Origin of the sequence: Streptomyces sp. NPDC046862 (assembly GCF_040704615.1) — a bacterium.
Classification (GTDB): domain Bacteria; phylum Actinomycetota; class Actinomycetes; order Streptomycetales; family Streptomycetaceae; genus Streptomyces.
Genome location: NZ_JBEYXP010000041.1, coordinates 57,672 through 112,801 on the forward strand (window position 1 = coordinate 57,672; position 55,130 = coordinate 112,801).

Annotated in this window: 53 protein-coding genes and 1 pseudogene (1 of these 54 only partly in view); 41 read left to right on the forward strand and 13 right to left on the reverse strand. The window is 68.4% G+C overall.

The features are described from left to right. The 9 genes from AB0959_RS35895 to AB0959_RS35935 all read left to right on the forward strand — a co-directional run. Positions 1–716 carry the 3' portion of a dihydrodipicolinate synthase family protein gene (locus tag AB0959_RS35895; RefSeq protein ID WP_366830928.1) on the forward strand. The gene continues 181 nt to the left of window position 1, outside the view, so only the last 716 of its 897 coding nucleotides appear in the window; its start codon lies beyond the left edge, outside the window; the stop codon is at positions 714–716. Between the two features lie 32 nt (positions 717–748). Next, on the forward strand, positions 749–1,750 hold the full coding sequence (locus tag AB0959_RS35900) for a proline racemase family protein (RefSeq protein ID WP_366830929.1): 1,002 nt from the start codon (positions 749–751) through the stop codon (positions 1,748–1,750). A 69-nt stretch (positions 1,751–1,819) separates the two neighbouring features. Beyond that, complete coding sequence (locus tag AB0959_RS35905; protein ID WP_366830930.1) at positions 1,820–2,494, forward strand: GntR family transcriptional regulator; 675 nt, start codon at positions 1,820–1,822, stop codon at positions 2,492–2,494. A 108-nt stretch (positions 2,495–2,602) separates the two neighbouring features. Then, positions 2,603–3,814 (forward strand): histidine kinase, encoded by a 1,212-nt coding sequence (locus tag AB0959_RS35910; protein ID WP_366830931.1) that lies wholly within the window; start codon positions 2,603–2,605, stop codon positions 3,812–3,814. 5 nt (positions 3,815–3,819) lie between these two features. Then, positions 3,820–4,485 carry a response regulator transcription factor gene (locus AB0959_RS35915; RefSeq protein ID WP_366830932.1) on the forward strand — a complete coding sequence of 222 codons (666 nt, stop codon included), beginning with the start codon at positions 3,820–3,822 and terminating at the stop codon, positions 4,483–4,485. A gap of 213 nt (positions 4,486–4,698) precedes the next feature. Continuing rightward, complete coding sequence (locus AB0959_RS35920; protein WP_366830933.1) at positions 4,699–5,118, forward strand: hypothetical protein; 420 nt, start codon at positions 4,699–4,701, stop codon at positions 5,116–5,118. A 38-nt stretch (positions 5,119–5,156) separates the two neighbouring features. Continuing rightward, positions 5,157–5,921 (forward strand): ABC transporter ATP-binding protein, encoded by a 765-nt coding sequence (locus tag AB0959_RS35925; RefSeq protein WP_366830934.1) that lies wholly within the window; start codon positions 5,157–5,159, stop codon positions 5,919–5,921. Then, a complete protein-coding gene (locus AB0959_RS35930) occupies positions 5,918–8,539 on the forward strand; it encodes an FtsX-like permease family protein (protein WP_366830935.1) in 2,622 nt (873 codons plus the stop codon). Before AB0959_RS35925 ends, AB0959_RS35930 begins: the two co-directional genes overlap by 4 nt. Positions 8,540–8,663: 124 nt before the next feature. Next, positions 8,664–10,358: an NAD-dependent malic enzyme gene (locus AB0959_RS35935; protein WP_366830936.1), complete on the forward strand. Its 1,695-nt coding sequence runs from the start codon at positions 8,664–8,666 to the stop codon at positions 10,356–10,358. A gap of 58 nt (positions 10,359–10,416) precedes the next feature. Here AB0959_RS35935 and AB0959_RS35940 read toward each other — a convergent pair whose 3' ends face one another. From AB0959_RS35940 to AB0959_RS35955, 4 genes are read right to left on the reverse strand one after another with little or no spacing between them, the layout of a single operon-like run. Beyond that, entirely contained in the window at positions 10,417–11,214 is a 798-nt protein-coding gene (locus tag AB0959_RS35940; protein ID WP_366830984.1) for an ABC transporter ATP-binding protein, read from the reverse strand. 56 nt (positions 11,215–11,270) lie between these two features. Further along, positions 11,271–12,053 (reverse strand): ABC transporter permease subunit, encoded by a 783-nt coding sequence (locus AB0959_RS35945; RefSeq protein WP_366830985.1) that lies wholly within the window; start codon positions 12,051–12,053, stop codon positions 11,271–11,273. A 41-nt stretch (positions 12,054–12,094) separates the two neighbouring features. Continuing rightward, complete coding sequence (locus AB0959_RS35950; RefSeq protein WP_366830937.1) at positions 12,095–12,877, reverse strand: ABC transporter permease; 783 nt, start codon at positions 12,875–12,877, stop codon at positions 12,095–12,097. Further along, a complete protein-coding gene (locus tag AB0959_RS35955; RefSeq protein ID WP_366830938.1) occupies positions 12,874–13,839 on the reverse strand; it encodes an ABC transporter substrate-binding protein in 966 nt (321 codons plus the stop codon). The genes AB0959_RS35950 and AB0959_RS35955 overlap by 4 nt, the downstream gene beginning before the upstream one ends. 185 nt (positions 13,840–14,024) lie before the next feature. Between AB0959_RS35955 and AB0959_RS35960 the strand changes: the two genes are divergently transcribed. Further along, positions 14,025–14,852 (forward strand): IclR family transcriptional regulator C-terminal domain-containing protein, encoded by an 828-nt coding sequence (locus AB0959_RS35960; RefSeq protein WP_366830939.1) that lies wholly within the window; start codon positions 14,025–14,027, stop codon positions 14,850–14,852. Here AB0959_RS35960 and AB0959_RS35965 read toward each other — a convergent pair. From AB0959_RS35965 to AB0959_RS36000, 8 genes are all read right to left on the reverse strand, one after another. Beyond that, a complete protein-coding gene (locus tag AB0959_RS35965) occupies positions 14,803–15,738 on the reverse strand; it encodes a PDR/VanB family oxidoreductase (RefSeq protein ID WP_366830940.1) in 936 nt (311 codons plus the stop codon). The two genes, AB0959_RS35960 and AB0959_RS35965, sit on opposite strands and share 50 nt — an antisense overlap. After that, positions 15,735–15,905 (reverse strand): hypothetical protein, encoded by a 171-nt coding sequence (locus tag AB0959_RS35970; RefSeq protein ID WP_366830941.1) that lies wholly within the window; start codon positions 15,903–15,905, stop codon positions 15,735–15,737. The genes AB0959_RS35965 and AB0959_RS35970 overlap by 4 nt, the downstream gene beginning before the upstream one ends. Continuing rightward, positions 15,902–16,972, reverse strand: a complete 1,071-nt coding sequence (locus AB0959_RS35975) for an aromatic ring-hydroxylating dioxygenase subunit alpha (RefSeq protein WP_366830942.1) — start codon at positions 16,970–16,972, stop codon at positions 15,902–15,904. The genes AB0959_RS35970 and AB0959_RS35975 overlap by 4 nt, the downstream gene beginning before the upstream one ends. Positions 16,973–17,260: 288 nt before the next feature. After that, complete coding sequence (locus AB0959_RS35980) at positions 17,261–18,568, reverse strand: site-specific integrase (RefSeq protein WP_366830943.1); 1,308 nt, start codon at positions 18,566–18,568, stop codon at positions 17,261–17,263. A gap of 1,158 nt (positions 18,569–19,726) precedes the next feature. Continuing rightward, the gene (locus AB0959_RS35985; RefSeq protein WP_366830944.1) at positions 19,727–20,611 is read right to left on the reverse strand and encodes an aminoglycoside phosphotransferase family protein; all 885 of its coding nucleotides are present in this window, start codon (positions 20,609–20,611) and stop codon (positions 19,727–19,729) included. Then, positions 20,608–21,945, reverse strand: a complete 1,338-nt coding sequence (locus AB0959_RS35990) for a helix-turn-helix transcriptional regulator (RefSeq protein ID WP_366830945.1) — start codon at positions 21,943–21,945, stop codon at positions 20,608–20,610. The genes AB0959_RS35985 and AB0959_RS35990 overlap by 4 nt, the downstream gene beginning before the upstream one ends. A gap of 345 nt (positions 21,946–22,290) precedes the next feature. Next, complete coding sequence (locus AB0959_RS35995) at positions 22,291–22,488, reverse strand: DUF397 domain-containing protein (protein ID WP_366830946.1); 198 nt, start codon at positions 22,486–22,488, stop codon at positions 22,291–22,293. A 12-nt stretch (positions 22,489–22,500) separates the two neighbouring features. Beyond that, positions 22,501–23,403 carry a helix-turn-helix transcriptional regulator gene (locus tag AB0959_RS36000; protein ID WP_366830947.1) on the reverse strand — a complete coding sequence of 301 codons (903 nt, stop codon included), beginning with the start codon at positions 23,401–23,403 and terminating at the stop codon, positions 22,501–22,503. Positions 23,404–23,662: 259 nt separating this feature from the next. On the opposite strand from AB0959_RS36000, the gene AB0959_RS36005 reads away from it, so the two are divergent. The 12 genes and pseudogenes from AB0959_RS36005 (at position 23,663) to AB0959_RS36060 (ending at position 36,388) form a co-directional block, all read left to right on the forward strand. Then, positions 23,663–24,139, forward strand: a complete 477-nt coding sequence (locus tag AB0959_RS36005; RefSeq protein ID WP_366830948.1) for an ATP-binding protein — start codon at positions 23,663–23,665, stop codon at positions 24,137–24,139. A gap of 394 nt (positions 24,140–24,533) precedes the next feature. After that, the gene (locus AB0959_RS36010; RefSeq protein WP_366830949.1) at positions 24,534–24,968 is read left to right on the forward strand and encodes a hypothetical protein; all 435 of its coding nucleotides are present in this window, start codon (positions 24,534–24,536) and stop codon (positions 24,966–24,968) included. A 135-nt stretch (positions 24,969–25,103) separates the two neighbouring features. Beyond that, positions 25,104–25,238: pseudogene (locus AB0959_RS36015) on the forward strand (glycoside hydrolase family 15 protein); the annotation flags it as partial. Positions 25,239–25,872: 634 nt separating this feature from the next. Then, positions 25,873–27,198, forward strand: a complete 1,326-nt coding sequence (locus AB0959_RS36020) for a histidine kinase (RefSeq protein ID WP_366830950.1) — start codon at positions 25,873–25,875, stop codon at positions 27,196–27,198. Then, positions 27,191–27,622 carry a roadblock/LC7 domain-containing protein gene (locus AB0959_RS36025; protein WP_366830951.1) on the forward strand — a complete coding sequence of 144 codons (432 nt, stop codon included), beginning with the start codon at positions 27,191–27,193 and terminating at the stop codon, positions 27,620–27,622. Before AB0959_RS36020 ends, AB0959_RS36025 begins: the two co-directional genes overlap by 8 nt. Positions 27,623–27,648: 26 nt before the next feature. Continuing rightward, complete coding sequence (locus AB0959_RS36030; protein ID WP_366830986.1) at positions 27,649–27,975, forward strand: DUF742 domain-containing protein; 327 nt, start codon at positions 27,649–27,651, stop codon at positions 27,973–27,975. Next, complete coding sequence (locus tag AB0959_RS36035; protein ID WP_366830952.1) at positions 27,956–28,555, forward strand: ATP/GTP-binding protein; 600 nt, start codon at positions 27,956–27,958, stop codon at positions 28,553–28,555. The genes AB0959_RS36030 and AB0959_RS36035 overlap by 20 nt, the downstream gene beginning before the upstream one ends. Beyond that, the gene (locus AB0959_RS36040; protein WP_366830953.1) at positions 28,552–29,805 is read left to right on the forward strand and encodes a cytochrome P450; all 1,254 of its coding nucleotides are present in this window, start codon (positions 28,552–28,554) and stop codon (positions 29,803–29,805) included. Before AB0959_RS36035 ends, AB0959_RS36040 begins: the two co-directional genes overlap by 4 nt. Next, positions 29,802–31,031, forward strand: coding sequence for a cytochrome P450 (locus tag AB0959_RS36045; RefSeq protein ID WP_366830954.1), 1,230 nt, complete (start codon positions 29,802–29,804; stop codon positions 31,029–31,031). The genes AB0959_RS36040 and AB0959_RS36045 overlap by 4 nt, the downstream gene beginning before the upstream one ends. 271 nt (positions 31,032–31,302) lie before the next feature. Next, positions 31,303–32,382, forward strand: a complete 1,080-nt coding sequence (locus AB0959_RS36050) for a hypothetical protein (protein ID WP_366830955.1) — start codon at positions 31,303–31,305, stop codon at positions 32,380–32,382. Positions 32,383–32,606: 224 nt separating this feature from the next. After that, a complete protein-coding gene (locus AB0959_RS36055; RefSeq protein ID WP_366830956.1) occupies positions 32,607–33,575 on the forward strand; it encodes a CPBP family intramembrane glutamic endopeptidase in 969 nt (322 codons plus the stop codon). 650 nt (positions 33,576–34,225) lie between these two features. Further along, positions 34,226–36,388, forward strand: coding sequence for a hypothetical protein (locus tag AB0959_RS36060; RefSeq protein ID WP_366830957.1), 2,163 nt, complete (start codon positions 34,226–34,228; stop codon positions 36,386–36,388). 197 nt (positions 36,389–36,585) lie between these two features. On the opposite strand, the gene AB0959_RS36065 is transcribed toward AB0959_RS36060, so the two are convergent. Next, positions 36,586–38,064: a peptide deformylase gene (locus AB0959_RS36065; protein ID WP_366830958.1), complete on the reverse strand. Its 1,479-nt coding sequence runs from the start codon at positions 38,062–38,064 to the stop codon at positions 36,586–36,588. 254 nt (positions 38,065–38,318) lie between these two features. Here AB0959_RS36065 and queC point away from each other — a divergent pair, with 254 nt between their 5' ends. The 19 genes from queC to AB0959_RS36160 all read left to right on the forward strand — a co-directional run bounded on the left by queC (position 38,319) and on the right by AB0959_RS36160 (position 55,022). After that, positions 38,319–39,026, forward strand: coding sequence for a 7-cyano-7-deazaguanine synthase QueC (gene queC / locus AB0959_RS36070; RefSeq protein WP_366830959.1), 708 nt, complete (start codon positions 38,319–38,321; stop codon positions 39,024–39,026). After that, positions 39,023–39,715, forward strand: a complete 693-nt coding sequence (locus AB0959_RS36075; protein WP_366830960.1) for a 6-carboxytetrahydropterin synthase — start codon at positions 39,023–39,025, stop codon at positions 39,713–39,715. Before queC ends, AB0959_RS36075 begins: the two co-directional genes overlap by 4 nt. Next, positions 39,712–40,437, forward strand: coding sequence for a 7-carboxy-7-deazaguanine synthase QueE (locus tag AB0959_RS36080; protein ID WP_366830961.1), 726 nt, complete (start codon positions 39,712–39,714; stop codon positions 40,435–40,437). The genes AB0959_RS36075 and AB0959_RS36080 overlap by 4 nt, the downstream gene beginning before the upstream one ends. Positions 40,438–40,483: 46 nt before the next feature. Beyond that, a complete protein-coding gene (gene folE / locus AB0959_RS36085; RefSeq protein WP_366830962.1) occupies positions 40,484–41,098 on the forward strand; it encodes a GTP cyclohydrolase I FolE in 615 nt (204 codons plus the stop codon). A gap of 355 nt (positions 41,099–41,453) precedes the next feature. After that, complete coding sequence (locus AB0959_RS36090; protein WP_366830963.1) at positions 41,454–42,185, forward strand: reverse transcriptase domain-containing protein; 732 nt, start codon at positions 41,454–41,456, stop codon at positions 42,183–42,185. Between the two features lie 50 nt (positions 42,186–42,235). Next, positions 42,236–42,775, forward strand: a complete 540-nt coding sequence (locus AB0959_RS36095) for an SUMF1/EgtB/PvdO family nonheme iron enzyme (RefSeq protein WP_366830964.1) — start codon at positions 42,236–42,238, stop codon at positions 42,773–42,775. Further along, positions 42,772–43,227 carry a DUF6884 domain-containing protein gene (locus AB0959_RS36100; RefSeq protein WP_366830965.1) on the forward strand — a complete coding sequence of 152 codons (456 nt, stop codon included), beginning with the start codon at positions 42,772–42,774 and terminating at the stop codon, positions 43,225–43,227. Before AB0959_RS36095 ends, AB0959_RS36100 begins: the two co-directional genes overlap by 4 nt. Next, positions 43,224–44,258 (forward strand): glycosyltransferase, encoded by a 1,035-nt coding sequence (locus AB0959_RS36105; RefSeq protein ID WP_366830966.1) that lies wholly within the window; start codon positions 43,224–43,226, stop codon positions 44,256–44,258. Before AB0959_RS36100 ends, AB0959_RS36105 begins: the two co-directional genes overlap by 4 nt. After that, the gene (locus tag AB0959_RS36110) at positions 44,255–45,205 is read left to right on the forward strand and encodes a radical SAM protein (protein WP_366830967.1); all 951 of its coding nucleotides are present in this window, start codon (positions 44,255–44,257) and stop codon (positions 45,203–45,205) included. Before AB0959_RS36105 ends, AB0959_RS36110 begins: the two co-directional genes overlap by 4 nt. Next, positions 45,202–45,759, forward strand: coding sequence for a phosphoribosyltransferase family protein (locus AB0959_RS36115; protein ID WP_366830968.1), 558 nt, complete (start codon positions 45,202–45,204; stop codon positions 45,757–45,759). The genes AB0959_RS36110 and AB0959_RS36115 overlap by 4 nt, the downstream gene beginning before the upstream one ends. Further along, positions 45,756–46,892, forward strand: a complete 1,137-nt coding sequence (locus AB0959_RS36120) for a glycosyltransferase family 4 protein (RefSeq protein ID WP_366830969.1) — start codon at positions 45,756–45,758, stop codon at positions 46,890–46,892. Before AB0959_RS36115 ends, AB0959_RS36120 begins: the two co-directional genes overlap by 4 nt. Continuing rightward, positions 46,892–47,764, forward strand: coding sequence for a 5'-3' exonuclease H3TH domain-containing protein (locus tag AB0959_RS36125; RefSeq protein WP_366830970.1), 873 nt, complete (start codon positions 46,892–46,894; stop codon positions 47,762–47,764). The genes AB0959_RS36120 and AB0959_RS36125 overlap by 1 nt, the downstream gene beginning before the upstream one ends. Before the next feature lie 2 nt (positions 47,765–47,766). Then, complete coding sequence (locus tag AB0959_RS36130) at positions 47,767–48,372, forward strand: PIG-L family deacetylase (protein WP_366830971.1); 606 nt, start codon at positions 47,767–47,769, stop codon at positions 48,370–48,372. Between the two features lie 44 nt (positions 48,373–48,416). Continuing rightward, positions 48,417–49,535 (forward strand): aminotransferase class I/II-fold pyridoxal phosphate-dependent enzyme, encoded by a 1,119-nt coding sequence (locus tag AB0959_RS36135; RefSeq protein ID WP_366830972.1) that lies wholly within the window; start codon positions 48,417–48,419, stop codon positions 49,533–49,535. Further along, positions 49,532–50,599: a Gfo/Idh/MocA family oxidoreductase gene (locus AB0959_RS36140; RefSeq protein ID WP_366830973.1), complete on the forward strand. Its 1,068-nt coding sequence runs from the start codon at positions 49,532–49,534 to the stop codon at positions 50,597–50,599. Before AB0959_RS36135 ends, AB0959_RS36140 begins: the two co-directional genes overlap by 4 nt. Positions 50,600–50,665: 66 nt before the next feature. Next, a complete protein-coding gene (locus AB0959_RS36145) occupies positions 50,666–51,259 on the forward strand; it encodes an HAD-IA family hydrolase (RefSeq protein WP_366830974.1) in 594 nt (197 codons plus the stop codon). 498 nt (positions 51,260–51,757) lie between these two features. After that, positions 51,758–52,651: an aminoglycoside phosphotransferase family protein gene (locus AB0959_RS36150; RefSeq protein WP_366830975.1), complete on the forward strand. Its 894-nt coding sequence runs from the start codon at positions 51,758–51,760 to the stop codon at positions 52,649–52,651. Then, the gene (locus AB0959_RS36155) at positions 52,648–53,112 is read left to right on the forward strand and encodes an NUDIX domain-containing protein (RefSeq protein WP_366830976.1); all 465 of its coding nucleotides are present in this window, start codon (positions 52,648–52,650) and stop codon (positions 53,110–53,112) included. Before AB0959_RS36150 ends, AB0959_RS36155 begins: the two co-directional genes overlap by 4 nt. A gap of 59 nt (positions 53,113–53,171) precedes the next feature. Further along, on the forward strand, positions 53,172–55,022 hold the full coding sequence (locus AB0959_RS36160; protein ID WP_366830987.1) for an ABC transporter ATP-binding protein: 1,851 nt from the start codon (positions 53,172–53,174) through the stop codon (positions 55,020–55,022). Positions 55,023–55,130: the final 108 nt, after the last annotated feature.

Here is a 55,130-nt window from a genome sequence, read left to right on the forward strand (position 1 = left end):
AGGAGCGCGCGAAGGTCGTCGAGACGGCCGTGTCCGCGATCGGCGGCTCACGGGTCATGCCCGGTGTAGCCGCCTACGGCAGCGCCGAGTCCCGCCGCTGGGCCGAACAGGCACGCGACGCGGGCTGCACGTCCGTGATGCTGCTCCCGCCCAACGCGTACCGCGCCGACGAGCGCTCCGTCCTCGCCCACTACGAGGAGGTCGCCAAGGCGGGCCTGCCGGTCGTGGCGTACAACAACCCCATCGACACCAAGGTCGACCTCGTCCCCGAACTCCTCGCCAAGCTGCACGGCGAGGGATACATCCAAGGCGTCAAGGAGTTCTCCGGCGACGTCCGCCGCGCCTACCAGCTCGCCGAACTCGCCCCCGAACTGGACCTGTTGATCGGCGCCGACGACGTCCTGCTGGAACTCGCGCTGGCGGGCGCCAAGGGCTGGGTGGCCGGCTACCCGAACGCGCTGCCCGCCGCGACCGTGGAGCTGTACCACGCGGCCGTGGACGGCGACCTCACGACCGCCAAGCGGCTCTACGAGCAACTGCACCCGCTGCTGCGCTGGGACTCCAAGGTCGAGTTCGTGCAGGCCATCAAGTTGTCCATGGACATCGTGGGCCGTCACGGAGGACGCTGCCGTCCGCCGCGCGTGCCGCTGCTGCCCGAGCAGGAGGCCACGATCCGTTCGGCCACCGAGAAGGCCGTCGCCGCGGGGCTCGCGTAACCCCTGTAGGAAGAAGGAAGGAGGCCAGGCTCATGCGCAGCAAACTCGTCCTGCACGCCGTCGACTCGCACACCGAGGGCATGCCCACCCGGGTGATCACCGGCGGCATCGGCACCATCCCCGGCGCCACCATGAACGAGCGGCGGCTGTACTTCCGCGAGCACCGCGACGACATCAAGCAGTTCCTCATGAACGAGCCGCGCGGGCACGCGGCGATGAGCGGCGCCATCCTGCAACCGCCCACCCGCCCCGACTGCGACTGGGGCGTCGTCTACATCGAGGTGTCCGGCTACCTCCCCATGTGCGGACACGGCACGATCGGCGTGGCGACCGTGCTGGTGGAGACCGGCATGGTGGAGGTCGTCGAGCCGGTCACGACGATCCGCCTCGACACCCCGGCGGGCCTGGTCATCGCCGAGGTGGCCGTCAAGGACGGCCACGCCACCGCGGTCACGCTCCAGAACGTGCCGTCCTTCGCCGTCGGCCTCGACCGCAAGGCCACGCTCGCCGACGGACGCACGGTGACGTACGACCTCGCGTTCGGCGGCAACTTCTACGCGATCCTGCCGCTGGACGAGTTCGGGCTGCCCTTCGACCGGGCCCGCAAGGACGACATCCTCAAGGCCGGCCTGGCGCTGATGGACGCCGTCAACGCCGAGGACGAGCCGGTCCACCCCGAGGACCCGACCATCCACGGCTGCCACCACGTCCACCTTCTCGCCCCCGGCTCGACGGCACGCCACTCACGGCACGCGATGGCGATCCACCCCGGCTGGTTCGACCGCTCGCCCTGCGGCACCGGCACGAGCGCGCGCATGGCGCAGCTCCACGCGCGCGGCGAACTCCCGCTGCACACCGAGTTCGTGAACGAGTCCTTCATCGGCACCCACTTCACCGGACGGCTCCTCGGCACCACCGAGGTCGCCGGCCGCCCCGCCGTCCTGCCCAGCTTCACCGGCCGCGCCTGGATCACGGGCACGGCCCAGTACCTGCTCGACCCCGAAGACCCCTTCCCCGCGGGCTTCGTGCTGTAGGCAGCGCCGGTAATCTCCGGTGACCGAAGGGGGACGCCGCCCCGGACGACCCCAAGGAGGACGATCGTCATGGCCCCGCAGCACAGACCCGCCCTGCCCGTGCTGGGCGGCAGGAAGCCCAGCTACCGGGAACGGGTCGCGGACGCGCTGCGGGCCGCGCTGATCGCCGGCGAACTCCGGCCCGGCGAGGTGTACTCGGCCCCCGGCCTCGCCGCCCGCTTCGGGGTCTCCGCCACTCCGGTGCGCGAGGCCATGCTCGACCTCGCCAAGGAGGGCCTGGTCGACACCGTCCCCAACAAGGGCTTCCGGGTCACCGTCGTCTCCGAGAGGCAACTCGACGAGTACACCCACATCCGTTCCCTGATCGAGATCCCCACGACGGCCGCGCTCGCGACGACCGCCGACCCCGCCGACCTGCAGGCACTGCGCCCGCTCGCCCAGGAGATAGTCACCTCCGCCGCGACCGGCGACCTCATCGCCTACGTCGAGGCCGACCTCCGCTTCCACCTGGACCTGCTGTCCCTGGCCGGCAACACCCACCTGGTGGAGGTCGTACAGGACCTGCGCCGCCGCTCCCGCCTGTACGGCCTGACGGCACTGGCCGAGGCGGGAAGACTGCGGACGTCCGCCGAGGAGCACCTGGAACTTCTGGACGCGTTGGTGGCACGCGACACGGAGGCGGCACGAAAGGTGATGACCCAACACCTGGGCCACGTCCGAGGCTTGTGGGCGAGCACGACCTAGTCAGGCTTGTGCGGGCGCGCGGGGCCGCATGGGGAACGAGGACGCCTGCCACTCGAAGTCGAGGGCCTGGGCCGTGAGTTCGCCGGTCGGTCCCGTAGCCTGGGAACCATGTTGCGCCGTTTGCTGGCTCTGTCGTGGGTGCACACGGCGTACGACATCGCCATCGCGGTGCTGGTGTTCCTCATGACCTGGCGCTACGACCAGACGGACGACCAGCTCATCGGGTGGGCGATGGCCCTGGCACTGGTGTTCCGGCGGCGTCGGCCGATGACGGTGATGACCCTGGTCGCGGGGCTCGCGCTGGTCCAGTACCTGGTGGCGTCCGACGTGGCCGCGTACGACCTGGCACTGCTCATCGCGATGGTCTCTGTGGTCACCCACACCCGGACGATGTGGCACGCCTACGCGGCGGGTGCGATCGTCCTGCTGGGCGCGGTGGTGGCTTTCGGCGGGCTGCTCCCTGGTGCGCAGGCGACCGAGCAGTTCGGCGACATCATCGCCTTCGGCGGTGTCTGCGCGGCCGTATGGATGACCGCCATGGTGCTGCGGACCCGTCGGCTGTACGTGGCCACTCTCGAAGACCGGGCCGCCACGGCCGAACGGGAGCGCGAGCACCTGGTGCGGCTCGCGGCGGCCGAGGAACGCGCCGAGATCGCCCGGGAGTTGCACGATGTGGTGGCCCACAGTCTGGCGGTGATGATCCTGCAGGCCGACGGGGCCGGGTACGTCCTCAAGTCGGACCCCGACCGGGCAGGTACCGCGCTGAAGGCGATCGGGGACACCGGCCGTGACGCGCTGGAGGACATGCACCGGATCGTGCGGGTCCTGCGCGGCGGCCGGGCTCCCGGCCAGGACGAGACGGCGGACGCGGACGCCGGTCGCCGCCGGGTCTCGCTGGACGATCTGGAGACGGTGGCCGAACGTGCCCGCGCCGCGGGGCTGGAGGTCGCCCTGGAGATCGAGGGTGACCGGGGCGGGCTGTCGACGGCGGACGAACTCACCGTTCTGCGCGTCGTGCAGGAGAGTCTGACCAATGTGCTGCGGCACGCCGGTCCCGGCGCGAAGGTCACCATCACGCTGGGGTTCGGCCAGGACGTGGTGGTGATCGGTGTGGTCGACGACGGAGCCGGCAAGCTTGCCGGCTCAGGGCCCGCGGCGGACCGGGGCACCGGCGGGAACGGCCTGGTGGGCATGCGGGAGCGTGTGGAGGTGTCCGGCGGTGGTTTCACCGCCGGGCCGCGCCTGGGCGCGGGTTGGCAGGTCGAGGCGAAGCTGCCGGTGAGCCGACAGGCCGACAAGCCGGTCAGAACGACGGGATGAGTGAGATGAGCGGGCCGATACGTGTGGTCGTGGTGGACGACCAGCCACTGATCCGTGCGGGATTCGCGATGGTGCTGGCCGCGCAGAGCGACATCGACGTCGTGGGTGAGGCGGAGAACGGCGCGGACGCCCTGACGCTGCTGGCGGGCACCACGGCGGATGTCGTCATCATGGACATCCGCATGCCCGTCATGGACGGAGTGGAGGCGACCAAGCGGCTGAGCCGACTCCCGGATTCACCACGGGTGTTGGTGCTCACCACCTTCGACACCGACGAGGACGCCTTCGCCGCGCTGCAGGCCGGGGCGAGCGGCTTCCTGCTGAAGAACACCCCGCCCGAGGAGGTCGTGGGGGCGATCCGTGTCGTGGCGGCCGGCGAGTCCGTCGTGGCGCCGCGCGTCACCCGCCAGCTCCTCGACCGGTTCGCGGGCAAGCTGGCGCCCACGCCCCGCCACGACGAGCGGCTGGACCTGCTGACCGGGCGCGAACGAGAGGTCCTCGAGCTGATCGCCGAGGGTCTGTCCAACAGCGAGATCGCCTCCCGGCTGTTCATCGCGGAGGCGACCGTGAAGACCCACTTCGGAAAGATCCTCACCAAACTGGCCCTGCGCGACCGGGTGCAGGCCGTCATCTTCGCCTACGACTCCGGCCTCGTGGCCCCCGCGGGCTGACCGGCCACCGGCGGGGCGGGCTGACCGGCCACCGGCGGGACGAGGCCGGACTGCGACTGTGGTCGTAGTCCAGCCCTCCCCTCCCGGTCGCAGTGGCACGGCGCGGAGATCAGGTTCTGAGCCGATGTGCCGAGCTGCCAGGTCTCCGAGAATTACCCGTGTTGATCGACGAACGGTCGACAAACAACTCGGAAGAGATTCTCGGAGGTCGTCATGAATGCTGTCGCAAACCCCCGCAAGAACAAGGGAATTGTTTTCGGCGCGGTCGCGCTGCTTGTTTCCGCGGTGGTCGCGGCGGGGGCCGGATACTTCTGGTGGAAGGAGCGCGAAGAGCCCAGCCAGGCGTCCAAGGCCGACTGCGCGACGGCGCAGCGACTGGTCGACTCCACGAAGGACATCCCCAGCGACAAGGCAGGCATCGAGAAGTGGGAGAAGGCCGCGCAGCAGGGCAGGGCGCAACTCAAGGACGGATACCTCGCCGCCCCCATCTCGAACTACCAGTCGCTGGCGGCCATGAAGGCGAAGGGTGAGGCGCCCCCGACCGACAAGCGGGTGCTGCAGCTGTCGGACCAGGCCAACGAGCACTGCGCGGACGCCCTTGTCACGCTCACCTTCCCTCCGCTCGCCTCCTGACGCTCGCTGTCGCCGGAAGGGACGAGGAATTCACGGCTATGACGCAGGGAACGGAAATGCTCGCGACCGGTATTGAGGGAATCGCCGCGGCCGTTGATCTGGTGAAGACCTATCAGCAGGGCGGGACGGAAATCATGGCACTCGACCATGTGACCGTCGGTTTCTCCCGTGCGCGGTTCACGGCCATCGCGGGCCCCTCGGGCTCGGGCAAGTCGACGCTGATGCACTGTCTGGCCGGGCTCGACTCGGCCACCTCAGGCCAGGTGCTCCTGGACGGCACCGAGTTGACCGGGCTGTCCGACCGGGCTTTGACCCGGGTACGGCGGGACAAGGTCGGCTTCGTCTTCCAGTCCTTCAACCTGCTGCCGCAGCTGACGGCTCTGGAGAACATAGCGCTGCCCGTCACCATGGCCGGCCGGAGCCTGGATCACGACCTGCTCGACCACCTCGTCGGCGTGCTCGGCCTCGGTGACCGGATGACCCACCGGCCCGGCGAGCTTTCCGGCGGCCAGCAGCAGCGCGTGGCGCTGGCCCGGGCCCTGGTGGCCCGGCCCGCCGTGGTCTTCGCCGACGAGCCCACCGGCAACCTGGACTCGCGCTCGGGCACCGAGGTGCTCGACTTCCTGCGCCGCTCCGTGCGCGACCTGGACCAGACCGTGATCATGGTGACGCACGACCCGCGTGCCGCCGCCTACGCCGACCGTGTACTCGTCCTCGCCGACGGACGCGTCGTCGACGACGTCGACACAGCCACCGGCGCGGATGTCACCCGGGTACTGCAGATCACGGGGAGGGCCGGATGAACCCCTCCTGGCGCGCGAGCGTCCTCGGATCACAGCTGGCCGAACTGCTCCGGCGGCCCGGCCGACTGGTGACGACGGGCCTGTCGGTGCTGGTGGCCGCCTTCGTGGTCTTCGCCACGGTCATGGCCCAGCAGATCACCACGAACACCGTCCTCGACCGCTTCCGCGGCACACCCGAGGCCGTGAGTCTGATCGCGACCACCGACGGGTCGTCATCCCCGATCAGCGATGCCGTGCTGAAGCGGATCCGCGCGCTGCCCGCCGTGGCCGAGGCCGCCGGCCGTGTGCAGGCCGGCGCACCGATCGCCGGTCCGTCCGAGCGCTACCTGCAGATCTACTCCGACCCCGGCACCGGACCGCTGTCCCAGGCCCGGCTCATCAAGGGAAGGTATCCCGACGCCGCCGGGCAGATCGCGGTCAACAGCCGGGCCGCCGAAGAAGAGGGGCTCGCCCCGGGCACCCGCACGACCCTGTTGCTTCCCGACCCCGAGCACGAGGGAAAGACCGTCAAGGTCGCCGCCACCGTCACCGGCGTGGTGAAGAGCACCACGACTGCCGAGCAGCAGCCCGGCGGGTACACCACCGACGCGTACGTCGCGCGTTTCGCGGATCTGCCGGGCTTTGCGCGGGTGGACATCCGCGCCAAGAACGGTGTCCCGGAGAGCGAGCTGTCCCAGCAGGTGCGCGCCGTGCTCGACAAGGCGTCCCTCGCCGCGGCACTCAAGACCGGCAGCGCCGTACGCGCCCAGGAAGCACGCGAGGCCGTGGGAGGGGACCTCGAGGAGGTCTTCCTGCTCATCTCCGTGTTCCTGGCCGTGGCCGTGGGGGCCGCGGCGCTGGTCGCCACCTCGACGTTCCGTATCGTCTTCACGCAGCGGCTGCGGCAGTTGGCGCTCCTGCGCGCCATCGGCGCCCCGCAGCGCCGGCTGATGACCGCACTCGCCGTCGAGGGCGCCCTCGTGGGCGTGGTCGCGGGCTCGCTCGGTGTGCTGATGGCGCTGGCCGCCGGACACCTCGCCCCGCCGGCCGGCCGCCTCCTCGCGGGACAGGAACTGTCGACACCGGGCTTCCCCCTGCTGTACGCCGTGCTGGTGGTCGCCGGAACCGTGCTGGTGACGGTGTGCGCGGTCCTCGCCCCCGCCCTGTCGGCGGCCGGCGTGTCACCGCTCCAGGCACTGCGCGCCGCCGGCACCGTCACCTCCGAAGGCCGCATCCGCTCCGCCCGGCTCGTCACCGGAATCGTCCTCGCCGCGGCGGCCGCGGGGCTCGCCGCCCTGCTCCTCGACCAACTGCCCCAGCCGGGCCAGGAGGACTACGACCGCGACTTCGCGATGCTGGTCACCGTCGCCTCGGCGACCCTCGCCTTCCTGGCGCTCATCGCCCTGGGCCCGCTCCTCGTCCGCCCCGTCCTGACCGTGGCCGGATGGCCACTGCGCCGGCTCGGCACCACCGGCGGGCTGGCCGTCAGCGGCGTCGGAGGCACACCGCGCCGGGCCGCGGCCGTCTCCGTCGTCGTCGCCCTCGGTGTCGCCCTGGTCTCCGGAGCCCTCGTCGGCGTCGCGTGCCTCACCGGCTACGCGGAACGCACCGCGGCCGTCGAGGCGCCCGCCGACTTCCGGGTCGCGGACGACGGCAAGGGCCTGGACCCCACCGTCGTACGACAGTTCGCCGCGTCGCCCCAGCTCGCCCATGTCACCAGCTACCGCACCCTCCTGGTCGCCGTCGGCCCCAAGGAACAGCGCACGGAGATCGAGGTGTCGGACCTGGACCCGGACGCTCTGCCCACCGGCAGGTCCATCGACACCGCCACCGGCTCCCTCGAGGACCTGGGCCCGGGCAGCGCGGTCGTCTCGTCCAAGGTGGCCGACCTCCTCGGTGTGAAGGCGGGCGACACCCTCACCCTGCCTCCTCCACTCGCGGCTTCGCTCAAGCGGGGGGACTCCCGTCGCCGCGGCGACATCCGGCTGAACGTCGCCGCCACGCTGCCCGGTGAGGGCCCGATCCTCACGGACGTGCTCGTCGCACCCACCGATCTCGACCGGATGGGCGCCTCCAAGAACGCGAGCGGCATCCTCGCCGACGCCGCCACCGAGGGCTTCGCCGCCCGCGGCAAGGCGCACCGGGCACTGGAGGCCACGATCCGTGAACACGACCTCGACCCCGACGGCGTCAGCATCAGCGTCCTGGCCGAGGGCCGGGACGGGAACCGGGACACGATCCGGTTCATGGGCACCACCGCACTCGGGCTCGTCGCCCTGACCGTCCTCATCGCGGTCGTCGGCGTCACCGCCACCACCAGCCTGACCACGATCGAACGCACCCGCGAGTTCGGACTCCTGCGCGCTCTGGGACTGGGCGGCGGCGCACTGCGGCGGACCATCACCATGGAAGCCGGTCTGTACGGCGTCCTCGGCGGCGTCCTGGGTCTGACCCTCGGCATCCCCTACGCGTGGCTGCTCGTCCGCATCGCCGTCACCGACGCACCCCTGCGACTGCCCGGCGGACAACTGCTGGTGGTCTTCGCCGGCCTGGCGGCCCTCACCGCCCTGGCCGGCCTCCTGCCCGCCCGCCGCGCCACCCGCATCACCCCGATGACGGCATTGGGCAACACCGAATGATCCGAAGGCCGAGCGGCCTTGGTGTCTCTGTCCTGTCGAGCGGGTTACCCGGGTGTGTAAGGACGAACGAGCCCTGACGGGACAAACGAGTCCTGACGGCAGGCACCCGACGTAAGGAGACCCGATGGCCCCGCCCCGGAACCGCGCACAGGACACCCGCAAGGGAGAGGGAAAAGGCCACACCGACCGTGAGGGACCGAGCGGCCGCGCGTTGCTCACGGACCCGCTGAGCAACAAGGGCGTCGCCTTCACCGAGGAGGAGCGGGAACGCCACGGCCTGGTCGGGATGCTGCCGCCCGCGGTGCTTTCGCTGGAGCTCCAGGCGCGCCGCGCCTGGGGGCAACTGCGGGCGCAGCCGGACGACTTGGCGAAGAACGTGTACCTGGAGCAGCTCCACGACCGTAATGAGGTCCTCTATTTCCGGCTGCTCTCCGACCACCTCACCGAGCTGCTGCCGATCGTGTACGACCCGACCGTGGGCGAGGCGGTCAAGCGCTACAGCCACGAATACCGGCGGCCGCGCGGCGTCTACCTGTCCATCGACCGCCCCCAGGACATCCGCCCGGCGTTCCAGGCGCTGGGCCTGGGCCCCGACGACGTCGACCTGCTGGTGGCCACCGATGCGGAGCAGCTCCTCGGCATCGGCGACTGGGGTGTCGGCGGCATGCAGCTCTCGGTCGGCAAGCTGGCGGTCTACACCGCCGCCGCGGGCATTCACCCGGGGCGGGCCATCCCGGTGATGCTCGACGTCGGCACCGGAAACCAGGCGCTGCTCAACGACCCGCTGTACGTCGGCAACCGTCACAACAGGGTGCGCGGCGAGGCCTACGACGCGTTCGTCGCCGCCTTCGTGGAGGCCGTGGGCGAGTTGTTCCCGCGGGCGCTGCTGCACTGGGAGGACTTCGGCCCCGGCAACGGCCGCCGTATCCTCCAGCAGTACGGCGAGGAGATCCGCACGTTCAACGACGACATGCAGGGCACCGGAGCGATCACGCTGGCCTGCGTCATGAACGCGGCACGGGTCACCGGCACGCCCCTGCGGGATCAGCGGATCGTGGTCTTCGGCGCCGGGACGGCGGGCGTGGGCATCGCCGACCAGGTGCGTGACGCCATGGTCCGCGACGGACTGGACCACGAGGAGGCCACCCGCCGCATCTGGTGCGTGGACCGCCAGGGCCTGCTGCGGCAGTCCACCGAGGGACTCCGCGACTACCAGCAGCCGTACGCGCGGCCCGACGACGAGTGGCCCGACGACAGGCCGGCCGACCTGCCGGGCGTGGTGGACCGGGCGCAGCCGACCGTGCTGGTGGGAACGTCCACCCAGCACGGGGCCTTCACCCAGGACGTGGTGCGCTCCATGGCCCGCCACGTGGACCGGCCGGTCGTCCTGCCGCTGTCCAACCCCACGGAGAAGATCGAGGCCATGCCGGCGGACGTGCTGCGGTGGACCGACGGCAAGGCGCTGGTCGCCACCGGCATCCCGGTGCCTCCCGTGGAACTGGACGGCACCACGTACGTCATCGGCCAGGCCAACAACGCCCTGCTCTACCCGGGGCTGGGGCTGGGCGCCGTGGTCGCTCGCGCCGAGCGGATCACCGACGGCATGCTCCAGGCCGCGGCGGAAGCCGTCGCCGGCCTCGCCGAGCTGTCGGAGCCCGGCGCCGCCCTGCTGCCGGAGGTGGAGAACCTGCGCACCTCTTCGGCCGTGGTCGCCGCGGCCGTCGCCCGCCGCGCGGCTGAGGAGGGCGTCGCCCGGGCCCGCCTCGACGACGTGATACAGCAGATCCAGGACGCCATGTGGCACCCCGAGTACCGCTGACCGAAGGAGGCAGGGCCAGTTCCCCTGCCCCAAACCTCACTTTGAAACGGACATCAACTCACGAACCGCCCACTTGGGAAGCCGCCCCAACCTCCCGCTTGGCCGCCTGAACCTGCTCGTACACCCGCGTACGCAACTCGGCGAACCGCGGAGCGACCCGCGTGTGCAACTGGTCCCGTTCATCCGGCAGATCGACCTTCAACTGCTCCCGCACCACGGTCGGTGACGAGGACAGGATCAACACCCGCTCTCCGAGATACACGGCCTCATCAATGTCATGGGTGACGAACAGAATCGTGATCCCCCGCTGGCGCCACAACCCCCGCACGAGATCCTCCAAGTCGGCCCGCGTCTGCGCGTCAACCGCCGCGAAGGGCTCGTCCATCAACAACACGTCCGGCTCGTACGCGAGCGCCCGAGCGATGGCCACCCGCTGCTGCATACCGCCGGAGAGCTGCCACGGATACGAGCCCGCCGCCTCCGCGAGATCGACCGACGCCAGCGCGTCCGCGACCAGCTCACGCCGCCGTCCCTTGCTCAACCGCTTCTGCCTGAGCGGGAGTTCGACGTTGTCACCCACCCGCATCCACGGAAACAGGCTGCGCCCGTACTCCTGGAACACCACCGCCATGCCGGGCGGCGGCCCGCTCACCGGCCGCCCCTCCAGCAGGACCTCACCCGAGGTGGGCGTGAGCAGCCCGGCGACGCACTTCAGGAGCGTCGTCTTGCCGCACCCCGACGGGCCGACCAGACAGACGAGTTCACCCGCGTCGACGGTGAACGTGAGGTCCCGCACTGCCTCCACCCGGCGCCCGGAACCCTCGTAGACCTTCTTCAGGCCGCGTACGTCGAGCATCGACCGCCCCTCTTCGAGGTTCTTCTCGGGCTTTCTCTCGGACTTCTTCTCGAACTTCACGACGACCGCCGGGAGGACGCGCGCAGACCGTGGTACCAGCCGAGCACCCGTCGCTCGACCAGTTGGAAGACGACCGACAACAGGAAGCCGAGGAGGCCCAGGACCAGGATGCCGGTCCACATGTCGGGGATCGCGAAGGTGCGCTGGAACTGGACGATGCTGAAGCCGAGCCCGTTGCTGGCCGCGAACATCTCGCTGATCACCATCAGGATGATGGCGATGGACAGGGCCTGCCGCAGCCCGGCGAAGATCTGGGGACTGGCCGAGCGCAGGACCACGCTCCTGAGGCGGGTGACACCCGTGATGCCGTACGAGCGTGCGGTCTCCGCCATCACCGGGTCCACCGCCCGTACGCCCTCGACCGTGTTGAGCAGGATCGGCCACACACAGCCGCTCGCGATCACGGCGATCTTCATGGTGTCGCCGATGCCCGCGAACAGCATGATGACCGGCACGAGGACGGGCGGTGGGACGGCCCGCAGGAACTCCAGGACCGGTTCGCACACGGCGCGCACGCGGCGGTACGAACCGATGACCGTGCCCAGCGCGACGCCCACCACGGCAGCCGACGCGTAACCGGCGAGCAGCCGCAGCACACTGGGGACGACGTCGGCGCGCAGCCGTTCGCCCGTCCACACGTCGGGGAACGTGGTGAGGATGGTGCGCAGCGGCGGCCAGTACACGTCGGTACTGCCGGCGGACGCGAACCACCAGGAGACCACCAGCAGCAGCGGCAGCGCGACCACGAGGATCAGCCGCAGGGCCAGCCGCAGAGCCAGGCGCTTCACACCACCAGTCGCGCCACGGGTCGCACCAGCACTCACACCACCACCTCCCCGCGCACCGACTGGTGCCAGGCCAGTGCCCTGCGCTCCACCGTCCGCGCGCCCACGTTGATCAGCAGCCCGAGCATCCCCGTGACCACCACCAGCGCGTACATCTCCGGTACGGCCTGCGAGGTCTGGGCGACCGCGATGCGCTGGCCCAACCCCGGTGCGCCGATGACGAGTTCGGCGGTCACCGCCAGGATCAGGGCCACGGCGGCGGCCAGCCGGACGCCCGTCATGACGTACGGCAGGGCCGTGGGCCACAGGACGTGGCGGACCCGGGCCCAGGTGCCGAGACCGTAGGAGCGGGCGGTCTCCTCGGCGACCGGGTCGACGTCCCGGACGCCGTACAGCACCTGGATCAGCACCTGCCAGAACGACGCGTACACCACCAGCAGGAGCACCGAGCGCAGTTCCGTGCCGTAGAGGAGGACGGCGAGCGGGATCAGCGCGACCGACGGGATCGGACGCAGGAACTCGATGGTGGAGGCGGTCGCCTCGCGCAGGTACGGCACGACCGAGATCACGCCCCCGGCGAGGATCCCGGCCGTCACCGCGATCACCAGGCCCAGCGCCCAGCCGGTGAGCGTGTCGCCGAGCGCGGTCCAGAACGCCTGGTCGCCGAGCTCGTTGACGAGGGCGTCGGCGACCCGGGTGAACGGCGGGAAGTAGTCCTCGGAGGCGACGCCGGACCGCGAGAGCGCCTCCCACAGCGCCAGGAAGCCCACGAGCCCGGCCGAGCCGAGCGCGAGATCCGTCAGGGCCGGCTTGCTCACGGAAGCAGTGTGTCCAGATCGGGGCTCTTCTTGAAGAGGCCGTCCGCCTGGCCCAGTTCGGCCAGCTTCTCGATCGAGGCGCGGTTCGGTTCGGCGGGCCAGCGCGGCAGGGTCGCCTTCTCCACGACCGCCGCCGGGATCTTCGTGTACGTGGTGACGATCTCCCTGGCCTCGTCGGGATGCTCGTTGGCGTAGGTGAGGGAGTCCGCCATGGCCTCCTGGAACCTCTGCACCAGCTCCGGGTTCTGCTTCGCGTACTGCACCGAGGTGAAGTACATCGAGACGGTGAGGCCCTTCGCGACGTCGACGAGGGGCGAGGCGATCTCGCTGCCTCCCTGGCTCTTGATGGTGGTGAGGGCGGGCTCGACCACCATCGCGGCGTCGACCCGGCCGCCCGCGAGAGCCGCGGGCATCTGGTCGAAGGCGAGCTCGGTGAACTTCAGCTTGTCCGGGTCGCCGCCCGCCTTGCGCATGGTCTCGCGCACCGCGGTCTCGTTGATGTTCTTGAGGGTGTTGACGGCGACCCTCTTGCCTTCGAGGTCCTTCGCCGTCTTGATGGAGCTGCCCTTCCTGACGGTGAGGGCGCCGAAGTCCTTGCCCTCCATGCCCGTCGAGGCGGAGCAGTTGGCGACGGCCTTCACCGGCACGTTGTTGCTCTGGGCGATCATCAGCGAGGTCATGTTGGAGAGCCCGAACTGGAACTGACCGCTGGCGACGCCCGGCACGATCGCCGCACCGCCCTGGGCCTGGCTGAGTGACAGCTTGATGCCGCGTTCCTTGAAGAACCCCTTCTTTTCGCCGAGGTAGAGAGGGGCGACATCCATGATGGGAACGATGCCGACCTTGATGGTGGTGGTGCCGCCGGAGGCCTTGTCCGACGACCCGGGGGAGTCGGACGAACCGCAGGCCGTCACGGTGACGAATAACGTGCCGGCGGTGAGGCCGATGAGCAGACGACGCATGAATCCCCCTAGTGGGACAGCTCTTCGACGGGCTGTGCGCAGGCCGCACAGGAGTGCTCAGCGGGAACCTAGAACGCTGTCGGGTACCGGTCAATGCCCTTTGCCCGCAAGGTCGTTGACAGTTGTCGAAGCGTGCTCTTAGCGTGCGCAGAGCGCGCGTCCCGTGCGTCCTCGTGGAGGCGACGATGTCCGCTTCAGTACGCGAACCGCACTTCGTCCGGTCCTTCGAGCGTGGGCTCGCGGTCATCCGCGCCTTCGACGCCGACCACCCCGCGCTGACGCTCAGCGACGTCGCCCGCTCCTGCGATCTGACCCGGGCGGCGGCCCGCCGCTTCCTGCTCACGCTCGTCGACCTCGGGTACGTCCACACCGACGGCCGGCTGTTCCGGCTCACCCCGCGCGTGCTCGAACTCGGCTACGCGTTCCTGGCCGGCTTCACCCTGTCCGACCTGGCCGCGCCGCATCTGGAGCAACTCGTCGCGCGGGTGAGGGAGTCGTCGTCGTTGTGCGTCCTGGACGGCGACGACATCGTGTACGTGGCGAGGGTTCCCACCCGGCGCATCATGACCGCGGCGATCACCGTCGGCACCCGCTTCCCGGCCCATGTCACCTCGGTGGGCCGGGTGATCCTCGCGCACCTGCCGGACGAGGAGATCGGGGCCCTGCTGGCCCGCGCCGACCTGCGGCCCCTGACCGCCCGCACGATCGTCTCCCCGGAGCAGCTCCGGGCGGAACTGCGGCGGGTACGGCGTCAGGGGTACGCCGTCGTCGACCAGGAACTGGAGGAGGGACTCAGGTCGATCGCCGCCCCGGTGCGGGACCGGGACGGGGAGGTGGTGGCGGCCGTGAACATCCCCGTGGCCGCCGGCCGCGACTCCCTGGAGTCCGTGCGCCGTGACCTGCTGCCGCATCTGCTGGCCACGGTCGCCCGGATCGAGGGCGACCTGTGGGTGGCGACGGCGGCTACAGGTCGAGCACCAGCCGCTGTCCCCGGCACCGGGACACACAGATGAGCATGGTCTCCCCGGCCTCGCGCTCCTCGTCGCTGAGCACCGAGTCACGGTGGTCCGGAGTGCCCTCGAGGACGTCCGTCTCACAGGTCCCGCACGTGCCCTCGGTGCAGGAGTAGAGCACCTCGACACCCGAGGCCCGCACCGTGTCGAGGACGGACACGCCCACGGGCACCGTCAGGGTCTTCCCCGTGCGCTCCAGCACGACCTCGAACTCGCTGTCCGGGCCGCTCTCCTGCTCCTTCGGCTGGAACCGTTCCACACGCAGCACCCCGCCCGGGCACCGCTCCTCGACCGCGTCCAGCAGTGGGCCCGGGCCGCAGCAGTACACCAGGGTCCCCTCGGGCACGTCGTCGAGCACCGGGCCGAGATCGAGCAGCCCGGTCTCGTCCTGCGGGGCGACGGTGACGCGGTCGCCGTACGCGGCCAACTCCCCGGTGAAGGCGATGGAGTCGCGCGTACGGCCGCCGTACAGCAGCGTCCACTGGGCACCGGCCGCCTCCGCCGCCGCCAGCATCGGCAGGATCGGGGTGATGCCGATGCCGCCCGCGACGAAGCGGTAGCGAGGGGCGGGTTCGAGCGCGAAGTTGTTGCGCGGCCCGCGCACGCGGACCTTGTCGCCGTCCCTCAACTCCTCGTGGACGTAGGCGGATCCACCGCGCCCGTCCGGCTCGCGCAGTACGCCGATCCGCCAGGTCAGCCGGTCCGCCGGGTCCCCGCACAGCGAGTACTGGCGCTCCAGGTCCGGGCCGAGCAGCACGTCGATGTGCGCGCCCGGCTCCCAGGCGGGGAGCTGTTCGCCCAGCGGATGGCGGAGGGTGAGGGCGAGCACGCCGTCGGCCGCGGACTCCCGGCGGTCGACGACGAGTTCGGCTTCGTACACGGTCATGAGCTGTTTCCTCGCGGCTCGTGCCCTTGGGGGTGGGCGAGCATCCACTCCCACATCTCGACGGGGTCCTGCGCGGTGTGCTCGCGGCCGCAGTGACAGGTGCCGTGCAGGACGTCCGTGCCGGGCAGCCAGTCGATGCGGTAGATCTCTCCGGTGGGTGATGTCACTGGACCTTCTCCACGGGCTTCGCGCCCTCCTCGACCAGCCGGGCCAGGATGCGGCGGGCGGCGAGGCCGCCGGTGTCGATGTTGATGCTCAGCTCCTGGTAGCCGGTGCGCTCGCTGCCGAGCGTCTTCTGCAGCAGGTTGAGCGCGGTCACGTCCTGCATGACGACCGTGTGGTTGTTGTTCCGCAGGAACTCGGTGACCTCGTCGTCGTCCGTGGCCCAGTCGCGCGAGACCATCCAGAAGTCGTACACCTTGCCGTCGGCGGACGGCGTGATGGCGTACGTGACCTCGGTGTGGAAGCCGTTCGGGTCGCTGCCGTCCGGCTCGGGCAGCACGCCGACCGGAGCGACGCGGCTGTGCAGCAGGTACAGGCACGGCGCGTGGTACTCGATGTCCTGCCAGCGGTTGATGCGGCCCTCGATGCCGGTCGACCTGGCGTAGAACGGCGGGCATTCGGCGTCGTCCATGTGCCGGCTCACCCGCACGATGCCCGCGCCCTCGTCGACCTCGGTGGTGATGGGCGTCTCGGCGACCTCCGGGGTGCCGATGTAACCGCCGTGCAGGTACGTCTCGTGGGACAGGTCGAGGAGGTTGTCGACCAGTAGCCCGTAGTCGGCGTCGATCGGCTCCATGCCGCGCACGGTGACCCAGCCGGGGGAGTCGAGGTGCCTCGCCCGCGGGATGGCGTCCGCGTCGGCGAGGGCGGGGTCGCCGATCCACACCCAGATCAGCGAGTCCTGCTCGACGACGGGGTACGAGGCGACGCGAGCGGTGCGCGGCACACGCTTCTGCCCCGGCACGTACACACAGGTGCCGGTCGTGTCGTACGTGAAGCCGTGGTAGCCGCACACGATCCGGTCGCCGTCGAGGCGGGTCGGGGCCTCCGACAGCGGGTAGCGGCGGTGCACGCACCGGTCGTGCAGGACGACGGGCGTGCCCTCCTCCTCGGTGCGGTAGAAGACGAGCGGCTCGCCCAGGATCGTACGGCCGAGCAGCTCGCGGCCGACCTCGTGGGAGTAGGCGGCGACGTACCACTGGTTCTTGGCGAAAGCAGTCATGTGCGGCATGAGCGGGTCCCGTCATCCTCGACGTCGTGTTGGAAACACCATGACGATGTCGCCTTCACCCCGGCAATAGGACTTCCGTGGGACGGAAACCCCCTGGTCAGCCGCTTACTGCCAGCCATGTGGTATTCAGTTCGCTTCACCGCTCCGGCCGAGACCGGAACAAGTGCCCTTGTGGTCCTGCGCTCGCGGGGTCGAATCGGGGTCGAATCGAGCATGTTGACCGTTCCACGGGTCAACGCGCCCTCTTGCCGCGATAGTTAGCCTCGCTTCGTGACGGAGTCTTTCACATTAGGGGCGGACCGGGTCAAGTCCCCCTGATGGGTTGGTCGTCAGGCGGCGCGTTTCTGGGAGGTGTCCGACGGAGCGGAACAATCCGCTGAACGTCGTGACGGTCACTCCCTCCACGGCCCGCGGCGGATGGGCGTAGGTCTCCCACGTCTCGGAGAACCTTGCGTGCCTGCTCAGAGCCTGCACAGTCTTCGGGTCGTGCCGGCCTGACGCGCCAAGTTGCGATGTGTAGAAGTGCTTTAGGTCATGGAACCGGGTCTCGGGCGGCAGCCCGGCTATCCGGACGGCAGTGCGCCACTTTTCGTTGAAGTCTCGGCCGGAAACCGGGCGGCCGTGGCGGTTCGTGACGATCAGCCCCTCGTCTGGCGGCGGAGTCCAGCCTCGTCGCCGACGGTCGCGCTCGGTGCGGCGGCTCACCGGTGCTAGCTGGGGGAAGCGTTCGATGTGCTCCTTCAGCTTCTCGATAAGGAAGGCGTCGACGGGCAAGGTTGCTGCGCTGGCCTTGGTCTTTAGCTTGGCGGCCTTCCCACCTTGCCGTTGTTCCTCGACGTACAGGAGTCCTTCCGCCCACTCCACAGACGTCTTCTTGAGGCCGATGGCTTCTCCTTCGCGGAGACCCGCGCATGCCGCGATCCACACGAAGACCTCGAACCGCGGCTCAACCTGTCTCATCGCAGCCGCTAGACGATTGACCTGCTCCGGGCTCAGCGAAACCTTGACGCGTTCTTCCACGTCCGGCAGCTCGATACGAGAGACGATGTTTGCTGGCAGTGGAACGTCCTCGTCGATCATATAGTTGACGAGGATTCGCCAGGTTTTGAAGATCTGGACACCATAGACACCTCCGACGGCGGGTTGGTCGATCAGGTAATCCACTAGTGCCATGCTGTGCTTGCGGCGCAGCGTCTTGGCGATGTGCTTCCCAAGGAACGGAATGATGTGGACGCGGATGTGCGTGTCGTACGTGTCGGTCGTGTTCTTGTTCTTGTTCCTCTTTCTCCGGCGTTCAAGGAATTGGTTGGCGTAGAATTCAACCGTTTCGTTCCCGAGGTCCGGATCGACCCAGCTGCCGTTGCGGATCTGCACCCGGACTTCGTCCAGGTGGTCGCGGGCTGCCTGCCAGGTGTCGAACGCCGGACGTCGGGTCTTGCCGTTCGGGTCCGTGTAGCGTGCCTGCCACTGCTGGCCGCGGCCGTGGTCAGCTGATGGGTACAGTGGTTTCCTCTTCGTGCCGCACTTGCAAGGCACGTCGCCGTGTTTCGGGAATTTCTTGTGCCACCGATCGAACGGTGCATCGGACTCGGCCATATGCCCCTTCCGTGGGAGAAGTCCATCCTTTCTCAGCCCGTTGCGCTTAGGGATCCAGCGGTTTGGGTGAGTGAGCGAGCTCACCCCTCTTGATGCGCTCGAAAAGCTCATTGACCTGCTTCTCGCTATAGCGCACCCGGCTGCCATTCCTGTTTCCTCCCCGGTTGTCTCCTGGACCGGGTCGGTAGTACGGGCCAAGAGGATAGGCGCGCAGCAGGCCGCGATTGGTCCACCGGCGCCGTGTTGAAGGTGAAATGCCAAGACGGTGTTCCACCTCACGGGGCATCATATAGCGATCTACGGAATCCGAATGAGGGGTTTCCGGTGCCATATTTGACTCGCTGATTGGGACACCCGAGCCCGCTATGTCTGATGAACTCGAAGCCGAAACTTTCGCACTTCTGAACCTGGCATCCGGCAAGACTGCGCCTCCTGTAGCCACGTCTCTCCACCCGTGGTGGGTTGGGCTGGGCGCCGTACTCGCCATTCGAGTGCGCCAGAGCCATCCATCTACAGGTGTTTATGGACAGGAGTGACAGTAACCCAAGTGATCCAGAAGTGACAGGCGTGATTCGACTTGTCTGCCCGCTTATATGCTTGAATGTCGTAAACACATGTAGAGAATTGGACGTGAGGTGCCTGGCTGTGCGGCGTTCAGGCGGGCTTGGTGAGCTGCTGATGCGACGACAGAAAACGCCAGCTGGCCACTGACGGCGGACGCTCTTGCGGAGCCGACAGTCAAGTAGATGAAGAGGGACTCCTTGTAGCGCTGCGCTGCAAGCGCGGGGTCCCTGCTCTTCGGGAGCGCTGTCTAGGAGTCCGAGGGCAGATGCCGGGCCGTCGAGTTGCCGACGGCCTGGCATGGGTCGTGTGCAACAAGCAGTCCGCGGACGGGCGATTCGTGCTCGCCCGCTGCTCTGCTATCTAGGCCAAGGAATGGGGGGCTCTTTCCCGGTTCTCACTGTCCGGGGAAGGGGTCATGGTCAAGTGGTCACAGCAGGCGCTGGCGACGTGGCGTTCGGCTTCGTTAGGGGAGGCTGATGTCCCGAAAAGGCCAGTATCAGACATTGGCAGCTTAGAGTCCCCATTGGGAGTGATTGCCGCAATGTGTGCTCTGTGGCAATATGTGGGTTGGGATGCTCTATGGCGACTTTGTCTCTAGGCTACGGCCTTCCAGCCCCACGGCCGAGGGCCCGCAAGCCCACGCACGCATGCGATTCGGTATCTCGCTTGCTCCAGCATTGCGGAATCGTCGTTGGCCGTCTGCAGTGCGAACGATGTAAGCCGAAGTTCTCGAATGTCCCGGAGTGTCGGGTAGCCGGCCCAGTCCATCACGTCGTGGCCGTACGCCTCGCAGAACTTTGCGTACGCGGGGCGGGAGAGCTTCCCAAACGTATCCGCCGCTACTGCGGTCGACGTTAGATCCCACTCCGGGGGCCCCACCGCAGTGCGCTCAAAGTCCAATAGAAAAGCGCCGCTTGATGTAACAGCTGTGTTGCCGCCCCAAGCGTCCCCATGGATTACGCACCGCTGCAGGCCTGGGGGTAGCTCGGTCCATGCCGCCTGGAGCTCCGCAAGCCGCCGGAGGAGCCATTCTTGATCTTCTTGACTGACGAACTGAGCTGAGTTGATACGATCTGCGATCCGCACGAAGGGGGCTATCTCTCCCAGAGCCAAGGGCGGGATCGGCAGCTCATGCAGGCGACGTAGCAGGGGGGCAAGGTCTGACTCGTCTCCTGCACGGTGTGATGGTAGCTCTTCCCAGAATGTCGCTGTGCGCCCGTCGACGGTTAGGGGCTGCTCCATGTCCAGTGGACGTACAGCTGGCACGCGGTTCTTCGCCAGCCATCGCGTGACGTGTACTTCGCGGGCCGCTGCGGCAGATTGTCCTCGACGGGCGACACGCACGACGACTTGCCCGGGCAGGCGCCATAGGTCGTTCTCGGCCAGCCGGATGGGCTCCGCGCCGTCTGGATTGAGGCCGGCCGCCTGCACGATCTTCTCCAGGACACCGAACGACTCTTGGATGCGGGAAGGTGTCATGCCTGAACAGTAGTGCGGATACGTTCGCGCAGATCAGCGACTCCCGCATTGCGGCTGCGGGAAGCCGCAATGCGTCGCAACTCCTGTACGTCGTCAATGGCCCGTTGCGATCGAAGGCGCCCAACCTCGTCTAGCGCACGGTGACCGACCGTCACGGCTTCCTGCGGGTCGCCGGTCGCCATTCTGAGTGACGCGAGCTTCGTTCCGGAGAGTGCCCGAGATCGAACGTATCCATCTCCGTGCTCATCGATCGCGACTTCCAGCCGCCCGGCTGCCGCAGTTGGAGGGTGGCCGGCGAGAAGTGTCAGATCGAAGAGCGCGTGGCCTGTGTCGCCGTGATGTTGTGCGCGGTCGTAGTAGCTCATCCAGGGGGCGTCTTCGCCCTTCGTGGCTTGAGCGAAGATCTCATCCGAACGACCAACGGCTCGAACCGCATCATCGATGTGCCGCATCTTTGCGTGGGCTCGGGCGCGCGCGTTGTGCAACATCGCCTGTTCCTTCGGTGTCAGGCGATCAGACCTCACCAGACCATTCTCAGCGTAAGTCAAGCCGTCGTCAGGTTCTCCAACCCAGATCGCCTGACGGGCCAGCCAGTTCATCCCTGACGCTCGAAGATGCCAGTTTCCAGCATGTTCGGCGCATTTCACGCCTTCGCCCAGGTAGTACCGGGCATCGTCGTGTTCGTATGCATCAAACGCACTCGCCCCCATGACGATGGCGAGGCGACCAACCGCCGTGAACAGCTGTGGCTCCAGCTGGCCGGGGCATCGAACGTCGAGTAGAGACGTTGCCCACCGGTAGAGGCCGATCGACGCACTGCGGACCAGGCCTGCCCCTCCATAGAGGTTGTCCCACTGGGCAAGAAGAGTCGATGCCGTCCATACCTGCTCAATGTCGTCTCTACGGATAACCTTCGGCAGCGCGGCGTTGCCTACCCCCGCGGCTCCCAAGGAGCTAAGTACGGCGGCACCGCCAACAAGGAGCGTTCGACGTTCCACGTCACTCCCATCGACTTCGGTGTGCGGCTTCGCTCCCAGCATGCCCAGCGCGACTGGGTTCGAGGCCCGTTCGAGTGGGTCAGACTGAGGCTTGTCCGCATCACGGCCCTGGTTGTCCGCATCAGCTTCGACGCGTCGCCAGAGCCTTCGCAGTGCCCCTCTTGCGTCAAGGGCATCATCCAACGAGGCCGCGAGATCGGCGTTGCACGGGCGCTCTGCCTTCTCGATCCGCTGGATAGAGGAGCCGCTGAGGTGCACTAATGCGCCGAGGGCGGTTGTTGAGAGGCCTCGGACTTCACGCCAGGTTCGTAGCTCCACACCGAACCAGTGCGCCATGGACTGCGAGTCATCGAGAGGCCTTGGCTTCTGTGGCATGACGTCCCCCTCAACAGTCGGATGCGGACAGTTTGCCGCGCACAGGCACTGTCCGCATCAGCATCTCCGAGGAACGAATTGGCCCTCTGCGGAGCTGCGAACAGGCGCGATCAAGGCCGTTCATTTTTCAGTATGGGTCACAGTGACTGGACGCCAACTGACTTGACGTAGTGTCAGATTATTGCGTCAGGTCATAGCTGCGAATGGTCGGCAACTGGACAGGCTTGACGGTGCGACGAGCTCCTCAACACCTTCGGCCCGGCAGCCGAAGGGTGCCGGGCCGAAGGGGCGATACGAGTGGCGCTGCTACGACCCGATCTCTCCCCGCTGCACCGCCCTGATGAACGACCCCCAGGCGTCGCCTTCGAAGGTGTGGTGAGGGCCAGCTGGATCCTTCGAGTCGCGCACCTTCACAGACGTGGCAGCGAGGAAGGCAGTCTCTACGCAGTCGGTTGACGGCTGGCCGCTATAGCTGCTCTTGAACCAATTGAGCTGTTCGTTCACTTGTCTTCCTCGTTAGGCTCGCAGGTGCTTCTTGCGGGCCTCGGCGATCATCTCTGCCGAGGACTCTGTTGAGAGGGCTTCGGTGTGCAGGTAGTCGAACGCTGCCGAGTACAACCGACGCTCCTCGTCCTGTTCTAGGTACAGCGAACCGGAAGTGTTCTCTGCGTAGATGACGTCGAAGTTGGGGTCGGAGGCCCCGAGGATCATGAAGCCCGCCAGTGCCGCGGAATAAGCTCCTTGGCCGAACGGCAGCACCTGCATAGTGATGTCTGGATGCGAGCCACGTTCGAGCAGATGGTCGAGTTGCTCCGCCATGACCTCAGCTCCTCCGACGCATCGGCGGAGGACCGACTCATCCAGGAGGACGTGATACCGGGGCCCGCGTGGCTGATCGAGCAACTGTTGTCGGCGCATACGAGTGTCCAGGAAGGCTTCGACCTGCTCTTGAGGCAGTTCGTAACCCGGGGTGCCCTTGATCGATCGGGCGTAGCTGCTGGTCTGCAAGAGTCCGGGAACAATGCTTGAGGCGAACTGGCGGATGCATGTCGCCTCGTTCTCCAGTGCGATCAACATGCTCAACGGGCGTGGCAAGGAACCTGCGCCCGGTACCCACCATCCGTCTGTGGCCTTGGACGTCTTGGCCAGTTCGACCAAGGCGTGGCGCTCTTCGTCTGAAGCCCCGTAGGCCCTGCAGAGTTGGTCGACTTGGTTCCAGCGGACGTTTCCCTTGCTGGTCTCGTATCGGCTCACCGTGGCCTTGGAGACGCCGGCGCGATCCCCGGCTTCCTCCGCTGTGAGCCCCGTGGACCTGCGCAGCTCCAGCAATCGACGTGCCAAGTCCCGGCGGCGAGTCGTCGGGCCAGGACCTTGAGTTGGTTCGACGGCTCGTCTTGAGCCGTGCGGCTCGTCGGTCATGCGGACCCCCCTCGGGACATCGTGCTTCCAGTGTCAGCTTCGGCCTGCGGTAGCCACAAGGAAGTTACACGGCGGAACAGCCGCAGCGTTACGAGCCTGGCAAATCGCGGATCGCTCATGCGGACACTTCCGCCATGAGCGTTACATGGAGAGCGGCTCTCGCTACATACTCCACCTCAGCCGTTCCGGAGTGCAGTTGCCCGGGGACGGTGAGCGATCTCGATCCGAGTGTGTCACCCCCACCGCGAGGACAGCCGCCATGATCCATTCATCTCCACTCCAGCGTACGGCCTTTCCTGCATGCCAAACGGGGGTGGCTGACGCGGCCGGCGATCGGTTGGTCTCGTGGGTGTTCCCGGCTGAACGGGAGCGAGCCGGACAGGTTCGACGCCTGGTCAGCGCGCACTTGAAGTACTGGAAGCAGCACCGAGTTGAGGGTGACGTCGTACTCGCAACGGAAGAGGCGTTCACCAACGCTGTACTGCACGGCAGTCAGAGCAGGGCCGAAACGGTGAAGGTCGAGCTGGAGCGTTCCGAGGGGCACTTGCGAGTCGCAGTAAGTGACGGATCTCCGACTTGGCCTGTACCCAGAGTCGATGAGGATCCACTCGCAGAGGGCGGACGAGGTCTCGCAATCATCACTGCGCTGAGCGATGGCTGGGGCGTCGTACCGGCAGACGAAGGCACCGGCAAGACCTTCTGGTTCTCCCTAAAGGCCGCCTCCACGCTTCCGTAGCCGACCACGGCTCGGTGAAGCACAGACCTCTGGGTTGCCCGATCACGGCAGCTTTCGATCCAAAGGCAGAAGGAACCCGTATGCAGGACACCGTGGGGCTGATCTCGCGCCCTGCCCCTGCCCCTCGCACAGCGATTGGGGGTCGCAGTTGAGCGCCGCATTGCAGAACTATCGCGGTCTCCAGGTCCCGTACGTCACGCCGTGGACGGCCGAAAAGCCGTTCATCTCCCCCCTCGTGCTTCAGCGAGGGCCTCGCGGCCCACGGATCGGCTACAGAGACGAGAGCCCAGCGGTCGACAGGCATGAAGGCGTCCTGTACGTCCGCCAGCCGATCGCCCCAGGGCTCGGGCGGCCTGACTTCCCGAACATGCACTCGCGGCGCCAGCGCAGGGCCATGATCCACATGCTGTGCCAGGTCCGCGGCGGCAGTACGTTCGGCCGACCCGATGAGCGTCATCTCTTCCTAATGCGTGCCCCCGGCGGTCGGCCGATCGCCGAAGGCGAGAAGACCACCGTGGCACCGGTCTGTGTCCCGTGCGCCGTCGAGTCCGTCAGCGCCTGTCCGCACCTGCGCGGTTCTTACGCAGCAGCTCTGGTCGGCTACTACCCGTCTTGGGGCGTGGCTGGCGTGGTTTACGACCCGTCAACGCTCCAACCTCTTCCCAGCGAGACCGATGAGTCCCTCGATCTCGTTGCCCACGATGACCCACGGCTGCCATGGACGGTGGCCGCGCGCTACGTCATCAGCCTGCACGACGTCACCCCGGTCGATCTCGCCGACCTGGCCAGCCTTGAAACCGCCCCCACTGTTTGCGAGGGGTGGCGATGACTCAACGCCTCGGTGATCTCGATATCCGTAGGGCGGCTGCCTGTCTCCGCGTACCTGACCAGGCGGCGTCTCGCCGGCAGGAGACGCCAGCCGTGAGCTCTTCCACCCGCCTGCCCGGGACCTCCGGGCGCCTCTTCCCAGGAGTACGACCCGGTGGCCGGTCAGCAACTCGGAAACTTCCCACAGGCGTTCAGCCACATCGGCCTGGTGGACAGTGCCATCCTGCTGCACCAACCGGAGCGGGCGAAGGCTCCGGTGATGGCTGCATGAACCCCACCCTCGCCCAGTTGTTTCCCGCCGTCCACGGATCCACCCAGCCCGTGGAAGTAGAGGTAGGCGACGGCTTCGAGGCCGCCATTCTCCCGGCGGCCCAGGCCCTCCGGCTTGTCCAACTCCTTAACCGCTATAGGCCGCATCCGGTGGGCGCCGCAGTCGCCCAAAGCGGCGACTGGGTGCTGATCCTGCCCCCCGGTTCAGGGGGTGAGCTGAATTGGCCGCAACCGGTCCAGCACCTGGACAAGGGTGTCCTGCCCCTGCCACCGGTCTCGGCAGGCACCTACGAGCCTCTGCACTGGGCCCGGTTCGGCAACGAGCGCTTACGTGCCTTCACGGCGCCGTTGCTGCTGTACGGCGCGCTTCAGGTGCTCACGTCACCCGATGACGCGGAGCATCCCGCTCTTACTGCTTCCCCCCGCGGGCCCGTGCCTGCCGATTCCCGCCACCTCCGTGGGGCTTCGATCACTTCCTCGTCGCGTGATCGGGTTCCTTACCTCATAGACCGGCCGCCGGGGCGTGGTGAGCCTCCCCGGCCCGTGAGCCGCCCCGCGACGGTCGCGGCCCGGGGTGCACACCCCGGCGGCCTTCCTCTCCGCCCATCGACTCCCGTTTCGTTCGAGGACGCTTCATGATCGAGCCCCTGGTGACCACAGCCACGCTGCTGGGCGGCGGATTCGCCGTTACGGCCGTGGGTCTTGTCCGTCAGACCCGCGCCAAGCGGGCCCTGGCCGCAAAGATTGGCCCGCTGGAGCGCGAACATTTCGCCGCTCGGCAGCTCACCGGCGCCCTGGACGCGGAGTCGAAGCACCTGGCGGAGACGCGCATGCCCGCGCTGGTCAACGCCGCAGCGCGAGGTCAACGCGGCGTCACGGTTCCTGGCCTCAGCGTGAGTCATCTAGCCGGCACGCCCATCGACGGCTACCACCAGGCCGTACTGGGCCTGTGCGACAAAGCCATCTCGATCACCCGCGACCAGATCGCACTCGCGGCCCGCTCCTCGGTTCGGGACATCATCGACGAAGCGCAGACCTACCTGGTTCGCTGCCAGATGAAGGCCATCGAGGAGATGGAGAGGTACCCCGAGGGCACGGCCTACCACCAGAGCCTGATGGACCTCGACCACCTGGTCACCCGGGCCCTGCACACGCTCCAGCGCACGCGCATCCTCACCGGCTCGTGGCCTGGGCTGCAGCGCGCCGACTGCACCTTCCGCGAGATCGTCGAGTCCGCCCGGGGGCGCATCGACGCCCTCCTTCGCGTGAACTACACGTACGAGCCCGGCACCGGGGAAGTGTGGGTGGAAGGTCGCGTCGTCGAGCCGGTCACCGTCGCCCTCACCGAGTTGCTGTCCAACGCGACCGCGTACTCCGACGGCAAGGTCTCCGTGGAAGTGCAGCAGATCCAGACCGGATACTGCATCGTCGTCGACGACGCGGGCCTGAACATGAACGTCTACCAGCGCCAGGAAGCAGCCCAGCTGCTGTCACAGCGCACAGTTCTGGACGTCACCTCCCTGCCGGACACCCAGCACCTCGGCTTTCCCGTCATCGGACGCCTCGCCAACGAGTACGGCTTCAACGCCGACGTCAGCAGCACATCCCCCTTCGGCGGCGTACGTGCCGTCCTTCGCATCCCCCGAGACCTCCTCGGCCATGGCCCAACGGACGAAGAGCGCGAAGCCGAACGCCAGGCCGCAGCAGCCTCAGCCGTCAGCCATCCGCCGATACCTGAGCAGCAGCCGGCTGGCGACTTCGGCCAGCCGCCAGACACCTCCGACAGCCCGGTTCTGCCGCAGCGGCGCCGTCGCTCACCCAGGCACGCCCCCAGCACACGCACGAGCGAACCTGCGCCGCAGGAAGACCCCGACGCCTTCTCGCAGGGCTTCGCCAATCTGACGGCGACCATCCGCGAAGGCGAGAACGATCAAATCCAAGGAGAACAGTCCCGTGACTGAGCAGCAGCCCACTGCCGACACCGTCAACATGACCTGGGTCCTCAACCGCCTCAAGGAGGAGCGGGGCGTGCTGCACGCCATTCTCCTCAGCTCCGATGGCCTAGTTCTTGCGGCATCGGACGGACTGGACAACGACGTGGCCGAACGCACCGCGGCCAACTCGTCGGGGGCGTTCTCCATCGGCCGCAGCATCAGCGAGTTCGCCGAGACTGAGGGGGCAACCCCTCGCAAGATCATCATCGACCTCCCCGACAGTTGCATCCTCGTTTTCGGGGCCGGGCACCGCACCGCCGTGGCCGTATCCGTCGCCGCAGAGATGACCAGCAAGGAAGCAGTCGTCGCCTCCGCAGCAACGATCAAGGCCATCAACGGTCTGCGGCCGTCGCTGTCCGCCCGGGAGCGGACCGCGTATGGAACATCGTGACGTCCCGAGGCCGGCGGCGGGCCGGGATGGTGCGGCCCTACACCCCGACCGGAGGGCAGGCTACCCCCAGCCGTCGCACCCTGGACCTGGCCACGCTCCTGATCGCCGACCGGGACAAGCCGCTGCAGGGGCTCAGCGCCCACGCCCACCGGGTGATGCAGCACTGCCTGCCCGGTGCGCTGTCGCTCGCCGAAGTAAGCGCTGATCTGCAACTGCCGGGCGCCGTGACGAAGGTGGTGGTCGCCTCTCTCGTTGACAGCGGCCACCTCATAAGCCGCTCTCCTGTGCCCGCCGCTCAGCAGCACGACAAACGGCTGCTGGAGAGGATCTTGGATGGACTCCACAAGCTTTAAAGGCCGCTACCTCGCACCCGGTGTCCAGACCTCGGTGAAGGTCATCACGCTCGGCCCGTTCGGCATCGGCAAGACCACGTTCGTCGGCGCCGTATCCGAGATCAAACCGGCGTCCACCGAGGAGCGCATGACGCATGCCGGCGAAGTCGTCGACGACCTGCGCGACCTCAAGGACAAGGACACCACGACGGTCGCGTTGGACTTCGGCCGCATCACCTTGACCGAGGACATCGTGCTCTACCTGTTCGGTGCACCGGGACAACCCCGGTTCGCGGGCATGATCGAGGACCTGATGGAAGGCGCCCTCGGCGGCGTGGTCCTGGTCGACACCGCGCGCGTCACGGACTCCTGGGACGCCATGGAGCGTATGGAGGAAGCGGGCCTCCCCTACGTTATCGCGGTCAACCGCTTCGCCACGTCCCCGCACTACAGCGAGGCAGACCTGCGCAAAGCGCTGGACCTGCACCCATCGACTCCCCTCGTCACGTGCGACGTGCGTCAACGGGAATCAGCGAAGGCTCCCCTCATCGCGCTCGTTTCCCACCTTCTGTCCCAAGCCAGCCTGGAGCACGCCTCGTGACCACACCGCCTCCGCTGTCCGCACACGGTTGCCCCGTGCTCCATGGTGGCGCCTTCGCCGCCCAACCCCACGCGGTCTACGACCAGCTGCGCACCCAGGGACCGGCTGGCTGGGCGGAGATTGCCCCCAACGTGCACGCCCTCGTCGTCACTCAGCACCGCGCCGCCGTGACCCTCCTCAACGACACGGCTACCTACTCCAAGGACTCGCGGCTCTGGCAGGACCTGGCCAACGGCTACGTGCCCGAGAACAGCCCGGTGCTGGGCCTGATGGCGTTCCGGAACTCAGTGCTCTACACCGACGACCAGGCCCACGCCCGTCTCCGCTGGGCGATGGACGACTGCATCGCCCGCATCAGTCCACACCAACTACGCGACATCACCCAGCGCAGTGCCTTGACCCTCATAGCCCGCGTGATGGCCCAAGGCCGCGCCGACCTGATGACCGACTTCGCCGACACCCTGCCGCTGCTCGTCTTTGCAGAACTACTCGGCTGCCCAACCGAGATGTCCGCCCGGATGGTGCGCGCCTGCCAAGACCTCATCAGCGCCGGACCCGCAGCGGCCCAAGGCGCGATCGACTTTGCGATGCTCCTGCACGAGCTCATCCAGCTCCGCCATCAGCAGCCCGGCGAGGACCTCACCTCCTGGATGATCACCCATCCCGCCGGCTTGACGGACGACGAGTCCCTCAACCAGCTGTACTGCGCCGTCGGCGCCGGAGTCATCCCCGTTGCAGCATGGATGGCCTGGGCCCTGCACCTGCTCCTCCGCGACGACGCCTACGCCGGGAACCTCGCCGCGGGGACTCTCACCGTGCGCCGCGCCCTGGAGAAGGCGCTGTGGCAACGCTCCCCGATGGCGAACTTCTCCGTGCACTACGCCCGCTATGACACCCAGCTCTACGGAGTGCAGATGCCGGCAGGCGTGCCCGTCCTCATCTCTCACGCCGCTGTGAACACCGACCCCGCGCTGCCGTCCGATCTGGGGTTCGACAACCGCAGCCATCTCGCCTGGTCGACCGGGCCCCACCGCTGTCCCGCGATCACGCAGGCCACCACGATCGCGCAGACCGGCATCGAGACCGTGCTCGATCAGCTGTGGGACATGGAACTAGCGGTGCCGGACGAGGAGATCCTCCTGCGCCACGGCCCTTTCCACCAGTGCCCCCAGGCGATGCCCGTGACGTTCCGTCCCAAGTCCGCAGCGCGTATCCCCGCCGCTGCCGAACTCACCGGAGGTACCGCGTGACCAGCACCCCTGCCCAGGCCGTGATGCTCGACAGCAGCGGCGGCCAACGCCTGTACGAGCAGGTCGACGAACTCCGCGCTGCCGGGCCCGCCGTCAAAGTGAACATGCCCGAGAACGTCATCGCCTGGTCGGTCACCCGCGGTGACGTCGCCAGGCGGCTCCTTACCCACCCCCACGTTTCCAAGGACGCCCGAAAGTCCTGGCCTGCGTACAAGCCCGGCGCCATACCGTGGCTGTACTCGTGGGTCGACGTGATCAGCATGTTCACCTCCGACGGAGACGACCACAAGCGGCTGAAGCAGCTGGTCGGCAGGGCATTCACTCCGCGCCGGATCGAAGCGATGCGACCCGTCATCCAGGCCATCGTCACCGACCTGCTGGACAGCCTGGCCGGCCGAGACGGTACAGAACGCGTGGACCTGCGCGCCGAGTTCGCATACCGGGTGCCCACCCAGCTGATCTGTGACCTGTTCGGCGTCCCGGCCGACCAGCGGCCCGAGATGCTCCGCGTCATCGACGCCGTACTCACCACCGACGTCACGGCGGAACAGTCCGAGGCCATAAGCCGCGACCTGTACGGCGCGATGCAGACGCTCATCGAAGGAAAGCGCCGGACGCCGGACGAAGACATGACCAGCCTGCTGCTGGCCGCTCACGAAGAGGACGGTGATCGGCTCAGCGAGAAGGAGCTGGTCTCGACGCTGATCCTGATGATTGGGGCTGGCAGCGAGACCGCCGTCGCCCTCATCGGAGCCGCCGTGCGCGAACTCCTCACCCATCCCAACCAGCTCGCCGCGGTGCTCGCCGCCCCGGCCCGCTGGAGCGACGTGATCGAGGAGGCGCTGCGACTCCACCCGCCGATCATGCACATGCCGCTGCGGTACGCCACTAAGGACATCGACCTCGGGGAGGGCGTCACCATCCGGGCTGGCGAAACCATCCTCATCGGCTTCGGCGCCCACGGCCGCGACCCGGGCATCCACAACGACCCGGGCGACTTCGACATCGACCGCGCCGACAAGCAGCACCTCGCCTTCGGCCACGGCATGCACCACTGCCTCGGCGCGCCGCTGGCCAGGCTCGAAGCCGAGATTGCTCTGCCCGCCCTGTTCGAGCGCTTCCCCCGGCTCGCTCTCCTCGGCGCCGCCGGAGACCTGGAGCCGCAGCGCTCCTTCATCGGCACCGATGTCACCGCACTGCCCGTCACACTGGGCCCCGCCGCGTAGCCCTGAGCGAGAGCAACACGGATTCCACTGGTGGAACACCCCATGCCGACGTTCCACCGGTGGAACCACCGCCCCACCCAAGACAGTCGCAGCCGCTTCACCCCTCTTCTCAGAACCCAGATTCCGATGCCCATAGGCCTCGAATCGCAACTGCACCTGAAGGATCGCCCGCTCGGCGCGCCGACCGGTTGCCCCGCGGCCCCCGGCGTCGCCCGGGTCATCGCTGCCGGACGACTTCACCACGGACGTCATCGACCGGAAGGACCGACCTGTGTCGACCCTGACACCTCCGCGTATCTGCGGTGCGCGAATCCCCCTTGCCAAGGACCTCATGGTCCACGCCTACGCCGAAGGCCGTGGTGTCGGGGGGATGGTCCGCAGCTCCCTGCTGTGCGAAATCGCCGAGCATGACGGTGACCGGCACTGGGGCATCGCGCGGGAGCTCGCGGAGCCGCACGGCGGAACTGTGTGGGCGACCTGGCTGGACGGGGAAACACCGCGATGTATCACCCGCGAGGACTGCCCGCAGGCCGCAGCGGGCCCCGAGAACGCGTGCGCCCTGTTCGTCGGCCACCCCGGCGTCTGTTCGCACCTCCTCGACCAGGCTCTGCGGGAGGATCCCAGCCGGGTCGAGTGCATCGACGCCGCCCTGGCGATCCTGGCCACGTTCGACCGGCACGATGCACACACCGTCCAGACGGCCGCCCACGACGCGGTGTTGTTGGCGTGGGACGAGCTGCGAGCCCGCCGTCTGTGGGCGTCCATGCCGGACTGCGACCAGGCCGCCGTCCACTGGCTGGTGAGCCGCACGGGCTTGGTACGGGCACGGGATCCGCATGCCATAGCGGAGTTCGCGCGGCAAGCCGCCGAGGTGACGGTCCTGTGGCAGCCGTCGGCCACCGGGTGCCTCCCCCTCGGGGAGAGCGCGACGTCTCAGCTGAAGATCCTGGAAGGCCTCACACCTGAGTGGCAGGCCGTGGTGCTGGGCAGTCAACGCCCACCGAAGAGTTGGTCATCGCATGCTTGCACCCCTCGAACGCCGCTGGCCGAGGCATTGGAGGACACCTGCCAGCAGGTTGCCGCCGGCCAGGCCCCACCACCCGCTGCGGACAGCTGGGCGGCGGCCTGGGACCACAAGGAGGACCGAGTGCGGGGGGCTCGCGTCGCCCACCGGCTTGAGCAGTTGCCGCACGGATGGCGGGTGGACGTGATGCGCCGCATCGGCTCCGGCACCGAGGCGTTGGCCGCCGTGTCCGACGCTATGACGGCGATCAACATCCTCCGGGGGTTCGGTCTCCGTCTCGCTTGGAACAGCGGTCATCAGCCCCGCAGCCTACCCAGCTCTATGTGACCCGTCTGCGGCTCATCGACGGAGCCACGTGACTGCATGCGCGGCAGCCTCACGCACTTCGCAAGCGCCCCGGCTACTGGCCTTCCACTGCTACGTGCTCTCGCTCTATCGATCTTGAGGAAGTCATGTCCTTATCCCCGCCCTTCGTATCCTCTGGCGCTCGCCAGTTCCCGGATCCCATCCGGCCGCACGCGTCCTGGGGCCCGGCACGCGCGTACGCAGTGGTGGTCGCACTGTTTGCTCTGGCGGGCGGCCCGCACCTGGCCGGTGCGGCGGTCTCCGTCGTACAACTCTCCGGGCGCGATCTGCCGGTAGAGGCCACGCGGATCGAGGAAGTAGGCCGACTGGTCGGTCTCGCGGGGGCCGCGGCCTGGCTGCTGGGACTGATCCTCTTCCAGCCCCGCCGGGAGGGCGGCGGGCAGCGGTGGCGACAGGTGACGGTCCTCGTCGGGGCTCTCACCGTGATCGTGGCAGACGAACACGGCGAGTTCTCCCCGGACGGTTCCTCCACGCAGATTGCCGGTCACCTCACCGAACTGGTGATCTGGGTCTGGCTATGCGTGCAGGTGACAGGCCGCTATGGGGTCACTCTCCAACTGCTGGACAGGGACCGCCCAGTGCGGCTGTTCCGCAAGCGGACCACGGCCGAGCGCGCGCGGAACGCGCAGGGAGAGCTGGTCTTCTTCGCCCACGCTGCAGCGATATGCGCGGCTGTCTTCCTCATGGGGGTCCTGGCGCAGCTGCCCGGCCCGGCACTCGAAGGCGATCAGGCAACCGCGGCAGGGGTGTCCAGCCTCGGCCCTCATCTGGTCCATGCGGTGTGGTCCGTGACCGTGGAGGAAGTGCTGGCAACTGCCGTGGTCGTGGCGGTACTGACCGCCGCGCGCCGACCTCTGTGGGAGACGCTGGCCGTCGCGGCCCTGATGCGGGCTCTCCCGCACGGCTACCTGGGGCTGTGGCCCGCGCTCGCGCTCGTGCCACTCGGTGTCACGGCCGGCTTTCTGTATCACCGCTACGGCCGAGTGATCCCGCTCGTCCTCGCCCACGCCACCTACAACGTCGTCAACATCCTGTTCGGCATGCCGCATCTCCTCGTGGTCAGCGGACTCATGCTCGCGGGAGCCGTCTGGGCCTGGACGGAGGTCCGCCAGGCGCCATCCGACGTCATTTCGCTCGGGAAGCCGAGCGGATGACACGTCTGACGGCCCCGAGGGAACTCAGCAAGCGCCCGGAACTCACACGCCGTACAGCGTCGGCACTCCGCAATCTCAGCGCCTGGGTCATCCGGCCCGTTCCCACAGTTGACCCGCGCCAAGAGTTTCTCCGCCAGCCAGCAAGGAGCGGTCCGTGGTCCTGACCTCCACGCCCGTTCGGCCATGGGCCGATGCAACCGCCATGTCCGCACGGCATCCCGCCGTACTGCCCTCGGCATGGGAAGTGCCCGTATATGCAGGGGAGGAACCAGGGCATAAGGATTACAACGCGCTGGGCAAGGCCTGGTGCAGCACGGCTACCAGCCGCGTAGGCACCGGCCGGGGCTTCGCCGTCGTGCTCACTACACAGCAGTACGGCGCTGCTGCTCTGAGCCACCTCGACCGATCCGGCGCCCAGCGGGGAGCCGTCTGGGCTTCGGACAGAGTCTGGCACTTCGTGGTTCGGCCGGATGCCGTCAGTCTCCGGTGGCCGGCTTGTGCCACATTCGTCAGCGGGCCGCCTGTGGACGTGCCGCCCCGCCACGCCCGCGATACGGCTGTCGGTTTGCGGTGGATCGCCCAAGAGCCCACCGGGCAGCTCTTTACCCCAGCCCGGAGCCTGTGCGGCGCGCTCTCCGACCTCGATTCCGGTGGGCTACGCCGAAGGCTCCGAGCGGCACTCGGACTTCGGAGGTCCGCTCACCTTGGGGGCGGCGATGACGGCGAATGAGATCGGCGGCTCAGCCCACCTGAGCGGGGTGGCCGTGCAGGCCGGATCCGTTTCCGGCGGCATCCATCACTACGCCTCGGTCTCGGCGAGCTCTGTCCCTGAGCCGCGTCAGCTTCCGCGGGTCCCGCGCCACTTCACCGGCCGTCAGGAGGAGGTCTGTGCTCTGGACGCTGCTCGCGAGGGCGGTGCCACCCTCGTCGTGCTCTCCGGGATCGCGGGGGTCGGCAAGAGCGCGCTTGCCACCCGATGGCTTCGCGACCACGGGTCCTACCGTGACGGGCAGTTGTACGCGGACTTGCGCAGTACGACAGAGCCGAGGCCGCCGGAGATGGTTCTCCAGCAGTGGCTCCACGCTTTCGGTCTGGACAAGCCCCCGGCAGATCTGATGGAGCTGACCACACTGTGGCGGTCGGTTTCCGCTCGCCGGAACGTCGCGGTCCTCCTCGACAACGCCGTCGCGCCTGAACAGGTCAGGCCTCTGCTGCCCGCTGGCGATTCCAGCATGACCGTCGTGACGAGCCGCTGCCTTCTGTGGGAGCTCGGCGTCGACGGCGCCGAACTCCACCCACTCGGCCCGTTCACTCCCAGCGCGGCTCTCAAACTCCTGGCCAAGTTCGCTGGCGAGGCCCGAGTGGCGGCGGATCCCGAGGCCGCGTCCCGCCTGACGCGAGCCTGTGCCTATCTGGCGCTCCCGCTCGTCCTGACCGGCGCCCGCCTGGCCGCCCGCCCCCAGCACAGCCTTTCGGTAGCCGCCGACGCCCTCACCCGCCGTACGTCCGAGACCTCACACCATAAGGACCACGCCCATATGGTCATGCATGCCGCACTGGACGAGAGCTACGCGAACCTGGATGCAACCGCGCAACAGGTCTACCGATTTCTCAGCCTGCTGCCCGTCGACGACCTCGACCCCGACATGGTGGCCGCCGCCTGCCGCCTTGAATGGGGCGACGCGGATTGGCTGCTTGAGGTCCTGGCCGACGAGCACCTGCTGGCGGCGATCGAACCCCACGAGATCCGGCCGGTGCGCTACCGGATGGGCGAAGCCGTCGGCGAGCACGCTCGGCGCCTGGCCATGCAACACGACGACAAGCCGACCCGCGATGGCGTACTCCGGCGGCTGAGCAAATGGGTGCTGGAGGTAGCCGCGCATGCACAGATCCGGCTCACGCCCGCTCAGGCCACTCTTCGCAAAGCGGAGGGGCTGCCCTCGTTGACCGTGCGTCTCCCCTTCGAGGACGAAGCAGGGGCGATTGCGTGGCTCGCGTCCCAACAGGGGAATCTCCTCGGCGTCCTGCGGGCCGCTGAGGAGATGGAATGGGACGAGCTCGTCTGGCAGCTCGTCGATGCGTTTTGGCCCCTGTTCTTACGCCAGCACCCGTACGAGCTGTGGGTCGCGGCGCACGAGATGGGTCTCGCCGCCGCGCGGCGTGCAGGCCATGGGCCTGCCATCCGGCAGATGCTGAACTCCGGTGCCATCGGGTTGAGTTCGGCCGGTCGTCTGGACGAGGCCATCGGCTGGTATGCCGAGGCGGTGGAGGCCGCGCAGGCTGCGGGTGACGTGCGCGATGAGGGCCAGGCGCTGCTCGGACTGGGCGCGTGTCATTTCGAGAGCGGACATGCGAAGTTTGCCCGGCCGCACCTCACGCTGGCAGCAGAGCGGTGGTTGTCGTGCGACTACCAGCGAGGCGTCGCCCTGGTCTCGGTCCTCCTTGGTGAGATCGACCTGGCTGAAGGACACACGCAGCGCGCACTTGAGCAGTTCGCCGGTGCCCACGAGCTCCTTGTGGACGTGGAGGACCCCTACGACGCGGCCCGCGCGCTCGCCCTGCACGGACACGCCCTCGTCGTGCTCGGCGACCTGGAGGCCGGTGTCGCCGAGTTGGAGAAGGCGCTGCGGACGTTTGTCGAGGCGGGCAGCACCCGATGGCGGGCCCGCACGCTGGAGATGCTCGGCGGCGCACACCGAGTTCGCGGGGACGCCACGCTCGCCGGGAACTGCTACCGGCAGGCCGCAGACCTGTACTTCCCGATTCGCCCGGCGGACGCTGAACGGGTCCGAGCTCTGGCAGGTGCGCTGTGACCCCTGTCAGCCCGGCAGCCGGTGATGGGCCTGTGACCGCGACGAGGCTTTCACCGACGCTCGGGGCAACCACCGATAACACGATCTCGGACGGCACCTTCTACGGGCCAGCCGTTCAGGCCGGGGCCATCCACGGCGGCGTCCACGTCCACGAGGCGACCGTCACGCCGCCGATCCCCCGCCAGCTGCAGCACGGCTCAGCCGTACTTCCACTGCGTACCGGTCCCTCGGTACTCCTCGACCGGGATCGGAAGGACACCTTGGCGCATGCGTTCGCGGTAGAGAACACCGTCCAGATGGTCGATCTCATGTCCGACGAGGCGGGCCATCCCCTGGGTGAAGCGCGACAACCTCGTGCTGCCGTCGAGTCCACGGTGGGCGACGACGATGCTGAGGGGGCGAGGAACGCGGCCACGAACGTCGAAGAAGCTGAGGCAGCCCTCGAACTGCTCATCCTGGTCAGCAGATGCTTCCTCGACGGTGGCGTTCAGCAGCACCACCGGCTCGGCGTCGGGCTCCAGCGGGATGACAACGGCGGCGGAGCGGTCGATGCCGAGCTGGGGGGCGGCGATGCCCATGCCCTTGCCGAACGTGTGCAACTCCCGTACGCGGTCAACGGCTTCGAGGAGTTCACGGATCACGCGCTCAGCTTCGTCGGCTTCAGCGGGAAGGTCGAACGGGCGGACGCGGCGGGCGAGTACGGGGGCGCCTTCCTGGACGATGCCTGCGTTCGCCATGGCCTGGCTCGCGGAGGGGGTGTTCACTGGGGCGTTCTCTTTCGTGTCGGGGTCGGCCTTGAAGCGCCATTCGAGGCGAAATCGTGCGTGCAGGGGCGGGTCCATCGTGGCCCAGGTGAAGATCGTCTGGTCGCCCCTTCCAGTCCGCTGGGGCGGGGTACGCAGCGGCGCGAAGTCCGCACTCAAGGACGTCTCGGTGCCCCAGACTGTCGGCTCCAACTCCCGCGGGAACGCGAGCTCCACGGACAGGTGGCGGGTGGGGAGCCGAACGGCCCGCTGGAACCACGGACCCCACTTTTCAGCGCTGACGCTGTAGGAGTAGGTGATCTCCGCCTCTTGGCCCGGATAGAGGGGGAAGCGGCTGGTGGGGCTCTGGAACTGCAGCCAGAGTTCCTTGAACGCGTCGCGGTCGTGTTTGACGGTCCAGCCCATGGGCTCGTTGGCGCAGTAGGCCTCAAGGTTGAGTTCCTCCCAGGTGAGCGGGTTGCGCCTGTACAGCGCGTTGGAGCGCTCCGGTTCGGAGGGGTAGCGGTCCACGGCGATGCGTACCAGGTAGCGGGTGATGGGCTCGGTGCCGTCGTTGCGCAGCAATCGGCGCATTCGAAGGCGGTAATTGCCGTCGCCGAAGGTGAGTGCCGCCTCGTCCTCCAAGACCAGAAGCCCGCTGACGGAGGGGGCCTCTGCCGGCTCGGCCGTCGGGGACGACGTGTCGGTGCCCTGCCATGCCTTCCACAGGGCACCGCCCGCATCGAGCTGCGTGTCAGCCCGGCGGGCCAGGGTGGCGCTGCCGTGTTCGCGGCCGGCTTCGAGATGGCTGACGTACGAGGGGTCGATGGTGAGCCGTTCCGCAAGACCTCGCTTGGACAGACCACGGACGTTGCGCCAGTGCGTGAGTTCCGCCGCGAAGGTGCTGCGCTCCTCACCGTCCGCCTTCTCCAAGGTGCCCGTCCTTTCCGGGAGTTCGGCAAGATCGTGATCGTGAGTGAGTGCTCCTCACCGTCGCCTCATCCTGCCCGCCGGGAGCCCAATGGTGCTAGGCGGTGGCTGCGGTCGCGATCGGGTGCTCCGCGCCCGCCGCCCTCCACCTGTCGCTGCGGCGACCCTCGTCCGACTGCCGTCCCATCCACGTGGGCGGACTCACTCCACTGCTCCGGCGCCGAATGGCCCGGGGGACTTCGAAGGGTTCATGGGAGATGACTGGACATATACCGCGCCACGCGGTCGTGATCGCTTCCGGCGGGTTGGATAGCTCCGCCGTGGCGTACTTACTGGCGTCCCAAGGCGCCAGCGTGAGTTTGCTGTCCTTCGACTACGGACAGCGTCACCGCAAGGAGCTGAAGCATGCGGCCCTCATCGCCAAACAACTCGGGTCGTCACACGAGGTGGTCGACCTTAGGGGGCTGGGGCGCCTCCTGGGTGGTTCGGCGCTGACCGACACGACGGTGGCCGTCCCGGACGGGCACTACAGCGACGACAGCATGCGGATCACGGTGGTCCCCAACCGCAACGCCATCATGCTGTCGGTGGCGGCTGGAGTCGCGGTCGCGTCAAAGGCAGACACCGTCGCCTTCGGCGCTCATGCAGGGGACCACGCCATCTACCCTGACTGCCGGCCCGAGTTCTTGGAACAGCTCGCCCGCACGATCCGGGTGGGCAACGAGGGCTTCCTCGCGGAGGACTTCCAGCTCCTGGCGCCGTTCCTTAACGCCACGAAGGCGGACATCGTGACGGCCGCGGCGGAACTCGGCGTGCCATTCGAGCAGACATGGTCGTGCTACAAGGGCTGCGACCTGCACTGCGGCACCTGTGGGACCTGCTGGGAACGCAGGGAGGCGTTCCAGCTCGCCAGCGTTGAGGACCCCACCCGTTACGAGGCTGCAGCCACTGAGGAGCCCCGATGAGCGGCCTGTGGCGTATCGGGAAGAGGTTCCCCTTCGAAGCAACCCGCGAGGTAGGCGGGCGGTTCGACGGCCGTACCTTCACCGCGGAGGTCGTGTTGGCTTCCGAGACGTTGTCCAGTCCCGGTTTCGTCGTCGACTTCGGTGTGCTGTCGCCAGTGAAGAAGTACATCGGCGCCGTGCTTGACCACCAACTGCTCAACGAGGTCGTTCCTGACCCCAGCGACGATGGTCTCGCGCAGCATCTGACCACATGGGCCCGGAACCATCTGCCGCCCGAGGCTTGCTCGGTCCTCCAGCGTGTCCGCATCCACACGGGCCGGCCGGCGTCGCTCCCTGCGCGTACGGCGGTGGACTTCGACGCCTCCCACCGCCTCGACGGCCTGCCCCCAGACCATCAGTGCGCCCGGCTCCACGGGCACTCCTACCGGGTCATACTCCCGGCCGAGGAACCGGCGTGGCCCGCTCCGGCCAACATGCCGCCGTTCTTCGCGGACTACCTCGTCGGCGACGTCGACGGCCGCCTGCTCAATGACGTCTTCGCTTTCAACCCCACCTGCGAGCACCTGGCCGCCTACTTTGCGCGCTGGCTCCACGAGCGGGACGTCACCGGCCCCGACGGGTGCCCTGTCACGGTGCGGGTGTCCGAGACGGAGAGCACCTGGGGCGAGTATCAGGGGAGGCCGGAATGACAGCCGTACTGGTCGACGTGCCGCGCCAGCGCCGCACGTTGAGGATCGCGGAGACGTTCGCCGGTACCGTCCAAGGCGAAGGGATCAGCACCGGGGTTCCGGCGGCCTTCATCCGGTTCTCGCTCTGCAACCTCACCTGTCGCGGCTGCGACACCCCCTACACCTGGGACACCGCACGGTTCGACCTGCGCGCCGAGTCGATGTGGTGCGAGGTCGACGACCTCGTCGGCTGGGCCCTGGAACGTCCGGAGAAGCTGGTGGTCGTCAGCGGTGGCGAGCCGTTCCTTCAGCCAGGGCTGCTCCCGTTGGTCCAAGGCCTGCGTGCAGCCGGCCGGGACGTGGAGATCGAGACCAACGGGACCATCGCTCCGGTGCCTGAGCTGGTCTCGGCCGGGCCGTGGTTCAACGTCTCGCCCAAGCTGTCCGGTTTCGGCTGTGGCATACCGGAGAGCAAACGCCTCGTGCCCGGCGCGCTACGGGCCCTGGCTGCCAGTGGACAGGCGCGCTGGAAGTTCGTTGTCCAGGAGCTCGGGGAGTTGGATGAGATCGCCGAGCTTGAGTCGGCGTTCGGGCTCACCCCGATATGCGTCATGCCGGAGGGCAGGACCCCCGAGGCCGTCCTGAACGGGATGCAGACGTTGGTGAAGCCGGTCGTCGAGCGAGGCTGGCGCCTGGGGACCCGCCTGCACGTCCTTCTGTGGGGTGACGAGCGTGGCAGGTGAGCTTCCGATCCCGCGCCACCGTGGAGCGAACGGCGGTGAGCACAGCATGACCACCGACCTCGTACCCGAGGCCGTGCCTGGCCGACCCGTGATCGACCAGGAGCAAGTCGCCGATCTGTACCGGCAGTTGTTGTTCGCGCTCGGCGAGGATCCCGACCGGGATGGCCTGAAGGGCACCCCCGCGCGGGTGGCACGCTGGTGGTCGGAGTTCCTTGAGTACGACCCGGGCCGCACGGACACGCTCTTCACCCACGAGCAGGCCGGCGCGGACGGCGAGGAGATCGTGATCGTCTCCGGCATCGTCGTGGCATCGCTCTGTGAGCACCATCTGCTGCCGATGACACTCGACGTCACTGCGGCCTACTGCCCAGCCGGACAGGTCCTGGGCCTGTCGAAAATCGCCAGGATCGCCGAGGCGCACGGCCACCGCCTGCAGCTCCAGGAGCGCATCGTGAACGGCGTCGCCGAGGATCTCGCCATGGCCACCGGCGCCCCGGACGTGGCGGTGGCGGCGACAGGCACGCATGCGTGCATGAGCATGCGCGGTGTCCGCGCGACCAGCGCGGTCACCACCTCCGTCACCACCCGCGGTCGCTTCACCTTCAGCGAGCCCATGGGGCAGCTGTTCCGCGGGGTCGCGCTGAAAGGAGTGTCCCGGTGACCGGCATCGAACGGGCCCCCGGCGCCGCAGCATGGGCGATGCCCCAGACCACCCCCGCCACCCCGATGCCAGCAGGACTGATGAGGGCTAGTGCTCCCGCTCGCAGGCAGGGCCTGGACGTCACGACGTCAGGAGGCCGAGCATGACTGCTGACATGACGACGCCTGGGTGGGGCCGTCTTTCCGACTCTCCAGGACCGCGTGTGTTGGGAAGCGGTCCGTTGAAGGAGGGCGGGATCGTTCCAGCCACCCAGGCTCCTGCCACTGTAGCGCCCAACTCGCCCTCTGTGGCGGCACATTCACTCATGCCGTATCTGATTCAGCCAATCCATCTCACCCGTGCGGCACGTCAGTGCATGAGGCGGGCCTCGTCTCCGGGCGCCGACGGGCTCAGCTGGGCGGGGTTCCGCTCCGGGCTGCGCGAGCGGCTAGAGGAGCTGGCCGAGCAGCTGCGCGACGGGACGTGGCAACCCGGCCCTCTGCGGGCATCGCACGTCGTCGCCTATACCGGCAAGCGCATCGACACGGTAATCCCCACGGTCCGCGACCGCGTGGTCCACCGAGCGATGCGCCGGGCCATCGAGCCCGTCCTGGACGCCAGTGCGCTGGCACCGTGGGTCTCCGGGTTCAGGAGAGGCCGTAACCGGCTCACCTCTGTACGGCAGGCCGCCGCACATCTGGACCAGGGCCGGACCTGGGTCGTCGACGTCGACGTTCAGCAGGCATCGGCCGGAGCCACCACGGACGAGGTCATCGACTGGCTGGCCGAGCACGTCTACGACGGCACGTTCCTGGCCCGGGTCCGCACCGCTCTCAACGTCCTACCCGACCCGATCGCGCCGGGGTGCGGGTTGAGCCCGCTGCTCATCAACCTGCGCCTGTCCCAGGTCGACGCCAAGGTGAACGGCTTCTCCGCAGTCCGCTTCGCGGACAACTACTGCCTGTTCACCTCCAGCCGCCACGAGGCCGACGCGGCCTACGACGCGCTGACAGAAGCCCTCGCCACTGTGGGACTGCATGCGCACCCGGACAAGAGCCGTATCCGCCCTTCGGCGCACGCCGAGGACCTGTTCCTGATCAGTGGGTGACCCTCATGTCCCTGTCTTCCACAACGTCCGATGCCGCTCCAGAGGAAAGCATGGTCCGCTGGATCCGGATCGAGGGCGGCACGTGCCGTTTCGGAGATCAGAAGCGGCCGATCACGGTGCGCGCCCTGGAGTGGACCCGGACTGTACTGACCCCGGCCCAACTCGGCTACAGCACCGATCACCGGCCGCTGACAGGCCTGAGCCAAGGCGATGCCGCTCAGCTTGCGCAGGAGTTGGGCGGGCGGCTGCCCCGCTCGGTGGAGTGGGAGTGGGCAGCTTCCGGCCTCGACTGCCGCCTCTACCCGTGGGGCAACGACGAGCCCACGCCCCGGCGCGCCAACCTGCGCGGCGGTCCGGGACGCACCACGCCCGTCGGCGCCTACCCGGACGGCGCGACGCCACAAGGCCTGCTCGACATGGCCGGCAACGTCTGGGAGTGGACCAGCAGTCCCACTCTCGGCGAAGGCTTCGTCCTGCGGGGCGCCTCCCACGACTCCCCGGCCCTGTATGCCAGATCGACGTTCCTCAACGCAGCGCCGGCGGAACTCGCGTCGCCCGGAATCGGCTTCCGGGTGGTGCGCGAACCATGACCACACCGCTGCCCGGCACCCTGATACTCGCAGGCTGCTCACGCAGGAAGACACCCACGGACACTCCCGTGCCCGCCCTGGAGCTGTACGCCGGCGGCATCGCCCCGCAGCTGCGAGCGCGCGTCGGGCACCTCCCAGACCTGCGCCAACGCGTCTTCTTCCTGTCCGCCCGACACGGCCTGGTCGATGCCAATACGTCGCTGCTGCCCTACGACCAGGCGCTCACCGCTGAGCAGGCCAACGCCCTGCGCCCAGAGGTATCCCGGCGGCTTCGCTGGCGCCTCGACGAACTCGGTGCCCCCGCCCGGCTCCTGGTCGTGGCCGAACCGCTCTATCTGGTCCTGGTGGCCGACGTGCTCGCCGACGACGATCGCCCGCTCGTGCACTGGATCCCCGACCCCCACGGCTGGCCCCAGGCTGCCGCCGTACTCGACGAATGGAACTGGCCGTGACCCACACACTGTCCGAGGCACTCGCAGCCCGGCCCAACGACCACCGTGCCCTCCGCGCGGAGTTCGAACGGGCCGCCAGCCTCTCCTGGCACGCCCCGACCCCCGCCGCCCTGGCGGCCGGACACGCCCTGTCAGTGGTGGTGCCCGCTCGCAACACCACGCACTCGCTACGGCCCGTCCTCGACGCCATCGCAGCGCAGGACACCCACGGATCCGTCGAGGTCATCGTGGTGGACGACGCATCCACCGACGCAACTGCGGACATAGCCGCCGCCCACCCCGTCGTCGACACGCTCATCCGCCTGCGCGAGCCGGGCGGCGCAGCGACCGCTCGGAACGCCGGAACCGCGCTAGCCAGCGCCGACACCATCGTCTACCTGGACGCCGACATGGTCATCGCCCCGCACATCCTCGCCGACATGGCGGCCCGCTCCCGCCCGGAAGCGGTGCTGGTGGGCTTCCGACACAACATCCCCTACACGCCCAGCCTCGATGGCAGCGCCCAGGTTCCCGCCACACGGCCGGACCTGGCCGCCGACCACCGAGTGACCTGGCGCAGCAACGGCGGCACGCAGCTGTATACCGGCGTCGTACTGGACGGACCGACCACCGGCCGCCCCCTGGATGAGACCGATGATTTCCAGAAACTCGGTCACGGGGCCACCTACCTGGACTGGGACCTGCCGCGCACGGTGGTCACCGCCCTGCTGGCCGTGCCCCGCGAAAAGGTCATCGATGCCGGCGGCTTCGACCCGACCTTCGGCCGCATCGGCTGGGGCATGGAGGACACCCATCTCGGCGCAGCCCTCATCGCCTCCGGCTGCCTGGTCGTCCCACTGCGGCAGTGCGTCGGCTTCCACCTTGACCCCCCGGACGCCGACGCCCAGTGGCAGACCAAGCTCGCCGGCTGGCCGGACACGCTGGCCTACTACCGGATGCTCCTCGAAGGCCCTGCCCCGACGGGCCACGCCCACGCGTTCCACGCCCACACCGAGCGGCTCCTGGCCGACTCCGAGGTGATCACCCGATGACCGTACGGATCTTCGCGTCCGCCCTGCTCGGCGATACGCACCTGGTGTACGACCCGGCCACCGAACTCACCCACGTACCTGGCCGCCGCCTGTCCTCCGGACGGCTGCTGCTGGACGACATGGAGGTGGCCGCGTGGCCCACCGTCGCCCAGCGACAGGTGCGCACCCACCTGCCGTTCAACATCTGCTGGTCCCCGGTCGTGCGCTGCAACCTGGCCTGCCCCCAGTGCCTCGACGACAAGACGCTCACGGGCGTGGACGCAGCTGCTCGCCGACGCATCGCGGGCCTCCTCGCCGGGTGCGGGACGCTCGGCAACGACATCTCCGGCGGGGAACCGCTGCTCCTGCGCGACCTCCCTCAGCTGCTGCAGATCCTCGGCAGCGGCGCGGCTGCGGTCAGCTGCACGACCAACGGCTGGCACCTGGAGCGCCGTGCGGCCGAACTCGCACAGGTCCTGGACGCGGTCCGAGTCAGCTTCGACGGACCCGACGCCGTCTCCCACGACCGTTGGCGAGGCGCGGGCAGCTTCGACCGCGCCGTGGCCGGCGTCCGCGCCGCCGTCGCCAAGGACCTCCCGGTACAGGTGCACGCCGTGCTGATGCAGTCCACCGTCCAACGGGCCCAGTCCGTCGTCGACCTGGCCGCCGAGCTCGGAGCGGTCGGCGTGACCTTCCTGCAGATGCTGCCGATCGGGGACGGCGCCAACCTCGCCTCGGCCGAGATGGTCAGCGACACCGACGCGCAGCGCTACGTCACGGCAGTCCAGGCACCGGACAGGGTGCGGGTACGGCTGCGGACCCGTGAACTCGCCGACGGATTCACCGTGGTGCGCGCCGACGGGCAGGTGTACCGCAACGTGCACGGCGCGACCGACATCCAGCCCACGCGTCCTCTGCGGTCCGCGACCGACCTGCACCTGCCGCTCCCGCAGGAGGTCCGGGCATGACCCAGACCTCAGCCCCAGTAGCACAGCGGCTCTTCCGTCATCGCAGCCCTTATGCGCTCACCGAGCCGAAGTACGAGGCCGCAATCGAGCTGCTCAGCTCCGCCATCGCACACGGTGGGCCAATCGCCGCGGTGATCGGCATCGCAGGCGGTGGGACGGCGCCCGCCGAACAGCTCGCTACCCAGCTCGGAGTACCCGTCTCCCACCTCGCCGCCCGGCACAACAGCTCCGACGCACTGTACGTCCAAGCCACGGGCACGGTGACGGTGACCGTCCCAGCCAGCTTCCCTGAGGCACTGGCCGGCCGTGTCGTCCTGGTCGACGACATCTGCGGCACCGGCACCACGTTCACCGCTGTCACCAACGCCCTCGCAGCCCGGCTCACCTCAGACGCTCGCGTGGACACGGTGGCGCTGTGTCGCAACGTCGGCAGCCCCACGCGACCCAGTTGGTGGGTCTGGGACGTCGACGACTGGGTCGTCTTCCCCTGGGAGCCACGCCCCGACATTCCCGTCCGCCCCCTCGCCCTGCCCGAAAGGGTCCTCACGCCATGACCGATCCCTACCTCACCACCCGCAGCATCGTCTTCATACTCGCGTCCTGGCAGATGGACGCACCTGCTGGTATCGAGCGCGCCACCGCCGCCCTCGCCGTCGGACTTGCCGCGGGTGGACACCGGGTGGCCATCGCCACCGCTGCCCTGCCGCAGCCAGGCCCCGGACTCGACGGCGTGGCCATCGAACCCCTCGACCTTCCCGTCACCTTTCCGTGCGACGACTACGTCCTGCGCGAAGCGATCGAGCAGACCAAGGAGAAACTCCAGGCCCAGCTGCGTGAGATAACCGCCCGCCACCGGGCCGACACCGTCGTCTTCACCGACGCCCTGTGGGGACTGGGACGTCTGGCCGACGGCCTACCCGACGGCGTCCGCCGGGTGCTGGCCGCCCACGTCCTGCCCAACCCGCAGGACACCCCCGCCGCGCTGGCCCGAGCGGATACGGTGATCATTCCGTCGCCGGTGGTCCAGGCCGAAGCCCGGGCGGCGGGCTGGCCGGCGGACGCCTGGCGCGTGGTACCCAACGCACTCCTATACCCGTCGTCCGCCCCACCGGACGACGAGTGCATCCAGCGGCGCCAGTTCGCTCCCGTCCGGGTGCTAGCCCGTCTCGGTCACGAGAAGGGACTCGTTCCGCTGCTGGTGGCCGCCGCCGGCTGGACTCGCCGCCTGGAGGTGAGAGTCGCCCACGCCGACTTTGAGACAGCCGCCGGTTCCCAGGCGGAACTTCTCGACTATTGCCAGGCCCTCGCCTCCGCCGCACCCAACATCACCCTGCTCGACCAACAGCTGACCTGGCGTGAAGTGCCCGGCTGGCTCGGCGCAGCTGCCGCGGTGATCGTTCCTTCCCTGAAGGAGACATTCGGCTTGGTGGCCCTTGAGGCTATGAGCGCTGGCGTGCCCGTTGTCAGCTACCCGGTCGGCAACCTGCCCGCCCTCAAAGCGGGCTCCACCGACGCCGGGCGGCTGGTTGGCGACCCCCGCCGGGGGCCCGACACGCTCCTCCAAGCGGTCGATGGCATCCTCGCCGATCCGGTAGCCTACGGGCGAACTTCAAAGGCCATGTACCACCTGGCTCAGGACTACAGGCCCGACCGAATCGCTGATCTCTTTTTGAAGGCGGTGTCGTGATGGGTGCTGTAGCCCCGTCTTCCTCCTCGGTAGCCCCGCTGTTCCTCGTTGACGGCTTCAACGTGTTGTGGCGCGGCCACTTCGGTTTCCCCGCCCCGATCTTTTCGCGGGACAAGCAGCGGAACCTGACCGGGCTCTTCGCCTTCTTCGCCCTCTTGCGGGTGACCCTAAGAGACGACCTGGACACGGCTCCCGCCGAGATCTGTGTGGTCCTCGACGGCGAGCACGGCAGCGTCGAGCGCAAGGACACCGACGCCGACTACAAGGCCAACCGAGAGAGCACACCGGCCGCACTGGAGCCGCTCCAGTTCCTCACGCCCATGAAGGAAGCCCTCGACGCGTACGGGATCGCCTGGGTGGAGATCGACGACGCCGAGGCCGACGACGTCGTGGGCACCCTGGTACACCGCTACACGGACCGCACGATCCGCATCATGAGCGCCGACCAGGACTACTACCAGCTCTTGGCTGGCGAACAGGTCCGGATCATCAATCGCTCCCGCAAGGCGTCCAAGCGCATCATCACCGACGCCGAGGTCCACGAGCGCTACGGCGTCACCCCTGACCAGTGGCCCGACTACCGCGCCCTGACCGGTGACAAGTCGGACAACCTGCCCGGCGTCAAGGGCATCGGCGCCAAGACCGCCGCCGACCTGCTGGCAGGCGGTCTCACCCTCGATCGCCTCCGCGCCAGCGGCCGTCTGACCGGGACCAAAGGCGCCGCGATCGAGGCAGCTTGGACCGACGTGCTGCGCTGGCGCGACCTGAGCCGGATGCGACGCGACGTCCCCGTAGCGTGGCAGGCCACCGGCCAGGCGAGCCCGGCGCTCCCGAAGCCCGCGGACGTCATCGAGAAGCTGGGGCTGTGGTAGCCATGCCCGGATCCGTCTTAGCCGTCACGGCCCACCCCGACGACCTCGAACTGTGGGTCGGCGGCACCCTCGCCCTCCACGCCCAGCACGCAACCGTCGTCGGCGCCGTTCAGTCACACGACCCCATACGCGATGCGGAAGCGCAGGCCAGCGCCAAGGTCCTCGGCATCGACGTCGGACTCCACCCGCGCCTGGATGCTGCCACGATCGGAGCTCTGATCCGCCAGCACCGGCCGGACGTGCTCATCACCCACCCCATGGACGATGTCCATCCCGACCACCGCGCGGCTGCCAAAGCAGTCCTGGCCGGACTGCCCGAGGCGCACATCGCAACCGGCTTCCCCCGCAGGCTCTACACCTGCGACAGCTACAACTCCCTCACCCTGAACGGGCCGGTCACCGCATCGGTGATCATCGACGTCACCACGACGTACGAGCAGAAGATGCGAGCGCTTGCCGAGCACCGCTCCCAGCCGATCACCGAGCACTTCGGCCCTATGGCCGAAACCTTGAGCGCCCTATGGGGCGCGCGTATCGGTACGGCCCGCGCTGAGGCATTCCTCCCTCTGCCGATCCTGGGACGCCTGCCGGCCGCCGCGCACCTGTGAACCGCTCGCCTCCGAGACGTTCTGATGCGAAGGGATGCACTGCCGTGCGTCAAGAAGGTCAGACCACACCCCTGTACCAGTACAGCCAGCTCACCGCCGAGCGGCAGAACGCGATCGTCGGCAACGGGATACTGTCCGGTGAGATCGCCACGTTCGACGGGAAACTCTTGCCCGAGTTCGAACGGCGGGTCGCCGACCTCACCGGCCGCGCCCAGGCACTGGCCGTCGACTCCGGATCCTCTGCCCTGCGCCTGGCCATGCGGGGCCTGGGCATCGGCCACGGACACGAAGTGATCATTCCGGAAGTCGGCTGGGTCTCCATCGGCGCCGCTGCCGACATGCTCGGCGCCACCGTCCGCGTGGCTCCCGTAACCGACACGCTGACGCCCACCTGGGACCAGATCGAACCGCTGATCACCCCCGCCACCCGCGCAGTGGTCATCGCCCATCTGCGAGGTCGCCCGGCCCTCGGTACCGCCGAGATCGCCCGTCGCCTCCGGGAATGGCGTATCGCGCTCGTCGAGGACTGCGCCCAGGCCTGGGGCGTCGACGTCGAGGGACGGCCGGCTGGAGGCTGGGGCACTCTGGCCACTTTCTCCACCCACACCTACAAGCTCGTGGCCTCCGGAGAGGGAGGCGTCATCGTCGGCGACGAAGCCGACACGGTGGCGCTGCTGCGGGCCATAGGGGGCGACACCCGGCAGCCGACCCCGCGTGCTGTGTGGCGGTCCAAGGCGCGGATGACGGAATTGGCGGCAGGCCTCGCTCTGCCGCAGCTCGACTACCTGAGCACCCTCGTGACCGAGCTACGGACCCTTCAACAGAAGGTACTGGAGGCCCTGGCCGACCGGCCTGACCTCACACTTGTCCCTGAGGGGACCACGGCGGTTGGCAACGGCACCATCGTCGGCCTGCGCCTGCCCAGCGCAGCAGCGGCCGAGCAGCTCGCCAGCGCTCTCTTCCGCACCGGATACCGCAGTTGGTGGCCCGGTCCGGGCGATCTGCACACCGCTGCCGCCTGGCCCGTCCAGGCCGAGCACCCTCTTATCGACCCACGCCGCTACCTCGATGTCCAAATCCCGTGGTTGCCAGTCAGCGAGCAACACAACTGGGCTGCTGAGCTGGCCGCGCACATCGGACGCAGCCTGATGGACGCACGATGAACGCGGCCCTCGTCCGCGCGGGCATCGTTGGCTGTGGCATGGTCGCGGCCGAGTATGCCGCGACACTGGCCGCCGCCGAAGGCGTCCACGTTCAACTGCGGGCGTGCACTGACCTCGACGACGCCCGCGCTCAGGCGTTCGCAGACCGGTACGGCATCCCCGCAGTGTCGGTCGACCACGTGATGGACCCGGCCGCGCTCGACATGGCGCTCATTCTCACCCCGCCGTCCACGCATTCCGCGCTGGCCCAACAAGCGGTTGCCGCAGGTCTTCGCGCTGTCTGGATCGAGAAGCCCTTCGCCACCGATCCTGACGGCGCGACTGCGCTGCTCCGGCTTGCGCAGCAGGCCGGCACACTCATCGGGGTAGCCCCAGACACCCTGCTTGGGCCCGCCCTGCAGACAGCTGCCGCGGCTCTGGAGCAGAGCCTTGTCGGCGACGTGCTCTCGGCCACGGCCACCCTGTTCAGCACGGGGCCCGAACGGTGGCACCCGGCTCCCGAGCCCTTCTACTCCGAACACGCCGGGCCGCTCGGGGACATGGGACCCTATTACCTCGCCGCGCTCGACTACCTCCTCGGTCCGCTGCACGTTCGCGCGGCCACGAGTCGCACCCGGACAGCCCGGCTCGTTCGCTCAGGGCCTCGCGCCGGCAGTCAGTTCATCGCGCGTGCACCCACCTACGTGGCCGCTCTGCTGGACACCGACAGAGGGATCCCCGTCACGCTGATCACGAGCTTTGATGCCGTCGGCTCACAAACGCCGCACCTGGAGATCCACGGCACCGAGGGCACCCTCGTCCTGCCCGACCCGAACTTCCACGACGGCCTTGTCCTGCACCTCGCCCACGGTGCCCGAAACTGGGACACCATCCCTCCCGCCCCGACCACCGGACCAGCGAGTCGTGGCATGGGAGTCCTCGACCTTGCCGACGCGCTCCGCGAGAGCCGCGAACCACGATGCTCCGCGTACCGCGCGGAACGCATCGTCTACCTCATCGACGCCATCAACCGCGCCGCCACGCTCCACATCCCCGCACCCACCCGCATCACGACGACGCGATGATCAAAGGAGCCCACGTGCCCTTCGAAGCCGTCATATTCGACTTCGGCGGAGTCCTCACCACCAACCTTGACGACTGCGCCCGCAACTTCTCGCTGGAATCGGGACTGCCCGAAGGCGCATACCTCCACGCCATCACCGTCCACCCCACCGGGCGCCGCCTGTACGCCGAGCTCGAACGCGGCGACATCACCCAGGAGATCTGGCAACGAGGGTATCACCGCCCTGCTGGGCATCGACGGCACGGATCTCATGCGCCGAGCGCTCGCCACGCTCAAGCCCGAACCAGCCATGGTCGACGCAGCCCGGGCCATCCGGGCAGCCGGGCTCACAACGGCGGTGCTGTCCAACAGCATGGGCATGCACCCCTTCAACCCGTACGAGCCGTGGCGCCTTCGTGCGACTCACGACGTGGTCGTGCTGTCCGAAGAAGTCCGCATGCGCAAGCCCGATACAGAGATCTACCAGCTCGTTCTCATGCGCCTCGGTATCCGTGGGGAGGCGTGCATCTTCGTGGACGACATCGAAGCCAATCTCCAACCGGCACGTGACCTCGGCATGACCACCATCCTGGCTGCGGACCCTAACCGGACGATCGAGCAACTTCAACAACTGCTCGGCCTGGGGGAGCTGACCAGGCACTCGACCGCTTCCCACACCTAATGGGACGGCCGCGCCGAAACCGCACCCGGTGCGGGACAAGCACCTGAACTCAGCTGGACACCGACACCGGCGATATTCGTCGCGCACCCTGCCTTCGTCACCCTCGCCAAGGGTGGCCGCGACGAGCGCTGGATCCGTGCCCCCAGAGCAATCCCTCGATCGGGTGACGACCCCCTGTGCGAGTGATCGAACACTGCATCACCGTGACATAACTCAAGCCCCCCAAGGGCTCTCCCGCAAAGTCGAACCTTCGAACGATGCATCGCCCGCCGTCACCCGTAACGGCTTCCCTAACAGGGAAGTTGTTGAGTCATTGAATCCGCCCGCCCCTGCACAGGAGGACTCCATGAATCCCGTCCCCGCCGTCACCCCTCTTCCTCCTGCTATCGAACAGAGGCTCCGTGTCGCTACACCCACTCAGGCCCGTCCCGTGCACGGTGTTGACACTCTGCGAGTGATCACCGCGGATACCTCACGTGCGGAACCGAGGTGGGGGGCATGAGCGTCGCCAAACCGATTTCGCCCGCCCTGCGGGAATGGGCCCAGAGCATTGTCGGCCCAGTTCATTCCGTACGCGATGTCTCCCACGACCGCCCCAACTCCCGTGTGTGGGAGCTGACCTGCGACACCGGGCTGGCCTTCGCGAAGCTGGCGCCGAGCCCGAAGTTCTTCGGCCGGGAAACCCGTGCCCTGCGCGAGGTGGCGCCTGGCCTGGAGCCGGGCACCGCACCCCTCCTGCTGGCAGCCGACCCGCACCAACAGGCCCTGCTTCTCTCCCCGGTCCCCGGCCGCCCAGCGAAGTCGTTGACCCTCGAACCCGCCGACCAGCGCACCCTGCACCGGCAGGCGGGCAGCTGGCTGCGGCGCTTCCACGGCGGCCCGGGCGATCTGTCGGCCCAGGACCGCAGGGACGCCGCCGCCGAGATGTCCCGCGCCGCCGCTGGCGTCGAGAAGCACCTGGAGCGGGCAAAGGATCTGATGAGCCACGAGGAAGGGCGGACCGTACGGTGGCATGCCGCCGACCTCGGCCGGCTTGGACCACTGCCCTCCGGATACATCCACGGCGACTTTCAGGAACGCAACTGGCTAGTGGGGACCGGCCCTGGGACGAGTCCGTTCGGGGCGGTGGACCTGGAACGTGCTCGGCCACACGTCGTGGTCGCCGACTTCGTCCCCCTGGCCTGCGGCTCCTGGCCCGGTCGACCCGACCTGGAGGAGGCATTCCTGGACGGGTACGGCTGCGTGCTCACCGCTGAGGAGGAGCGGGCGCTGCGCTGCCTGTCCGCGCTGGACGCGGCGAGCGCTATCTCGTGGGGCGTGCCCAACGGAGATCGCGAGATCGTCGAGCGTGGACGCGCGACGCTGGCCCGGCTGGAGGTGCAGGCAGCGTGAGCGAGCAGCACATGAGCCCGGCGAACGTTATCGTGCTGCTGCAACGCGACGACGGGCGCATCCTGGCCGTCCGCCACAGCGAGACGTCGAAAACCGCCCCCAACCAGGTCACCGTGGTCGGCGGGAAGCTGGAGGAGGGCGAGTTCCTCGATGAGGGCGCGCTCCGCGAACTGGCCGAGGAGACCGGTGTCCACGTTGCGGCCGACGACTTGGAGTTCTGCCAGCTGGTGCACTACCTGGACACGGACGGGGTCCGGGTGATCGGCGTAGCGTTCACCGCGCAGCGGTGGCAGGGCGAGCCGCGCAACGCCGAACCCCTCAAACACGACGCGATCGTGTGGATCGACCCGGGAAATCCGCCCGCCGGCTGCCACCCCTACACCCGAGAGGTTCTGGTCAATTTCACCGCCGGGCGGCTGTACAGCACTATCACCGTGACGGCGAGTGGGGGTGCGGCATGACGCGACCGCTCGTGCCTACGCAGGGCTCTGGATCCAATCCAGCCGTGTCCAGGCGGGTAATGCCGCCGCCCGCGCCCGCTGAGATCAAGTACACCGGGCAATATTCCGTGAACCCGATGGACCAGGTGTCCTTCCGCGCGCTGTGCGCCCGGATTCCCTCGGTACTGCGGCGGATCGCCCGGATGTCCTGGGCGGTCGACCGGACGGCGGTCGTGCTACTGCTGGTCTGCCAGGTGACCGTCGGCCTGGCTGCGGCCGGTCAGCTGGCCGCCACGTCACGCGCGATGCGTCCGCTCCTCAACGGCGGCACTGTCCAGGAGCGGCTGCATGTGGCCCTGCCTGCGCTGATCTTCGTGGCGGTGATGGCCGCCCTGGCCCGTGCCGCCGGTGCGGTCTCGGCCTACGGCGAGCGGCGCATCACACCGAAGCTGACCACGGAGACCGACACGACGCTGGTGGCCTCGGTGTGCCGGGTGGAGGCGGCCACCCACAGTGAGGACGGCTTCCACGATCGGCAGGAGGCCGCCGAGATGGGGGTGATGCGCACGCATGTGATGGTCGCCGACGCGCAGCAGCTGATGTCCTCGTTGATCAAGCTGGTCACGGCTTGCGGGGTGCTGTCGGTGTTCGACTGGCGGCTGCTGCCCTTCCTGCTGCTGGCTGTGCTCCCGGCCGGCATCGGCTCGGTGCTCACCGCGCGGGTGGACTACGAGATCCACTACGCGAACGTGGCCAACCGCAACGCGCGCGGGATGATGCGCTGGTGGGCCACCAGCCCCAAATTCAGTGACGAGGTCCGCGCCAACAGCATGACCGGCTACCTGCTCTACTGGTACCGGACGCTGTCCGAGCGGGCCGACGCCCGGACACTGGCGGCGGCGCCCCGGACCCTGCGGATCGCGCTGGCCTCGGCGGCGTGCGGCGGCGTGTTCCTGATGGCCACATGGGCGGCGTTGTACTGGCTGGCGACCACCGGGCGGATCGCGCTGGCGATCGCCGCCACCGCGGTTTTCGCCGTTCAGACCATCCTGGGCGCGCTCACCCAGGTTGTCCGCAGCGCTGCTGCCGTCTTCCACACCAGCCTCTACCTTGGCGACATGGCCGACTTCATCGACGAGGCGGGGCAAAAAGCCCCGCACCGGGGTGAGTTGGCGGTGCAGGCACCGATCCACGAGGTCCGGGTGGAAGACGCCGTCTACCGCTACCCGGGCAAGGACAAGCCGGCCGTCGCCGGGGTCTCACTGACCCTGCGGCGCGGACAGATCCTCGCGCTCGTCGGGGTCAACGGCTCCGGCAAGACCACACTCACCCGTCTGCTCGCGGCGATCCTCGTGGCCGACGAGGGCAAGGTCACCTGGAACGGCACCGATCTCGCCCAGGTGGACCCGGAGACCGTCTGGGCCGCAACCGGGCTCGTTCCGCAATACTTCGCGCAATGGCCGCTGCGGCTGCGTGAGAACGTCACCCTCGGGCAGCCCCGCACCGGCAATGACGAACCGGTGTGGGACGCGATCGACGCCGTGGGCCTGCGCGAGGCGGTCGAGGACCTGCCCGACGGACTCGACACCCTGCTGGCCCGGGAGATCTTCAGCGGCGTGGAGCTGTCCGGCGGGCAGTGGCAGCGCGTCGCGTGCGCGCGTGGCCTGTACCGGCTCCCGGAACTTCTGATCGTGGACGAGCCCACCTCCCAGGTCGATCCGGCTGGCGAGCATCAGATTTTCCAGACGCTCAAGGCGCTGGCCGAGGACCGCATCACGATCGTGGTGACCCACCGGCTGGAGAACACCAAGATCGCTGACCAGGTCATCGTGATACAGGAGGGCCGGATAACCGAAGAGGGAACCTACGAGGAACTTGCCGCCGAGGGCGGGGAGTTCGCTCGGCTCCTTGCGCTCTCCCAGGACCGGTGACCCACTGCTGCCGCACCTCCCGGTGCGGGGGGCCCGGGGCCGCGGGGGGGGGGGGGCCCCGCGTGCCCCACGACGAAGGGAACCCCGGGGGCGCACTCGACCGCCCGC

What these genes read in the sequence shown, in the direction of transcription:
- AB0959_RS36075 (WP_366830960.1), top strand. Translation starts at nt 39,023, where the DNA reads ATGAGCGGCCTGTGGCGTATCGGGAAGAGGTTCCCCTTCGAAGCAACC.
- AB0959_RS36035 (WP_366830952.1), top strand. Translation starts at nt 27,956, where the DNA reads ATGGACTCCACAAGCTTTAAAGGCCGCTACCTCGCACCCGGTGTCCAG.
- AB0959_RS36110 (WP_366830967.1), top strand. Translation starts at nt 44,255, where the DNA reads ATGACCGTACGGATCTTCGCGTCCGCCCTGCTCGGCGATACGCACCTG.
- AB0959_RS35965 (WP_366830940.1), bottom strand. Translation starts at nt 15,738, where the DNA reads ATGACCGTGTACGAAGCCGAACTCGTCGTCGACCGCCGGGAGTCCGCG.
- AB0959_RS35935 (WP_366830936.1), top strand. Translation starts at nt 8,664, where the DNA reads ATGGCCCCGCCCCGGAACCGCGCACAGGACACCCGCAAGGGAGAGGGA.
- queC (WP_366830959.1), top strand. Translation starts at nt 38,319, where the DNA reads ATGACTGGACATATACCGCGCCACGCGGTCGTGATCGCTTCCGGCGGG.
- AB0959_RS35905 (WP_366830930.1), top strand. Translation starts at nt 1,820, where the DNA reads ATGGCCCCGCAGCACAGACCCGCCCTGCCCGTGCTGGGCGGCAGGAAG.
- AB0959_RS35900 (WP_366830929.1), top strand. Translation starts at nt 749, where the DNA reads ATGCGCAGCAAACTCGTCCTGCACGCCGTCGACTCGCACACCGAGGGC.
- AB0959_RS35980 (WP_366830943.1), bottom strand. Translation starts at nt 18,568, where the DNA reads ATGGCCGAGTCCGATGCACCGTTCGATCGGTGGCACAAGAAATTCCCG.
- AB0959_RS36080 (WP_366830961.1), top strand. Translation starts at nt 39,712, where the DNA reads ATGACAGCCGTACTGGTCGACGTGCCGCGCCAGCGCCGCACGTTGAGG.
- AB0959_RS35990 (WP_366830945.1), bottom strand. Translation starts at nt 21,945, where the DNA reads ATGGCGCACTGGTTCGGTGTGGAGCTACGAACCTGGCGTGAAGTCCGA.
- AB0959_RS35940 (WP_366830984.1), bottom strand. Translation starts at nt 11,214, where the DNA reads ATGCTCGACGTACGCGGCCTGAAGAAGGTCTACGAGGGTTCCGGGCGC.
- AB0959_RS36090 (WP_366830963.1), top strand. Translation starts at nt 41,454, where the DNA reads ATGAGGCGGGCCTCGTCTCCGGGCGCCGACGGGCTCAGCTGGGCGGGG.
- AB0959_RS35975 (WP_366830942.1), bottom strand. Translation starts at nt 16,972, where the DNA reads ATGCCGCACATGACTGCTTTCGCCAAGAACCAGTGGTACGTCGCCGCC.
- AB0959_RS36005 (WP_366830948.1), top strand. Translation starts at nt 23,663, where the DNA reads ATGATCCATTCATCTCCACTCCAGCGTACGGCCTTTCCTGCATGCCAA.
- AB0959_RS36150 (WP_366830975.1), top strand. Translation starts at nt 51,758, where the DNA reads ATGAGCGTCGCCAAACCGATTTCGCCCGCCCTGCGGGAATGGGCCCAG.
- AB0959_RS36160 (WP_366830987.1), top strand. Translation starts at nt 53,172, where the DNA reads ATGCCGCCGCCCGCGCCCGCTGAGATCAAGTACACCGGGCAATATTCC.
- AB0959_RS36030 (WP_366830986.1), top strand. Translation starts at nt 27,649, where the DNA reads ATGGTGCGGCCCTACACCCCGACCGGAGGGCAGGCTACCCCCAGCCGT.
- AB0959_RS35920 (WP_366830933.1), top strand. Translation starts at nt 4,699, where the DNA reads ATGAATGCTGTCGCAAACCCCCGCAAGAACAAGGGAATTGTTTTCGGC.
- AB0959_RS36095 (WP_366830964.1), top strand. Translation starts at nt 42,236, where the DNA reads ATGGTCCGCTGGATCCGGATCGAGGGCGGCACGTGCCGTTTCGGAGAT.
- AB0959_RS35985 (WP_366830944.1), bottom strand. Translation starts at nt 20,611, where the DNA reads ATGACACCTTCCCGCATCCAAGAGTCGTTCGGTGTCCTGGAGAAGATC.
- AB0959_RS36100 (WP_366830965.1), top strand. Translation starts at nt 42,772, where the DNA reads ATGACCACACCGCTGCCCGGCACCCTGATACTCGCAGGCTGCTCACGC.
- AB0959_RS35925 (WP_366830934.1), top strand. Translation starts at nt 5,157, where the DNA reads ATGACGCAGGGAACGGAAATGCTCGCGACCGGTATTGAGGGAATCGCC.
- AB0959_RS36000 (WP_366830947.1), bottom strand. Translation starts at nt 23,403, where the DNA reads ATGACCGACGAGCCGCACGGCTCAAGACGAGCCGTCGAACCAACTCAA.
- AB0959_RS36125 (WP_366830970.1), top strand. Translation starts at nt 46,892, where the DNA reads ATGGGTGCTGTAGCCCCGTCTTCCTCCTCGGTAGCCCCGCTGTTCCTC.
- AB0959_RS36140 (WP_366830973.1), top strand. Translation starts at nt 49,532, where the DNA reads ATGAACGCGGCCCTCGTCCGCGCGGGCATCGTTGGCTGTGGCATGGTC.
- AB0959_RS36130 (WP_366830971.1), top strand. Translation starts at nt 47,767, where the DNA reads ATGCCCGGATCCGTCTTAGCCGTCACGGCCCACCCCGACGACCTCGAA.
- AB0959_RS36010 (WP_366830949.1), top strand. Translation starts at nt 24,534, where the DNA reads ATGATCCACATGCTGTGCCAGGTCCGCGGCGGCAGTACGTTCGGCCGA.
- AB0959_RS36115 (WP_366830968.1), top strand. Translation starts at nt 45,202, where the DNA reads ATGACCCAGACCTCAGCCCCAGTAGCACAGCGGCTCTTCCGTCATCGC.
- AB0959_RS35955 (WP_366830938.1), bottom strand. Translation starts at nt 13,839, where the DNA reads ATGCGTCGTCTGCTCATCGGCCTCACCGCCGGCACGTTATTCGTCACC.
- AB0959_RS35910 (WP_366830931.1), top strand. Translation starts at nt 2,603, where the DNA reads ATGTTGCGCCGTTTGCTGGCTCTGTCGTGGGTGCACACGGCGTACGAC.
- AB0959_RS35915 (WP_366830932.1), top strand. Translation starts at nt 3,820, where the DNA reads ATGAGCGGGCCGATACGTGTGGTCGTGGTGGACGACCAGCCACTGATC.
- folE (WP_366830962.1), top strand. Translation starts at nt 40,484, where the DNA reads ATGACCACCGACCTCGTACCCGAGGCCGTGCCTGGCCGACCCGTGATC.
- AB0959_RS35930 (WP_366830935.1), top strand. Translation starts at nt 5,918, where the DNA reads ATGAACCCCTCCTGGCGCGCGAGCGTCCTCGGATCACAGCTGGCCGAA.
- AB0959_RS35960 (WP_366830939.1), top strand. Translation starts at nt 14,025, where the DNA reads ATGTCCGCTTCAGTACGCGAACCGCACTTCGTCCGGTCCTTCGAGCGT.
- AB0959_RS36120 (WP_366830969.1), top strand. Translation starts at nt 45,756, where the DNA reads ATGACCGATCCCTACCTCACCACCCGCAGCATCGTCTTCATACTCGCG.
- AB0959_RS36020 (WP_366830950.1), top strand. Translation starts at nt 25,873, where the DNA reads ATGATCGAGCCCCTGGTGACCACAGCCACGCTGCTGGGCGGCGGATTC.